The organism is Chitinilyticum aquatile DSM 21506, assembly GCF_000430805.1.
Classification (GTDB): Bacteria; Pseudomonadota; Gammaproteobacteria; order Burkholderiales; family Chitinibacteraceae; genus Chitinilyticum; species Chitinilyticum aquatile.
On the sequence record NZ_KE387259.1, the window covers coordinates 444,985 to 490,356 of the forward strand.

43 protein-coding genes, 3 tRNA genes and 1 rRNA gene are annotated in these 45,372 nt (G+C 60.1%); 23 read left to right on the forward strand and 24 right to left on the reverse strand.

What is annotated here, in order from left to right; genetic code table 11:
• Positions 1-76, reverse strand: a tRNA-Gly gene (locus tag H559_RS0115295).
• A gap of 210 nt (positions 77-286) precedes the next feature.
• Here H559_RS0115295 and uvrA point away from each other — a divergent pair.
• Complete coding sequence (gene uvrA, locus H559_RS0115300) at positions 287-3,142, forward strand: excinuclease ABC subunit UvrA (protein WP_051279584.1); 2,856 nt, start codon at positions 287-289, stop codon at positions 3,140-3,142.
• 60 nt (positions 3,143-3,202) lie between these two features.
• Here the strand turns inward: uvrA and H559_RS22840 are convergent, their stop codons facing one another.
• Genes H559_RS22840 through H559_RS0115320 form a run of 3 tightly spaced genes read right to left on the reverse strand, consistent with a single transcriptional unit; the run spans position 3,203 to position 7,577 of the window.
• On the reverse strand, positions 3,203-5,329 hold the full coding sequence (locus H559_RS22840) for a type IV pilus assembly protein FimV (RefSeq protein ID WP_155845458.1): 2,127 nt from the start codon (positions 5,327-5,329) through the stop codon (positions 3,203-3,205).
• Positions 5,330-5,385: 56 nt separating this feature from the next.
• Positions 5,386-6,525, reverse strand: coding sequence for a PilT/PilU family type 4a pilus ATPase (locus H559_RS0115315; RefSeq protein ID WP_028453392.1), 1,140 nt, complete (start codon positions 6,523-6,525; stop codon positions 5,386-5,388).
• 8 nt (positions 6,526-6,533) lie between these two features.
• Complete coding sequence (locus H559_RS0115320; protein ID WP_028453393.1) at positions 6,534-7,577, reverse strand: type IV pilus twitching motility protein PilT; 1,044 nt, start codon at positions 7,575-7,577, stop codon at positions 6,534-6,536.
• 82 nt (positions 7,578-7,659) lie between these two features.
• Between H559_RS0115320 and H559_RS0115325 the strand changes: the two genes are divergently transcribed.
• From H559_RS0115325 to H559_RS0115340, 4 genes are read left to right on the forward strand one after another with little or no spacing between them, the layout of a single operon-like run.
• A complete protein-coding gene (locus H559_RS0115325; RefSeq protein ID WP_028453394.1) occupies positions 7,660-8,364 on the forward strand; it encodes a YggS family pyridoxal phosphate-dependent enzyme in 705 nt (234 codons plus the stop codon).
• Positions 8,361-9,179: a pyrroline-5-carboxylate reductase gene (gene proC / locus H559_RS0115330; RefSeq protein ID WP_028453395.1), complete on the forward strand. Its 819-nt coding sequence runs from the start codon at positions 8,361-8,363 to the stop codon at positions 9,177-9,179. The genes H559_RS0115325 and proC overlap by 4 nt, the downstream gene beginning before the upstream one ends.
• 2 nt (positions 9,180-9,181) lie before the next feature.
• The gene (locus tag H559_RS0115335) at positions 9,182-9,778 is read left to right on the forward strand and encodes a YggT family protein (RefSeq protein ID WP_034641541.1); all 597 of its coding nucleotides are present in this window, start codon (positions 9,182-9,184) and stop codon (positions 9,776-9,778) included.
• Between the two features lie 9 nt (positions 9,779-9,787).
• Positions 9,788-10,084 (forward strand): DUF167 domain-containing protein, encoded by a 297-nt coding sequence (locus H559_RS0115340; RefSeq protein WP_028453397.1) that lies wholly within the window; start codon positions 9,788-9,790, stop codon positions 10,082-10,084.
• Positions 10,085-10,154: 70 nt separating this feature from the next.
• Here H559_RS0115340 and H559_RS0115345 read toward each other — a convergent pair whose 3' ends face one another.
• Positions 10,155-10,574: an FxsA family protein gene (locus H559_RS0115345; RefSeq protein WP_028453398.1), complete on the reverse strand. Its 420-nt coding sequence runs from the start codon at positions 10,572-10,574 to the stop codon at positions 10,155-10,157.
• Between H559_RS0115345 and cutA the strand changes: the two genes are divergently transcribed.
• Genes cutA through H559_RS20740 form a run of 3 tightly spaced genes read left to right on the forward strand, consistent with a single transcriptional unit; the run spans position 10,573 to position 12,934 of the window.
• Positions 10,573-10,899 (forward strand): divalent-cation tolerance protein CutA, encoded by a 327-nt coding sequence (cutA, locus tag H559_RS0115350; protein WP_028453399.1) that lies wholly within the window; start codon positions 10,573-10,575, stop codon positions 10,897-10,899. The genes H559_RS0115345 and cutA overlap by 2 nt on opposite strands.
• Positions 10,887-12,455, forward strand: coding sequence for a protein-disulfide reductase DsbD (gene dsbD, locus H559_RS0115355; protein WP_051279586.1), 1,569 nt, complete (start codon positions 10,887-10,889; stop codon positions 12,453-12,455). The genes cutA and dsbD overlap by 13 nt, the downstream gene beginning before the upstream one ends.
• Entirely contained in the window at positions 12,452-12,934 is a 483-nt protein-coding gene (locus H559_RS20740) for a TlpA disulfide reductase family protein (protein ID WP_051279587.1), read from the forward strand. Before dsbD ends, H559_RS20740 begins: the two co-directional genes overlap by 4 nt.
• Before the next feature lie 3 nt (positions 12,935-12,937).
• On the opposite strand, the gene H559_RS0115365 is transcribed toward H559_RS20740, so the two are convergent.
• Positions 12,938-13,243 carry an ArsR/SmtB family transcription factor gene (locus tag H559_RS0115365; protein WP_028453401.1) on the reverse strand — a complete coding sequence of 102 codons (306 nt, stop codon included), beginning with the start codon at positions 13,241-13,243 and terminating at the stop codon, positions 12,938-12,940.
• 242 nt (positions 13,244-13,485) lie between these two features.
• On the opposite strand from H559_RS0115365, the gene gpmI reads away from it, so the two are divergent.
• The 8 genes from gpmI to H559_RS20745 all read left to right on the forward strand — a co-directional run bounded on the left by gpmI (position 13,486) and on the right by H559_RS20745 (position 23,872).
• Positions 13,486-15,018 (forward strand): 2,3-bisphosphoglycerate-independent phosphoglycerate mutase, encoded by a 1,533-nt coding sequence (gpmI, locus tag H559_RS0115370; RefSeq protein WP_034641544.1) that lies wholly within the window; start codon positions 13,486-13,488, stop codon positions 15,016-15,018.
• Between the two features lie 2 nt (positions 15,019-15,020).
• Entirely contained in the window at positions 15,021-16,319 is a 1,299-nt protein-coding gene (locus H559_RS0115375; RefSeq protein ID WP_081413095.1) for a murein hydrolase activator EnvC family protein, read from the forward strand.
• An 18-nt stretch (positions 16,320-16,337) separates the two neighbouring features.
• A complete protein-coding gene (locus H559_RS0115380; protein ID WP_034641546.1) occupies positions 16,338-17,813 on the forward strand; it encodes a S41 family peptidase in 1,476 nt (491 codons plus the stop codon).
• A gap of 161 nt (positions 17,814-17,974) precedes the next feature.
• Entirely contained in the window at positions 17,975-18,373 is a 399-nt protein-coding gene (locus H559_RS0115385) for a hypothetical protein (protein WP_028453405.1), read from the forward strand.
• A 259-nt stretch (positions 18,374-18,632) separates the two neighbouring features.
• The gene (gene aas / locus H559_RS0115390) at positions 18,633-20,765 is read left to right on the forward strand and encodes a bifunctional acyl-ACP--phospholipid O-acyltransferase/long-chain-fatty-acid--ACP ligase (protein ID WP_028453406.1); all 2,133 of its coding nucleotides are present in this window, start codon (positions 18,633-18,635) and stop codon (positions 20,763-20,765) included.
• A gap of 75 nt (positions 20,766-20,840) precedes the next feature.
• On the forward strand, positions 20,841-22,160 hold the full coding sequence (locus tag H559_RS0115395; RefSeq protein WP_028453407.1) for a sodium-dependent transporter: 1,320 nt from the start codon (positions 20,841-20,843) through the stop codon (positions 22,158-22,160).
• A gap of 126 nt (positions 22,161-22,286) precedes the next feature.
• Complete coding sequence (gene tsaA, locus H559_RS0115400) at positions 22,287-22,985, forward strand: tRNA (N6-threonylcarbamoyladenosine(37)-N6)-methyltransferase TrmO (RefSeq protein WP_028453408.1); 699 nt, start codon at positions 22,287-22,289, stop codon at positions 22,983-22,985.
• Positions 22,982-23,872 (forward strand): patatin-like phospholipase family protein, encoded by an 891-nt coding sequence (locus H559_RS20745; protein ID WP_051279589.1) that lies wholly within the window; start codon positions 22,982-22,984, stop codon positions 23,870-23,872. Before tsaA ends, H559_RS20745 begins: the two co-directional genes overlap by 4 nt.
• A 49-nt stretch (positions 23,873-23,921) precedes the next feature.
• Here the strand turns inward: H559_RS20745 and H559_RS0115410 are convergent, their stop codons facing one another.
• On the reverse strand, positions 23,922-24,713 hold the full coding sequence (locus tag H559_RS0115410) for a hypothetical protein (RefSeq protein ID WP_028453409.1): 792 nt from the start codon (positions 24,711-24,713) through the stop codon (positions 23,922-23,924).
• A gap of 110 nt (positions 24,714-24,823) precedes the next feature.
• Here H559_RS0115410 and H559_RS20750 point away from each other — a divergent pair, with 110 nt between their 5' ends.
• Positions 24,824-25,717 (forward strand): HDOD domain-containing protein, encoded by an 894-nt coding sequence (locus H559_RS20750; protein WP_051279591.1) that lies wholly within the window; start codon positions 24,824-24,826, stop codon positions 25,715-25,717.
• Between the two features lie 7 nt (positions 25,718-25,724).
• Here H559_RS20750 and H559_RS0115420 read toward each other — a convergent pair whose 3' ends face one another.
• The 9 genes from H559_RS0115420 to dnaQ all read right to left on the reverse strand — a co-directional run bounded on the left by H559_RS0115420 (position 25,725) and on the right by dnaQ (position 31,349).
• Positions 25,725-26,348 (reverse strand): hypothetical protein, encoded by a 624-nt coding sequence (locus H559_RS0115420; RefSeq protein ID WP_028453410.1) that lies wholly within the window; start codon positions 26,346-26,348, stop codon positions 25,725-25,727.
• A 135-nt stretch (positions 26,349-26,483) separates the two neighbouring features.
• On the reverse strand, positions 26,484-26,744 hold the full coding sequence (locus H559_RS0115425) for a hypothetical protein (RefSeq protein WP_155845459.1): 261 nt from the start codon (positions 26,742-26,744) through the stop codon (positions 26,484-26,486).
• Positions 26,741-27,178 carry a hypothetical protein gene (locus H559_RS0115430; RefSeq protein ID WP_028453412.1) on the reverse strand — a complete coding sequence of 146 codons (438 nt, stop codon included), beginning with the start codon at positions 27,176-27,178 and terminating at the stop codon, positions 26,741-26,743. Before H559_RS0115430 ends, H559_RS0115425 begins: the two co-directional genes overlap by 4 nt.
• Entirely contained in the window at positions 27,172-27,645 is a 474-nt protein-coding gene (ispF, locus tag H559_RS0115435) for a 2-C-methyl-D-erythritol 2,4-cyclodiphosphate synthase (RefSeq protein ID WP_028453413.1), read from the reverse strand. Before ispF ends, H559_RS0115430 begins: the two co-directional genes overlap by 7 nt.
• 4 nt (positions 27,646-27,649) lie before the next feature.
• Entirely contained in the window at positions 27,650-28,132 is a 483-nt protein-coding gene (gene msrC / locus H559_RS0115440) for a free L-methionine (R)-S-oxide reductase MsrC (protein WP_028453414.1), read from the reverse strand.
• Positions 28,125-28,835, reverse strand: coding sequence for a 2-C-methyl-D-erythritol 4-phosphate cytidylyltransferase (gene ispD, locus H559_RS0115445; protein ID WP_028453415.1), 711 nt, complete (start codon positions 28,833-28,835; stop codon positions 28,125-28,127). The genes msrC and ispD overlap by 8 nt, the downstream gene beginning before the upstream one ends.
• Entirely contained in the window at positions 28,832-29,713 is an 882-nt protein-coding gene (locus H559_RS0115450; RefSeq protein ID WP_028453416.1) for a tetratricopeptide repeat protein, read from the reverse strand. The genes ispD and H559_RS0115450 overlap by 4 nt, the downstream gene beginning before the upstream one ends.
• 8 nt (positions 29,714-29,721) lie before the next feature.
• Positions 29,722-30,618 carry a hypothetical protein gene (locus tag H559_RS20755; protein ID WP_051279593.1) on the reverse strand — a complete coding sequence of 299 codons (897 nt, stop codon included), beginning with the start codon at positions 30,616-30,618 and terminating at the stop codon, positions 29,722-29,724.
• On the reverse strand, positions 30,615-31,349 hold the full coding sequence (dnaQ, locus tag H559_RS0115460) for a DNA polymerase III subunit epsilon (protein ID WP_028453417.1): 735 nt from the start codon (positions 31,347-31,349) through the stop codon (positions 30,615-30,617). Before dnaQ ends, H559_RS20755 begins: the two co-directional genes overlap by 4 nt.
• 112 nt (positions 31,350-31,461) lie before the next feature.
• Between dnaQ and H559_RS0115465 the strand changes: the two genes are divergently transcribed.
• Together H559_RS0115465 and H559_RS0115470 are read left to right on the forward strand one after the other, a co-directional pair.
• Positions 31,462-33,099, forward strand: a complete 1,638-nt coding sequence (locus H559_RS0115465; protein ID WP_051279595.1) for a mechanosensitive ion channel family protein — start codon at positions 31,462-31,464, stop codon at positions 33,097-33,099.
• Between the two features lie 187 nt (positions 33,100-33,286).
• Positions 33,287-34,009: a carbonic anhydrase gene (locus H559_RS0115470; protein WP_028453419.1), complete on the forward strand. Its 723-nt coding sequence runs from the start codon at positions 33,287-33,289 to the stop codon at positions 34,007-34,009.
• A gap of 114 nt (positions 34,010-34,123) precedes the next feature.
• On the opposite strand, the gene H559_RS0115475 is transcribed toward H559_RS0115470, so the two are convergent.
• The 5 genes from H559_RS0115475 to H559_RS0115505 form a co-directional block, all read right to left on the reverse strand.
• Complete coding sequence (locus H559_RS0115475; protein WP_028453420.1) at positions 34,124-35,326, reverse strand: amino acid aminotransferase; 1,203 nt, start codon at positions 35,324-35,326, stop codon at positions 34,124-34,126.
• A 177-nt stretch (positions 35,327-35,503) separates the two neighbouring features.
• Positions 35,504-37,129: a chitinase gene (locus tag H559_RS22410; RefSeq protein WP_281171389.1), complete on the reverse strand. Its 1,626-nt coding sequence runs from the start codon at positions 37,127-37,129 to the stop codon at positions 35,504-35,506.
• Between the two features lie 169 nt (positions 37,130-37,298).
• Positions 37,299-37,853, reverse strand: coding sequence for a hypothetical protein (locus H559_RS0115495; RefSeq protein ID WP_028453422.1), 555 nt, complete (start codon positions 37,851-37,853; stop codon positions 37,299-37,301).
• A gap of 141 nt (positions 37,854-37,994) precedes the next feature.
• Positions 37,995-38,070 (reverse strand) — tRNA-Asn (locus H559_RS0115500).
• Between the two features lie 43 nt (positions 38,071-38,113).
• Positions 38,114-38,189 (reverse strand) — tRNA-Asn (locus H559_RS0115505).
• Positions 38,190-38,275: 86 nt separating this feature from the next.
• Here H559_RS0115505 and H559_RS0115510 point away from each other — a divergent pair.
• The 4 genes from H559_RS0115510 to H559_RS0115525 all read left to right on the forward strand — a co-directional run bounded on the left by H559_RS0115510 (position 38,276) and on the right by H559_RS0115525 (position 42,312).
• Entirely contained in the window at positions 38,276-39,547 is a 1,272-nt protein-coding gene (locus tag H559_RS0115510) for an AsmA family protein (RefSeq protein WP_028453423.1), read from the forward strand.
• Between the two features lie 67 nt (positions 39,548-39,614).
• Complete coding sequence (ygfZ, locus tag H559_RS0115515; protein ID WP_034641555.1) at positions 39,615-40,643, forward strand: CAF17-like 4Fe-4S cluster assembly/insertion protein YgfZ; 1,029 nt, start codon at positions 39,615-39,617, stop codon at positions 40,641-40,643.
• A 69-nt stretch (positions 40,644-40,712) separates the two neighbouring features.
• Positions 40,713-41,495, forward strand: coding sequence for an enoyl-ACP reductase FabI (locus H559_RS0115520; protein WP_028453425.1), 783 nt, complete (start codon positions 40,713-40,715; stop codon positions 41,493-41,495).
• A 40-nt stretch (positions 41,496-41,535) separates the two neighbouring features.
• Positions 41,536-42,312 carry a class II glutamine amidotransferase gene (locus tag H559_RS0115525; protein ID WP_028453426.1) on the forward strand — a complete coding sequence of 259 codons (777 nt, stop codon included), beginning with the start codon at positions 41,536-41,538 and terminating at the stop codon, positions 42,310-42,312.
• Here the strand turns inward: H559_RS0115525 and H559_RS0115530 are convergent, their stop codons facing one another.
• The 3 genes from H559_RS0115530 to rrf form a co-directional block, all read right to left on the reverse strand.
• Entirely contained in the window at positions 42,313-43,395 is a 1,083-nt protein-coding gene (locus tag H559_RS0115530) for a hypothetical protein (protein ID WP_028453427.1), read from the reverse strand.
• Positions 43,396-43,521: 126 nt separating this feature from the next.
• The gene (gene pap, locus H559_RS0115535; protein WP_028453428.1) at positions 43,522-45,024 is read right to left on the reverse strand and encodes a polyphosphate:AMP phosphotransferase; all 1,503 of its coding nucleotides are present in this window, start codon (positions 45,022-45,024) and stop codon (positions 43,522-43,524) included.
• Between the two features lie 209 nt (positions 45,025-45,233).
• Positions 45,234-45,347 (reverse strand): 5S ribosomal RNA (gene rrf / locus H559_RS0115540).
• Positions 45,348-45,372: the final 25 nt, after the last annotated feature.

The following is a 45,372-nucleotide window of genomic DNA, read 5'->3' on the forward strand; positions in this document are numbered from 1 at the left end:
TGGAGCGGGATAAGAGGCTCGAACTCTCGACCTATACCTTGGCAAGGTATCGCTCTACCAACTGAGCTAATCCCGCGCTCACTTCAAAACTGCTGAAGCATCAGAGGAGGCGCATTATGAATGGAGATCAAGGGGGCGTCAACTGTTGCGCCAATAATTTTCTCACGCAGCGCCTGGGCACTCCTGAGCTGGCCAGCCGACTTCCTGTCAAATCAAATTGTTAACTTTGCCTGCAGTGAGGCGTTACAATCACCGGTTCTTTATCTTTGTGCCGGAACCTTGCGCCATGTACCGCCCTGCCCCGCATCACGCTGCCGATATCCCGCTGATCCGCATCCGCGGTGCGCGCACGCACAATCTGAAAAACGTGAATCTGGACATTCCGCGCGGCAAACTGGTGGTCATTACCGGGCTGTCCGGCTCGGGCAAGTCGTCACTCGCCTTTGATACGCTGTATGCGGAAGGCCAGCGCCGTTATGTCGAATCGCTGTCGGCCTATGCCCGCCAGTTCCTGCAGCTGATGGAAAAGCCCGATGTCGATCTGATCGAAGGGCTTTCCCCGGCAATTTCCATCGAGCAGAAGGCAACCAGCCACAATCCACGCTCGACGGTCGGCACGGTGACCGAAATTCACGATTACCTGCGTTTGCTGTTTGCCCGTGTCGGCACACCGTATTGCCCCGAACACGGACAGGCCTTGGCGGCGCAAACGGTCAGCCAGATGGTCGATCATGTTCTGGCGCTGCCGGAAGACACCAAGCTGATGGTGCTGGCCCCAGCCGTAATCGGGCGCAAGGGCGAGAACAGCGATCTGTTTGACGATTTGCGTGCCCAGGGCTTTGTACGGGTGCGCATCAATGGTGAAGTACATGAGCTCGACGAGCTGCCGAAACTCGACAAGAACAAGAAACACAATATCGATGTGGTCATCGACCGACTGAAAGTGCGGGCCGATCTGCAGCAGCGTCTGGCCGAATCATTCGAAACCGCATTGCGCCACGCCGATGGCAGAGCCATTGCGCTTGAAATGGATTCCGGCGCGGAGCACTGGTTTTCGGCCAAGTTTGCCTGCCCGGTGTGCAGCTACAGCCTGCCGGAGCTGGAGCCGCGGCTGTTCTCGTTCAACAACCCGATGGGGGCTTGCCCGAAGTGCGATGGCCTGGGGCAGATCACCTTCTTCGACCCGAAGCGCGTTGTCGCCCACCCGGAGCTCAGCCTTGCTGCAGGGGCAATCAAGGGCTGGGACAAGCGTAACCAGTTCTATTTCCAGCTGCTGCTGAATCTCGCCGAACATTATGGCTTTGACGTGAACACCCCATGGAACGAGCTTGCTACGGACGTTCAGCATGTCGTGCTGTACGGCTCCGGCAATGAGGAAATCCGCTTCATTTACATGAACGAGCGGGGCAGCCGCTTCGAGAGGCTGCATACCTTCGAGGGCATCATCCATAATCTGGAGCGGCGCTACCGCGAGACCGATTCCGCCACGGTGCGTGAAGAACTCGCCAAATACCAGAACAATTCCTCTTGCCCTGATTGCGCTGGCTCACGGCTGCGCCGCGAGGCTCGTCACGTGATGGTCGGGGATAAAACCCTGCATGGTATCAACCTGCAGCCCTTGAAAGAAGCGGCTCACTTCTTTGATACCCTGCACCTTGAGGGAGCCAAAGCGCAGATTGCAGAAAAAATCATCAAGGAGATCCGTGAGCGCCTCGGCTTTCTGGTCAATGTGGGGCTGGACTACCTGAGCCTCGAACGCAGTGCGGATACGCTCTCCGGCGGAGAAGCACAGCGCATCCGGCTCGCCAGCCAGATCGGCTCGGGCCTGACCGGCGTGATGTATGTACTGGACGAGCCATCCATCGGCCTGCACCAGCGCGACAATGATCGCCTGCTTGGCACACTGATGCACCTGCGTGATCTGGATAACAGCGTCATCGTCGTCGAACATGACGAAGATGCGATCAGAGCCGCCGACTTTCTGATCGACATCGGCCCCGGCGCAGGAGTGCATGGCGGCGAAGTGCTCGCCGCCGGTCATCCCGACGACATCATGGCCGAGCCTCGTTCGATTACCGGTCAGTTCCTCAGCGGACAGCGACGGATCGCCATTCCCGGGCAGCGCCGTCAGCCGCAAGTGGACAAGTGGCTCACCCTGAAAGGAGCCTCCGGCAATAATCTGAAAGACGTCGATCTGAGCATTCCGGTCGGGCTGATGATCTGCGTGACTGGCGTTTCCGGCTCAGGCAAGTCAACCCTGATCAATGACACCCTGCACAATATTGCCGCGCGCGAACTCAACGGGGCCTCGTGCGAGCCGGCCCCCTACCGTGAAATTCTCGGCCTGGAACACTTCGACAAGGTGATCAACGTCGACCAGTCCCCGATTGGCCGCACACCACGCTCCAATCCGGCTACTTACACCGGGCTGTTCACCCCGATCCGCGAACTGTTTGCAGGCGTACCGGCCAGCCGCGAACGCGGCTACGGTCCCGGACGTTTCTCATTCAATGTAAAAGGTGGCCGTTGCGAAGCCTGCCAGGGCGATGGCGTCATCAAGGTGGAAATGCACTTCCTGCCCGATGTGTACGTTCCCTGCGATGTCTGTCACGGCAAACGCTACAACCGCGAAACCCTTGAAGTGCAGTACAAGGGCAAGAGCATTACGGAAGTCCTGGAAATGACCGTGGAAGTGGCGCTGGAGTTTTTCAGTGCCGTGCCAACGGTTGCCCGCAAAATGCAGACCCTGATGGATGTTGGACTGGGCTACATCAAGCTCGGCCAAAGCGCCACCACGCTTTCCGGCGGCGAAGCACAGCGGGTGAAACTGGCTCTGGAGCTTTCCAAACGCGACACTGGTCGCACACTCTACATTCTCGATGAACCAACCACTGGCCTGCACTTCCACGACATCGATCTGCTGCTATCCGTCGTGCAGCGCCTGACGGCGCACGGCAATACCGTGGTGGTGATCGAACACAATCTGGACGTCATCAAGACAGCAGACTGGGTGGTCGACCTCGGCCCGGAAGGAGGCGGTGGCGGCGGGCAGATCATCGCTTGTGGCACTCCCGAACAGATCGCCCAAAACCCTTTGAGTCATACCGGGCATTATCTGGCCAAAACACTCGCCACCGGATAACTCCCGACGCTTTTGCCTTGGCGGTCACGGGCATTCTGCGGAAAGGGCGGCGAGTCGGAATTATTCGTTCAGCTGCCCCGGAGGCAAAAGCGGAGCAAGGAGATCAACCCACTTGGCCGCCTGCAGCTTCTGCTCCATCGTCCCCTTGTAGAGCATCAGCTCAAGCCGAGACATTGCTTCATCACGCTCGCCTGCAGCAAGCAGGCGCGCAATATCCTGCATGGCCGGATCATCACTCACGAATACTGGTGGACGATTTTCAGCCTCGCCCAGAAAGTCCAGCACCGGCTCATCCTGCGCATCAGGCACCGGCGAGGCCGTCAGCTCCTGCTCGACGGCAAGATCCAGAGAGAATTCAAGCGCCATATCATCAGATACACTTGGACGAGCCGCGCCCAGGAGGATTGTCTCGGCAGGTCGGGGCAAGCCAGCCTGGTCATGCATTGCCGAAGCGAAAAGTGCATCCCCCATGTCAGCGGGTTCCTGAACCGGAGCCGTCGAATTGGCCTGAAGCATTGAGAAATGCTCCTCCTGATGCACATCCAGAGAGCGGTAAAGAGGATTGGCCGCATCAATCTGCCGACCCATTTCCTGCACCTGCTGCCACAGACTGTCGCTGGAAAACTGCAGTCTGAACGCAACCGCACGCTCCTGGAAAGCGTCCTTCATGCCCTGCTGCACATAGACTGCGAACAGCTTCATCCAGAGCGCCAGTGCTGCGGGATAGGCCTGAATTTCATGAACCAGCAGATTGATGGCCTGCTGACTCAGCCCGTGATCCAGCAGCAGCTGCGCCTCCTCCCCGACATTACCGGGTTGTACGACATCCATCTGGCTGCTATCAGCCTGCCAGTCATCTCCTGCCGGGCGATGAACCGGAACAGCAATTTCGTCAATATCAAAACCGCTGAGCGACACATAGTCCGGCATCTGGGTGTTCATGTCACCGCGTTCAATCGGCTTGGTCGGCAGGCGAGACATGGCCGAAGTCATTGTTGCCGAGCTGAAGGCATCACTATTTGCCTGCTCGCGAATCTGGCGGCGACGCCAGTAGAGAAATGCCAGCGGAAACGACACAACAAGCAGCAGTGGAATCCAGAGCCAGTATCGCAATCCGGATGATGCCAGTTTTGGGGGCTCCGCTTGGCCTTCATCAGCCAGCGCCTGGCGCTGACGGATTTCTGCGAGCTGCTTTTGCAGCTGTGAAACCTGATATTTCAGCTGCAGGGTTTGAGCGGCCTGGTCATCCGAGTCGAGCGCCAACAGCTGCTCTCGCAACAGCAAGGCCTGTTCGGGAGAAAGTTTACCTCCCCCTTGACCAAGGACAGGAGCCGATAACTGCAAGGCGTAATTACCCGAATCAGAACGAACCGCAGAATCAGTTGGCACAGCAGACGAGCCCAGAGACAAGCTGGGACGCTCTTCAGTCTTGGGAGGCGGGGGAGCCGCCGGGCGGGGTGTCACAGATGGAGCGAAGCGCTCTGACGCAGACTGCTCGATTTGTTCCGGAATACGCACTGGGATGTCAATGCCAAGCGAGGCATTAGCAGACTGTGGCAAATCGGGATTCAGGTCATACAGACGCTGAATGAAGTCCTGCCTCGCCTTACCCGCCCCCGAAACGTAGCTTCGAGCAATCGCATTAACCGTATCCCCCTCTCTCGTCAGCCATGTACCACCACGAGCAGGAAGTGTTCGTTTGCGATCTGCGCCAGTTTTCGCTGAAGACATTTTTGGCGAAGCAAGCACACGGGAAGAAGGCAGAGCTTCCTGCACGACATAGCTGCTGTAATCACGCGGATCGAGCAGTACGCTGTACTCACGATGGAACGCATGCATCTCTGCCCCTGGGCAGCGAAGGCGTATCGCCAGCTTCAGCAGTGGATCTTGGATGGATTCTTCACTGCGAATCTGCAGGATTGCCAGATCATCCGAGACTGGCAATAAACGCAAGCTGGCCGCTCCGAGGATGGTCGTCGCATCGTCGGCAGCCCCCACAGGGCGAACCAGTCGAAAGCAATTACCACTGATCTCTTCGCCCGGCACAAGCACGACCGGAACCTGGGCAGAAAAACGGTCACCAAGTGCCGAAAGAACCCTGATGTCTCCCAGCGTGGCCGCCTGCAGACCCTGCACAAGCCATAATGCGGCAAACGATAAAACGGCAGTATTACGCCAGCGAGCCAAATTGAAATCTTCTGTGTTGTTTGAGAATGGGTGCGCGCCGGAATCGGATGTATAGATCAGACAATATCCAAGTGCTCAAGGCCGGAACCAAGAACATCCCTATTCTTGGCATCGCTGCCCTGCAGCTTGATCTGCAGGCGCAGATCATTGACCGAATCTGCGTTACGCAGCGCATCTTCATAGCTGATTTTGCCAATTTCATGCAGGTCGAACAAGGACTGATCAAATGTCTGCATCCCCAATTCACGGGAGCGCTTCATGACTTCCTTGATTTCATGCACCTTGCCATCAAAAATGAGCTCGGAAATCAGCGGGGAATTCAGCATCACCTCGACCGCCGCCACACGCCCCTTGCCGGAACGGTGTGGAACAAGACGCTGCGAAACGAATGCGCGCAGATTCAGCGACAAATCCATCAGCAACTGCGAACGACGTTCTTCCGGGAAGAAGTTGATGATCCGGTCCAGCGCCTGATTGGACGAGTTGGCATGCAGGGTCGCCATGCAGAGGTGGCCGGTTTCCGCAAAAGCGATTGCGTAATCCATGGTCTCGCGATCACGGATTTCGCCGATCAGAATCACGTCCGGCGCCTGACGCAAGGTGTTTTTCAGCGCATTCATCCAGCTATCGGTATCAACCCCAACTTCACGCTGCGTGATGATTGATTTCTTGTGTTCATGCACATACTCGATCGGATCTTCAATCGTAATGATGTGATCGTAGGCATTATCGTTGCGATGACCAATCATTGCCGCAAGCGACGTCGACTTACCCGAGCCGGTACCGCCAACAAAGATCACCAGTCCGCGCTTGGTCATGGCGATATCTTCAAGAACGGGCGGCAAACCCAGTTCCTCCAGCTTCGGGATCTCGGAATTGATCGTCCGCAGCACCATGCCAACTCGCCCCTGCTGCATGAACGTATTGACCCGGAATCGTCCCAGCGTGCCCGGACTGATGGCGAAATTGCACTCTTTGGTCGCCTCAAAATCTTCAGCCTGACGGTCATTCATGATCGAGCGTGCCAACTCCTTGGCATGCTGTGCGGTCAATACTTGATTGGAGACAGGGGTCACCTTGCCATCAATCTTCATGGCTGGCGGAAAATCGGCAGTAATGAACAAATCCGATGCGTTTTTGCTGCGCATATGCCGCAGCAGATCATGCATGAATTTCGCCGCCTGTTCTTTTTCCATGATGGATTTTATCCCTTGAAGTTATCAGGATTGGTAGCCTTGCCACGAGCTTCGGCAATCGACACGATATTACGTTGCACCAACCCCTGCAGACACTGATCCAGGGTCTGCATGCCGTATTGCTGACCGGTCTGGATAGAGGAGTACATCTGGGCGACCTTGTTTTCGCGGATAAGGTTACGGATTGCGGGAATCCCGATCATGATTTCATGCGCGGCAACCCGGCCGGAACCATCCTTAGTCTTGAGCAGAGTCTGAGAAATAACGGCGCGCAGTGATTCGGACAGCATCGCGCGAACCATTTCCTTTTCCGCTGCGGGAAACACATCGACAATCCGGTCGATGGTTTTCGCGGCAGAAGATGTATGCAAGGTGCCGAATACAAGGTGGCCGGTTTCCGCTGCGGTCAGCGCCAGCCGGATAGTTTCCAGGTCACGCATTTCACCGACCAGCACCACATCCGGATCTTCCCGCAATGCGGATCGCAGCGCATTGGCAAACGAAAGCGTGTGCGGGCCAACTTCACGCTGGTTAATCAGGCATTTCTTCGACTGATGCACAAATTCGATCGGGTCTTCAACGGTCAGGATATGACCATATTCGTTCTCGTTCACGAAATTGACCATCGCCGCCAGCGTGGTCGACTTGCCCGAACCGGTTGGCCCCGTGACCAGCACCAGTCCGCGCGGATTCATCGCAATATCCTGGAACACCCGTGGGGCATTCAGCTCTTCCAGCGTCAGCACCTTGGATGGAATGGTCCGGAAAACGGCACCGGCACCGCGATTCTGCACAAAGGCATTGACCCGGAAGCGCGCCAGATTGGGAATCTCAAAGGAGAAATCACATTCCAGAGTGTCTTCGTAAGTCTTGCGCTGCCCATCGTTCATGATGTCATACACCATGTCGTGGACTTCCTTGTGCTCCATGGGCGGCAAATTGATGCGGCGCACGTCGCCATGAACACGGATCATCGGCGGCAAACCGGATGACAGGTGCAAGTCGGATGCCTTGTTCTTGACGGAAAACGCTAAGAGTTCGGAAATATCCATTTATAATCTCTTTCTCATGGCGCCCCATCAAGGCGCAAAACTGACCGGCAATGCGGTCAAGCAGGAAGCAGTCTGACCCATTATGACAACGATTTTTACGGCATGGCAAGGCGTGCAAAGGCGCATCGCATCAGCTGCAACGACCAGCGGGCGTACTGCGAATGAAATTACACTGCTGGCCGTCAGCAAAACCTTTCCTGCCGAGGCAGTCAGGGAACTCTATCTTTGCGGTCAGCGCGAATTTGGCGAAAATTACGTCTCCGAGCTGCAAGCCAAAGCACACGCCTTGCAGGATTGCCCTGATTTGGTATGGCATTTCATCGGCCCTTTGCAAAGCAATAAAACACGAATTGTCGCGGCAACGGCAGCCTGGGTGCATTCCATTGACCGGCTAAAGATTGCCGAACGCCTCTCGGAGCAACGTCCAGCGCACCTGCCTCCGCTACAGGCCTGCATTCAGGTAAATGTTTCGGGCGAAAGCAGCAAGTCCGGGGTCGAACCCGGCGCAACCATCGAACTGGCAAAGGCGATTTGCCACTTGCCGAATCTCGCATTACGCGGAATGATGTGCATCCCCGACCCTGCGGCTAATACGCAACAACTGGCGGCCCAGTTCCGCATGCTGCGCAATTTGCAGCAGCAGTTGCGCGCGGAAGGACTGCCGCTCGACACGCTGTCGATGGGCATGTCCTCCGATCTTGAGCTTGCCATCGCCGAGGGCTCGACGCTTGTGCGAGTCGGGACGGCCATTTTCGGGGCTCGCAATACCAAGGGACAAGAACAATGAAACTGACATTCATCGGTGGCGGCAATATGGCCATCGCCATTCTGGGCGGACTGCTGCAGCGCGGCTATCAGGGGCAGGACATTCTGGTGGTCGAGCCGGATGCGGAAAAACGGGCAGATCTGCAGGCACAATGGGGAGTTCATGTTGCCGAACCGGGCACTCCGCTGCCAGCCAGCGAGCTGATTGTCCTTGCGGTCAAGCCGCAACAGTTGCGGCAAGTTGCCGAAGCTCTGGCGCCGCAACTGGGCAAAGCGCTGGTCATTTCGATTGCAGCCGGCATCAAGCTGGAAACGCTTAGCCGCTGGCTGGGCAATTACGCCCGCGTCATCCGTGTGATGCCCAATACGCCAGCCCTCGTTCAGGCCGGCATTTCCGGTGCGCTGGCCAGCCCCGGAGCGAGCGCCGCTGATCGCGAGCTGGCTGCGGAAATCCTGCACTCGGTTGGCGATCTGGTCTGGGTGGAGAAGGAAAGCGAGCTGGATGGCATTACCGCCATTTCCGGCAGCGGCCCGGCCTACGTGTTCTATTTCATGGAAGCCCTGCAGGCTGCCGCCCGTGCGCAGGGATTCAACCCGGAAGTCGCCCGCAAACTGGCCTACCAGACCTTTGCCGGCGCGATAAAGCTGGCACTGGGCAGCGAGGATGATGCCGAAACCTTGCGCCAGAAAGTGACGTCCAAGGGGGGCACCACGGAACGCGCCATCAACGCACTGGAGACCAGCCAGGTTCGCGCCACCATCATCGCCGCCGCTTCTGCCGCCGCCGCACGCTCGCGCGAGCTGGGCGAGGAGCTGGGCCGCGATCCGCAGGAGTGACCATGCCTTTGCCCGAATTTCTGCGCAACACGCTGTCCTTTCTGACCCACACGCTGGGTGATTTCCTGATCCTGCTGCTACTGAGCCGCTTCTATCTGCAGGCGGCACGGATTCCATTTCGCCAACCCATCGGCCAGTTTGTGCTTGCACTAACCAACTGGCTGGTACTACCAGTCCGCCGCTTCATAAAACCCATCGGGGTATACGACAGCAGCTCAATGATTCTGGCGCTTGCGATCGCATACCTCATGCACTTCGTATTACTCTGGATATCTCCATGGCCTTACGTCTTTGCCGACGTGTTCTCGCAGCTGGCCATACTGGGCGCCGCCCTACTGGAACTCTTCAAGATGTCGCTCTATCTGCTGTTTGCCGCAGCAGCAGGCCAGGCCATCCTGTCTTGGGTGACACCTTACCATCCGATGATGCCGGTCTTCAATGGTCTCACCGCGCCCTTCCTGCGCCCATTGCGCCGCATCATCCCCCCCATCAGTGGTGTAGACATCACGCCGCTGATCCTCATCCTGCTCATCCAGCTGCTGCTCAACGTTTTTATCGGCGATTTCGAGAAGCTGCTGCTCATGCAGGTCCGGCTGTGACGGACTGACATGCCGGTGCAGTGGTATCAGCAGCAGGATGAGCGCATCACGCTGCAACTTCACGTCCAGCCAGGAGCCAAGCACACCAGCGTCGCCGGGCTTCATGGCACGGCACTGAAAATCCGCCTGGCGGCCCCACCGGTAGATGGCAAGGCCAATCAGTGCCTGCTGGTCTGGCTGGCCGATTTCTTCGCGGTACCGCAACGGCATGTCGAGCTGGTCAGCGGCCAGACATCCCGGCAAAAACGGGTAGCCATTCACGGCAGTCGCGTCGATCCGGAGCGACTGCTGGATGGAGATCGGTAGAAACCCGGCAGCACCCGGCACTGGCGGCCGGCAAGAATCCGCGCGTTAACAGCCTGCCAGGTACCGGCATTCAGTCCCGGCGATCTTCAAGCGGTGGCCGCGGTTCGTCAACGCGGCGGTACTCGCCCTCGAACACATCGTCCGGAACCGGAGCACGCGTGGCAGCGGGGCCATTCCAGCGCCAGGGCAGCAGCAGTACCAGTCCGAGCACATCGCCACCAATACCGGGCAAAATCAGCAAGATGGCGGCAATATAATAGCGGGCGATGGCAAACAGGGTGCCGGGGCCAACCTGGCCGCTGCGCATATCACGCATCAGTGTCAGCGCAAAGGCCAGTTTGTACTGCCGGATCATGAATACACCGAGCAGGAAACTCCCTACAATCCAGCCGATCACCCAGCCCCAGCCGATCCAGTCGACCACTGCAGACATCAGGGCGAATTCGGCAACGGGATAGGCAATCAGTAAAGCAAGGATCAGATAAGGCATGAACACCTCGGAGGAAGTCTGGCTGGTAATCTGCAATTGTCCCGACGAATCGGTGGCGAAGCAACTGGCCGAGCGGGTAATTACTGAACAACTGGCGGCCTGCGTGAACCTCTTGCCTCCGGTGCAGTCCATTTACCGCTGGCAAGGCCGCATCGAATACGCCACGGAAATTCCGCTACTGATCAAGACATGCGCCAACCGCTACGGCGCACTGGAAGCATCCTTGCGAGACGGGCACCCCTATGATGTCCCCGAGATCGTCGCCCTTCCGCTTGCCGCCGGCCTGCCCGCCTATCTTGACTGGGTTCGTACATGCACACACTGAAACTCCTGCTGGGCTGGCTCTTGCTGGCACTGCTTCCTGCCGGCACCATTCTGGCAGCAGACCCGTCTTCGCTGCTCCCTCCGGAAGAAGCCTTCATCCCCAACGCGCGCCTGATTGATGGCACGCACATCAACCTGCAGTGGCAGGTCGCGGACGGATATTACCTCTACCGCGAGCGCATTCATGCCAGCCACGGCGAGGAAAAGCTCGAGCTGCGCTTCCCCGCAGGCAAGATCAAGGATGACCCCAATTTCGGCAAGACCGAGGTTTACGCTCATGATCTGGCCGTGCAGGCGCAAAGCCCGCGCGCCCTGCAACCCAGCGACGAGATCACAGTGAGTTTCCAGGGCTGCGCCGAAGCCGGTGTCTGCTACCCGCCCCAAAAGGTCACACTCAGGCTTGACGGCTCTTCGCCGGCCGGCGACCGACTCGGCACGCTGTTCGGCCCGCGCTCCGACCGCACCGGCGCGACGGATCCGGATTTCACCGGCGACACGCTCTGGCTCACGCTGGGGCTGTTCTTTCTTGGCGGGCTGGGGCTGTCACTGACGGCCTGCCTGTATCCACTCATCCCCATTGTGTCGGCAATCATCCTCGGGCAACAGGGTATATCACGGCAGCGCTCGCTATTATTGACCTTCAGCTACATACAGGGCATGGCATTGAGTTACACCCTGGCCGGACTGCTTGCTGCGGCCAGCGGTACACTGCTGGTCGTCGCCCTGCAGCAGCCCTGGGTGATTGCCTTGTTTGCGGGCTTTTTCGTCATCATGGCATTCGCCATGTTCGGCGCATTCGAACTGCAACTCCCCAGCGGACTGCAATCCCGGATCCAGCTGATCAGCCAGAAACTGCCCGGCGGACACATCGCCCCGGTATTCGTGATGGGCGCGCTCTCCGCGCTGCTGGTCGGTCCCTGCATGGCGCCCCCACTGGCCGCCGCACTGGCCTACATCGGACAGACTGGCGACCTGCTGTTTGGCGGCCTGAGCCTCTACGCGCTGGCACTCGGCATGGGCGCTCCGCTGCTGCTGATCGGCGCTTTCGGCGCCTCCATCCTTCCGCGCCTTTCGGGCCGGATCATGGTGTGGGTACGCCGCGGCTTCGGTATCATCCTGCTGGGAGTTGCCGTCTGGGTGGCCCAGCCACTGTGGCTGCGCTATCTGCCCGGCCATGCGGTAAATCAAAGTGCGGCCGGGCAATTCACGCTGGTGCAATCAGAAACCGAACTGGATCAGGCCCTGCTGGCTGCGCGTGGCACTCCGGTTCTGGTCGACTTCTATGCGGACTGGTGCATCAGCTGCATCGAACTCGAGCGCAATACCTTCCCCGCACCAGAGGTAAAACAGGCCTTGCAGGGCTACACGCTGATCCGCGCCGACGTCACGGCCAATGACGCGGCATCGCACGCCCTGCTGCAGCGTTTCGGCCTGTACGGCCCGCCGGCACTGCTGTTCTACGATGCGACTGGCACGCTGCAGAAAGAACGGATCATCGGCTTCCTGAAACCCGCCGAATTCGTGGCCGCGCTCCCTGCCAGGACGACACAGCCATGATGCAGCGCATGCTGCCGCTCGTTTTCCTCCTGCTTGCCGCTTGCGGCGGCAACGGAGGCATCCGGGATGAACTCGCGCAAAGCGGCCTGCATTCGCTGGATGGGCAGACGCTGACGCTCGCACCTGCGCAACCACTGCTGATCAATTACTGGGCGAGCTGGTGCAGCCCCTGCCGGGATGAGATCCCAGAGCTCAACGCCTTGCATGCCAACCATGGCAAGCAGGTCCGCTTTCTGGGCGTGGCGATGGACGAGCCGGAGGCCGTCCGGCAATTCATCAGGGAGACCCCGGTGCACTATGACGTCGTTCTGGGTGACAATCTGCGCATCCGCGCGCTGATGCAATCGCAGGGCAATACCAGCAAGGGCATTCCGTTTACGGTGCTATACGACAGCAGGGGACGGCAGATCGCCAGCTATCAGGGCAAATCCGGACTGGACCAGCTCAAACGTGATCTTGAGAAGATGCAGCGACCGTAAGCCCTAGAAGCCGCAGAACACGTCCCGCAGCATGGCGATCACTTCCAGTGTGCGCAGATCACCGACACGGTAATACACGCGGTTGGCATCCTTGCGTGTGCGCAGCACGCCCTTCTCGCGCATCAGCGCCAAGTGCTGGGAAATATTGGACTGCGTGGTGCCGACCTGCTCGACAATGTCCTGCACGCTGACCTCGCGGTCGCCCAGCACGCAGACGATCTTCAGCCGCAGGGGGTGCGACATCGCCTTCATCGCGCGGGAGGCCTGCTCGATGTGGGCGTCATCCTGGATATCAATCAGCGTGTTCATGGTTTTAGTTCTTTTTTTAAGTCTTTCTAAACGGGCGATAACACACAGCCTGGCCATCTTCCGGCAAAGATGGGACTGGCAGAAACAAACAGGTCTGAGCCAAATCAGCAATACTGCGCAAACCGCATTGTCAATTCGGACAATGCGGTAGAATACTACCCGTGTTTGAAATCGGCTCGCAACCTTACGATGACCCTGTCAGCTTGGTTGTCAGCTATTTGCCCCAACTTCGGAAAAAAACAATGGCCCAGCAAGTTACTCCCGTTCTGCTCCTGATTCTTGATGGCTTCGGTTACCGCACCGGCGGCGACGACAATGCCATTCTGCTTGCGCGCAAGCATCATTTTGATCGCCTGTTCAGCCAGTACCCGCTCACCACCATCAATGCCTCCGAGCAGCATGTGGGTCTGCCGGCGGGGCAGTTCGGCAACTCCGAAGTCGGCCACCTGAATATTGGCGCCGGACGGATCGTGCAACAGGATATCAGCCGCATCGATTGTGACGTTGCCGACAAGACCCTCGGCCAGAACCCGGTACTCAAGGCCGCCATTGATTCGGCCCTGCAATCCGGCAAAGCACTCCACATCATGGGCCTGATGTCCGATGGCGGCGTGCACAGCCATGAGAACCACATCCACGGTCTGATCGAAGCGGCTGCGGCCGCCGGCGTCAAGGACATCCGCGTCCACGCCTTCCTCGACGGCCGCGATACGCCGCCGCGCAGCGCCGAACTCTATCTGAACCGCCTGCAGACCGTTTGTGATGCCAACGGTGCGAAAATCGCCGGTATCGTCGGCCGCTACTGGGTCATGGATCGCGATACCCGCTGGGAACGCGTCGAACCGGCCTATCGCCTGATCGTCGACGGCCAGGGTCTGTACAGCGCAGCGACTGCCATCGAAGGCCTGAAAGCCGCCTACGAACGTGATGAAAATGACGAATTCGTATCCGCCACCGTCGTTGGCGAACCAACCCGCATGGAAGATGGCGATGCCGTCGTGTTCATGAATTTCCGTGCCGACCGCGCCCGCCAGATCACCACCGCACTGACCGAGCCGACCTTCAACAGCTTCGAACATGAGCAACGCCGCGTGCAATTCGGTTACTTCTGCACCGCTACCGATTACGGCTCCGCCTACAACCACCCGGTTGCGTACACCAAGGAGAAGGTCAAAAACGGCATCGGCGAATACCTGGCCAGCCTGGGCCTCAAGCAAATGCGCATCGCAGAAACTGAAAAATACCCGCATGTGACCTATTTCTTCTCCGGTGGCGAAGAAAAGGAATTTGCCGGCGAAGACCGCGTACTGGTTCCCAGCCCCAAGGTTGCCACCTATGACCTGAAGCCGGAAATGTCCGCCAACGAAGTCGCCGACAAGCTGATCGAAGCCATCAAGAGCAAGCAGTACGACGCCATCTTCTGCAACTTCGCCAACGGCGACATGGTTGGCCACACCGGCATTCTCCCGGCCGCCATCAAGGCCGTCGAAACACTGGACGGCTGTGTCGGCCGCGTCGTGGACGCCATGCTGGCCGCCGGTGGAGAAGTGCTGATTACGGCTGACCACGGCAACTGCGAAATGATGTATGACCCGAGCTCTGGCCAGGCACACACCCAGCACACCACCGATCTGGTGCCGTTCTGCTACATCGGTCGTCCTGCCCGCCTGGCGCCCGGCGGCGCACTGAAGGACATCGCCCCGTCGCTGCTGGCCATGATGGGCCTGCCGCAACCGAGCGAGATGACCGGTCATTCGCTGATCCACTTCCTGTAAACGTGCGCTGTCGTTTTATTGCGCTCACCTGCACCGCCGCGCTGCTGGCCAGCCCGGCGGTGTTTGCCGTTTCCAGGCAAGAAACCAGCGCCAAACAGGGGGAACTGAAAGAACTGCGCGGACAGATGGACCAGATCAAAAAAGACCTGGCCAAAACCGAGGCCAGCCGCTCTGATGCTGCGGATGCCCTCAAGGATTCGGAAACGGCCATTTCCGAAGCCAACCGCGTTCTCAATGAGCTGGCCAGCGCCCGCGAGCTGACCGAGGCCGAGCTGGATCGCCTGAACCAGGACATCAGCCGCACGCGCAAAAGCATCGAGCACAGCCAGCAACGCCTAGGCGAGCTGCTGCGTACCCGCTACAAGGCCGGCAACGTGGAAGCCTGGCGCCTGCTGCTCAACCAGCAGGACCCCAATCAGGTCAACCGGGACCTGACCTACCTGCGCTATCTGGCCCGTTCACAACAGCAGCTCGCAGGCCAGCTCCAGCAACAACTCGAACAGCTGAATGCATTGGCAGAAGAAATCCGCCAGAAGAATGAAGCCTTGCGCGAGCTGGCGCAGAACAAGGCCCAGCAGAAAAACTCGCTGGAAGAGCAGCAAGCCCGCAAACAGGCCCTGCTGCAACAGCTGTCGCAGCGTATCGACAGCCAGCGCAACCAGTTGCAAAAGCTTCAGGCCGATGAAAAACGCCTGAGCCAGCTGGTCGATCGGCTGAATGCCATCCTGCGCCAGCAGGAAGCTGCCCGGGCTCGTGAAGAAGCCAAACGCCGGGCTCTAGCCGAAAAGCGGGCACGCGAGCAGGCACTCGCGGAGCAACGCGCCAAACAGGCAGGCAAGGCGCCACCACCGAAGCCCTCCGCCCCTCCCGAACTGGTCACCGAAGTGCCCGACAGCTCGCAGGCCGGCCAGCGCTTTGCTGCGCTGAAAGGCAAGATGCGCCTGCCGGTCAAGGGTGAAATCACCGGCCGCTTCGGCAGCAGCCGCGGTGAAGGCGGCAGCTGGAAAGGCATTTTCATCCGGACCGGCAGCGGCCAGCCTGTCCATGCCGTTGCATCTGGACAAGTCGTCTTTTCGGAATGGCTGCGCGGCTTTGGCAACCTCGTCATTGTCGACCATGGCGGCGGCTACATGAGTCTCTACGGCGCCAATGAAAGCCTGCTGAAACAGACCGGTGACGCCGTCAAGGCGGGTGACGCACTCGCCACCAGCGGCAATAGCGGTGGAATGGGGGAAACCGGTGTATATTTCGAAATCAGACAGAACGGCCGGCCATTAGACCCGATGAGCTGGGCTGGATGAACCATTAGGAAAACACGCATGTCAGCAAGCAAGTCCGCGCCTTCCCGCAGCCGTTTCGGCAAAATCGCTCTCGTACTGGCTGGCGCCGGGCTGGGTACCGTGCTCAGCCTGTCCTTCACGGCGGTTGCCGACAAGGAAAACAGCAATGCACTGCCGGTCGACGAACTGCGTGCCTTCTCGACTGTTTTCGGACTGATCAAGCAGAGCTATGTCGAGCCGGTTGAAGACAAGAAGCTGATCAACGAAGCCATCAAGGGCATGGTTTCCGGCCTCGACCCCCACTCAAGCTACCTCGATGCCACTGCCTTCAAGGAATTGCAGGAAAGCACGCAGGGTGAATTCGGCGGGCTCGGCCTTGAAGTGAACATGGAAGACGGGCTGGTCCGCATTGTCAGCCCGATCGAAGACACACCGGCCTTCCGAGCCGGCATCAAGGCCGGCGATTACATCGTCAAGATCGACGACACCCAGGTACAGGGGCTGGCGCTCAACGAAGCGGTCGGCAAGATGCGCGGCAAACCGGGCACCCAGGTCACGCTGACCGTCCTGCGCAAGGGAGAAAGCAAACCGCTGACCTTCACGCTGAAGCGCGCCATCATCAAGGTGATGTCGGTTAAATCCAAGCTGGCCGAACCGGGCATCGGCTATGTGCGCGTCACCCAGTTCCAGGAGCACACGACCCAGATGCTTGCCGACGCCCTGAATGCACTTTACAAGGAAAACAAGGCGCCGCTGAAAGGTCTGGTGCTCGATCTGCGCAATGATCCGGGCGGCCTGCTCAATGGTGCCGTAGGCGTCTCTGCCGCCTTCCTGCCGAAAGACGCGCTGGTGGTTTATACCGATGGCCGCACGCCGGACGCCAAGATGAAGCTTTATGCCAGCAAGGAGTATTACAACCGCGGCGGCAAGGACGAACTCGCCGGCCTGCCCCCTGATCTGAAATCCGTGCCGCTGGTCGTGCTGATCAACGGCGGCTCGGCGTCCGCTTCGGAAATCGTCGCCGGCGCGCTGCAGGATCACAAGCGCGCTCTGGTCGTCGGCACGCAATCCTTCGGCAAGGGCTCGGTACAGACCATCCTGCCGATCGACAGCAAATCGGCGCTGAAACTCACGACGGCAAAATACTTCACCCCGGCAGGACGTTCAATCCAGGCCAAGGGTATCGTGCCGGATATCGAGGTTCAGGAAGCCACGGTCAATGGCAAGGGTGAGGAAGCCAACCCTTGGCGCCTGCGCGAAGCCGATCTGGAACGCCATCTGGACAACCCGACCGACGGCGAAGCCGGCAAGAAGCCGGCAATCAAGCCTACACCGCTGCCGGCACCGGCAAAACCGGGCAAAACCAAGGCCAGCGAGGCCGCCGAGGACGACTTCACCAGTAGCCGTGAACTGGCGTCCAAGAGTGACTATCAGCTGCAGCAAGCCATCAGCGTACTGAAGGTGCAGCAATTGCTGATGCAAAAAGCAGCCTCAGTGCCGGCTGCTGCCAAATAAGCGGTTCGCCGCCCGCCTCATATGCCCCGGCTTGCCGGGGCATTTTTATTGCCATTCCATCTGGAAAATCGATATCCCTTATTGCATTGCAGCGTGCATTTTCCGCGACGACGGCCTACATTGACTCATGAATCCGCACGGGGCAGCGGAAGGAGTTCGCCATGAAAACAGCCGCAGAACACAGCAAGCACCGGGACATCGTTCTCTATTCCCTGCCGACCGATCAGGCCGTGCAGGCAGCCCGCTATCTCGGGCGACTGCCGGGCGTCATTGCGCAGGCACACCCTGAACAGCGCAGCATCAGCGTGACGTACCAGATCACCGAACACACGCTGCAGGAGCTGGAAAACTGCCTGACCGAAGCTGGTTTTCATCTCGACGGCAGTATCCTGCAGAGAATCAAGCGGGCACTGGCTCATTACTCGGAAGAGGTGCAGCGCGATAATCTCGACATACCTGAGCACAATGTGAAAACACGAGATGTCTATGTCAGGGTGTGGGAGCATCATCCGCACGGCGATCACGATGAAACGCCCGAAGAGCTGCGCCGCTACCTCTAGCAAAGAAATACCCGGCAGCCTATCTACTCAAAGCCATTTTCTGCAAATGGCCTGAAGCACATACCCGTTGCATTTTAGAAACATCCCAAATTGCGCGGCCATAGCGGATTTGCGCATACATGTTCACAGTCAGGCAAGGCGCAAATGCCGATCCCTGTCAGTGCAGGAATTGCCACCAGCGCGGTGCAATTTCCATGTCATGCTGCTTTCATGCAGACTAGAATCATGACCTGACCGGTCGTCATTTTCGGAATCTGCCATGCTCAAATACGTCCTGCGCATCATCATGCGCATCCTGTTCCGGGTTGAGGTACAGGGAGACCAGTCGGTTTTCGGGCCGCCTAAAACGCTGATTGTCGCCAATCACGAGTCCTTCCTCGATGGCCTGCTGCTCGGCCTGTTTCTGCCGGTTCGGGCCACCTTTGTCGTGCATGCGCAGGTGATGAATAACCGCTGGTTCAGAATGGCCCTGAACAATGTGCCGCACCTGACCGTCGAGCCCTCCAACCCGCTCGCCATGAAAGCCGTCATCCGTCTGCTGGAAAAAGGCGAAACGGTCGTGATCTTTCCCGAAGGGCGACTTACCGATACCGGCTCGCTGATGAAGGTCTACGATGGATCGGCCTTTGTCGCTGCCAAAACCGGAGCCCGCATCGTACCGGTGCGCATCAGCGGCGCGGCACGCAGCTATTTCGGGCGGCTCTCCGGCCTTTACCCGCTGCATCTGCTGCCGCAGATCAGCCTGCACGTGCAGCCCGTCACCTCGCTGCCGATGCCCGATGGCGTAAATGCAAAAGCCCGCCGCCGCCGTGCCGGGGAAGCCATGCGCCGCATCCTGCTCGACATGCTGGTTCAGACCCGCCCGCGCCGCACACTCTACCAGGCGTTCAACGACGCACGCGACAGCTTCGGCCGCAAATTCCGCCTGGCCGAAGACATCAACATGGTCGAGGAAACCTACGGCACGCTGACCACCAAGATCGCGGCCCTCGCCCGCCTGACCGAGCGCCACACCGGCAGAGGCGAAAATGTCGGTGTACTGATGCCCAATGCCGTCGGCTCGGTCGCACTGATTCTGGGTTTGAGCGCGCGTGGCCGCATTCCGGCGATGCTGAACTACACCGCAGGCCGCGACGGGCTGATTGCCGCCTGCACCGCCGCCACCATCAAGACCATACTCACGTCACGCGCCTTCATCAGCAAGGGCAAGCTCGACGACCTGATTGCCGATCTGCCGAGCATCCGGGTGATTTTTCTGGAAGACCTGCGCAGCGAACTGAATCTTGTCGACAAGCTGGGCATCCTTGTTGCCAGCAATTTCCCGCGCTGGATGGGCATCAGCGAGCAAAGCCCGCAAGACCCCGCCGTGATCCTGTTTACCTCCGGCTCGGAAGGCAAACCCAAGGGCGTGGTGCACAGCCACGACAGCCTGCTGGCCAATGTGGCGCAGATCCGTGCGGTGGGTGACTTCAACCCGCTCGACAAATTCATGGTGGCGCTGCCACTCTTCCATTCCTTCGGACTCACCGCCGGCGCACTGCTGCCGATCATGTCCGGCTGCAAGGTATTCTTCTACCCCAGTCCGCTGCACTACCGCCTGATCCCCGAACTGATCTACGACCGCAACTGCACCGTGCTCTTTGGCACCAGCACCTTCCTTGCCAATTACGCCAAATATGCCCACCCCTATGATTTTGGCCGCCTGCGCTACGTGGTAGCCGGCGCGGAAAAGCTCAATCACGACACCCGCATGCTGTGGATGGAAAAATTCGGCATCCGCATTCTCGAAGGCTATGGCGTGACCGAATGCGCGCCGGTAATCGCGGTCAATGCACCGATGGCCAACCGCGCCGATACCGTCGGCCAGCTGCTGCCCTGCATCGAAAGCCGGCTGGTTCCAGTGCCGGGCATCGACAACGGCGGCCTGCTGGAAGTGCGCGCACCAAACCTGATGCTGGGATACCTGCGTTATGAAAAGCCCGGTGTGCTCGAATTTCCGCACGCCGAGAACGGCATCGGCTGGTATTCCACCGGCGATGTGGTAGCCATGGATGACGATGGCTACGTGCGCATCGTTGGCCGTGTGAAACGCTTCGCCAAGATTGCCGGCGAAATGATCTCGCTGGAGGTCGCCGAAAAACTGGCCAGCACGGCCAGTCCCGAGCACAGCCACGCCACAAGTACGCGGACTGATCCCAGCAAGGGCGAAGCGATCGTCCTGTTCACTACCGACCGCGATTTACGCCGCGAGCAGCTGGCAGAAGCCGCCCGCTCGCTCGGCCAGCCGGAGCTGGCCATCGCACGCGACATCCGCGTACTCGATGCCATTCCGCTGCTGGGCACCGGCAAGACCGACTACGTAACGCTCAAGAAAATGGCTGAAGACCGCTGATCGGGGCTATCGCCAATAGGCCTCGCCATTACAGTTGGGCACACTGAGCGCTGTCCAACTGTAACCGGAGTAGTCATGTCTCGTGCCAACTGGGGCTCAAAACTGGGCTTCATTCTTGCCGCATCGGGTTCAGCCGTCGGGCTGGGTGCCATCTGGAAATTTCCCTATGTTGCCGGCAAGAATGGCGGCGGCGCCTTTCTGATCGCCTATCTCGTCTGCGTCTTCACGCTGGGCATCAGCATGCTGCTGGCCGAGATGCTGATCGGCCGCGCCGCCCGCAAGTCGGCCACCACCGCCTATCGCGAGCTCAAGGGCAAGCTCTGGCCCTGGGCCGGGCGCCTGTCGGTACTGTGCGTGTTCATCATCCTGTCGTTCTACTCGGTGGTGGGCGGCTGGACGATTGCCTACATCCTGCGCTCGATTACCGGTGAAGCCATCACCGCCGACACCGGCGCGCTCAAGGCTGCCTTCGGCAGCTTCATCGCCAACCCGCTGGAAGCCATCGCCTACAGCGCAGCCTTCTTCGGCATTACCATGGGCGTCGTGCTCGGTGGCGTACAGGCTGGCATCGAGCGCATGAGCAAGATTCTGATGCCCACGCTCTTCATCCTGATGCTGCTGCTGATTGCCCGTGCACTCACCCTGCCGGGAGCCATCGACGGCGTCATGTACTTCATCACGCCGGACTGGAGCAAGGTCAGCGCCAGCATGCTGCTGGAAGCGATGGGCCTGGCGATCTTCTCGCTGTCGATCGGTGGCGGCATGATCATTGCCTATGGTTCCTACCTGTCTTCCGATACCAAACTTGTCGGCGCCACACTGTGGGTGTCCGCACTGGCCACCCTGGCGTGCATCCTGGCCGGCCTGATGGTGCTGCCGGCCGTGTTTGCCTTCGGCGTTGATCCCGCTGCAGGCCCGGGCCTGACCTTCATCACCATGCCGGCGATTTTCGCCAAGATGCCGATGGGGCAAGGCCTGGCTGTCGCATTCTTCCTGCTGCTGCTGTTCGCCGCGCTGACGTCGTCGGTTTCAATCCTCGAACCCATCGTTGCCTTCCTGATGGACGAATTCCACTGGCAGCGCAAGCCCGCCACCATCGCGGTCACCATTGCTTCCTTTGCTCTTTCCATCCCGGCGGCACTGTCGTTTGGCGTCATGGAAAAAGACACCCTCTTTGGCAAGACAGCGTTCGACCTGATGGACTACACCGCGTCCAACGTGCTGATGCCGGCTGGCGGCCTGCTCGCGGCCGTATTCGTCGGCTGGGCCATCTGGCCGCGCATCGAAACCGAGCTGCGCAATGAAGGTGCGGCCGCCATTCTGCCGGCCTTCCGCGTGATCTGCGGCTTTGTCGCGCCCATTCTGATCGGATACATCTGGATTCACGGGCTGTAAAATTCCGTCCACTCCTGCCCACAGGCCACCCTCCGGGTGGCCTGTTTCACATTCCGGCTGTGAGAAAATCACAAGCGGTCAGGCGCGGGCTTTGGCACAATGCCTGCGACATCCTTCCGGCCTGCCATGACCCGTTCCGACTTTTCCTTTACACCCATCGGCCACATCCGCACGCCATTTCCGGACAAGTTCGGCATTCCGCGCCAGCCGCAGCTGGCAAAGCATGCTCGCGGCATCTTGCGGCTGGAACCGCCGTACGACCGGGCAGAGGCCGTGCGCGGGCTGGATGCGTTCTCGCACGTATGGCTTAGCTGGGTGTTTCACCATACCGCCGGACAATGGAGCCCCACCGTGCGCCCGCCGCGGCTGGGTGGCAACCAGCGCGTCGGCGTATTTGCCAGCCGCAGCCCCTTCCGGCCCAACCCGCTCGGCCTGTCACTGGTCGAACTGCTCGATATCGACACCAGCGACGGCGTTGTGCTGACCTTTGCCGGCATCGATCTGGTCGACGGCACGCCGATCCTCGACATCAAACCCTACATTCCCTTTGTGGAAAGCCGGCCGGACGCACGCGGCGGCTTTGTCGACGGCCCGCCACCACAACTGGATGTGACATTTTCCGCCCCGGCAGCCGCGACGCTGGCCGAACTCGGCGCAAGCCACCCCGAACTGCCGGCACTGATTGCCGAAGTGCTGGCACAGGACCCGCGCCCGGCTTACGCCAATGACCCGCAACGCCAGTATGGCGTCCGGCTTCTTTCTTTCGATGTGAAATGGCGCTGCCTCGGGCAGACCGCCGTTGTAGACGAGATTACCCTGCCATGAAACGCCGTACCCTGCTGAGCGCCCTGTTTGCTTCCGCCCTGCTGCTGACTGCCTGCGGCACCACCGAACCGGTGATTGAAAGCAAGCCGACACCGCCGCCCGCTCCGAAGAAAATCCGCATCGGCCTTGCGCTGGGTGGCGGCGCGGCCAAGGGCTTTGCCCACATCGGCGTGATCAAGATGCTGGAAGCCAACGGCATCAAGGTTGATGTCGTCACTGGCACCAGCGCCGGCAGCGTCGTGGGCAGCCTCTATGCCAGCGGCATCGACCCTTTCCTGCTGCAGGAAAAAGCCTTTGCGCTCGATGAAGGCCAGATCCGCGACGTGAGCCTGCTCTCCGGCGGGCTGGTGAAGGGGCAAAAACTGCAGGATTACGTGAATACGCTCGTCGGCAACCGACCAATGGAGAAATTCCCCAAGCCTTTCGCGGCGGTCGCCACCAATCTCGATACGGGCGAGCGCATGGTGTTCGGCAGCGGCAATGCCGGCCAGGCCGTGCGCGCCTCCAGCAGCATTCCCGGCGTGTTCGAGCCGGTACTGATTGGCGGCAAACGCTATGTCGATGGCGGTGTGGTCAGCCCGGTGCCCGTCGATGCTGCGCGTCAGCTCGGCGCCGATTTCGTGATTGCGGTCGACATTTCCAGCAAGGCCGCCAACGGCAAGCCGGCCAGCATGGTCGGCAATGTGAATCAGGCCATCATCATCATGGGGCAGAAGCTGGGCGAGCAGGAAATGACGCGTGCTGATGTGGTCGTCCGCCCCAAGGTCGGCAAGATCGGCGCGGCGGATTTTGACCAGAAGAATGTCGCCATTCTTGAAGGCGAAAAAGCCATGCTGGCGCTGATGCCCGAATTGCGCAGGAAACTGGCCGCCAAACAAACCCAGTAACGTATTACGCTGTAGCCATTCAGAGAAAATGGTCGCAGAGCAATACCCATCACTGAATATCCACCCTGAGCCAGACCTGATAACTCTGGCTGCCCGACTGCTGGCCACTTTCGCTCAAGCCCGCCTGCTGGCTGCTGCCGTCCTGCCGGCTCTCACCAATGAGCTGCCACTGGCCGGGCAGCGCCAGCACTTCGGCCTCGACCCCGGCCTGCGCGATGCTGCCATCGCGCTGGAAACGGCTAGCCTGTGGCGAGAGCAGCACCCGCACCTGCTCGCCCTGCACTTGTGGTCGCGCATAAAACCCTGTTCCCGTGCTTACCCACTGCCCGCCCCGCACCAGCAAACCCTGTGACGGCCACGCCTGCCATACCGGATAGAAGCGGCTTTGCCCGAGCTGTATCCACACCGGCCCGCCTTCCAGCGTGCTGGCCATGCTGCGGTTGAGGAGCCTGCTGTCGCGGTGCAGTTGCGCCATCCGGAGCGCCAGGCTGCCGCCGGCCTTGCCATCGCTGATCACCAGACGGCCGTCCGCATCCCATTGCCAGCCCTGCGTGTTCGCAAGCTGCCGCTGCTCGACTGTCAGCGTGATCTGCCGCACCGGCGTATCGAGCCGGGCCAGCATGGCTTCAATCTGCGCCAGTGTCGCCGCATCGGGTGCCCGCACGATCAGCTGCTGGTAAAACGCCGAAACGCCGGCCTGCGGAAAGGCTGCCTGCAAAACCGGTGCCAGCTCGCTGGCCGTCTTGTGCTGCGGCGACAGCGTTGTCATTTCTTCTGCCTGCCCCGGCCCGGCCAGACACAGGCAGAGCGCCAGCAGAACACCACTTGTATAACACTTCATGCGGCTTCTCCTTGCATATTGGCGACACCCTGCACGCAAACCGGTATCAATCGCAACCAGTGCGTGATCGCATGCCATAATGGTAGAACCTCACCCGCAAAGCGACAGCCATGCTGAAACAGCGTTTTGAAACCCTTGCCGGCTGGGTTGACCATTTTTCCCGCATGGAAATCCCCCTGCTGGAATACACCCTGCATGCCTTGCGCGACCTGCATGGCCGCATGGAGGAAATCAGTGTTCGCGATATTGCCGCGGTGATCCGGCATGACCCGCTGCTGTCGCTGAAGGTGTTGCGCTACCTGCAGGCGCACCGCCACACCACCCAGATCACCGACGTTACCACACTGGAACGCTCGGTCATGATGCTGGGCATCAAGGGTTTTCTGGGGGCCATTTCCAGCGGCAATACGGTCGAGCAGCAGCTCGAACGCCTGCCGCCGGCGCTCTACGGCTGCCATGCCGCGTGCTACCGTGCGTATTCGGCCAGCAAATACGCTGAAGCCATCTGCAGCCAGCGCTACGACATCGACCCTGCCGAAGTCATGGCGGCGGCACTGCTGCACGACACAGCCGAAATCCTGATCTGGTACGAAGCGCCGCAAATGGCGGCGCAGGTGATGCTGCTGCAGCAGAAAACGCCGGGGCTGCGCAGCCGCGATGCCCAGCGGCAGATTTTTGGCGTCACCATTCTGGAGCTGCAGATCGCGCTGGCGCACGAATGGCATTTCCCGAAGCTGATCACGCACCTCATGGATGAATCCTTCCGCGACGAGGCGCGCGTGCGTACCGTGATGGTAGCCAATGCCCTGGCCAGGCATCTGGCCAACGGCTGGCACGATGCCGCACTGCCCGATGATTTCGCCGCAGTCGCGCAACTGATCAATGGCGATACCGATCGCCAGGCGGCTTATGAGCTGGTGCGCGATACGGCGATCAAGCTGGCGCGGGAATGGCAGTGGTTCCAGGTTGCCCCTGCTGCATCACTCCTGCCGGATCTGGAATAAATCCGGCTCAGGCTGCGCGCCGGCGGGTACGCCACAGCAGCACGCCAAGGAGCGCCAGCAACAGGATCAGCAGCACACCACCAACGCCCAGCACAACCAGCAGTACGACCTGCCACTGCTCTTGCTGGCGCCCGGCCGCCGCATTGCCAGCATTTTCCAGGGCATCCAGCCGTTTTGCCAGTTGCTGGATGCTGACTTCATCATAAGCACGCGGCTCACCGGCGCTAACGGTCCGGCCATCCAGACTGGCGGGCAGCAACTGGCCTTCCGGCACATCGACCTGCAAAAGGGGCAGTGAGCTGTCTTTTGCGCAGGTCAGTGCAAGCTGGAGTTCATTCTTGCCCGCAGCAACGGGAAACAGGAAGCCGCTGCGGATTACTTCCTGCCCATCACGCAGGAACGGCAAGGGTTCGTGGAGGTATGTTTCACCATTCACGATCACTCCGAGTGAACAACCCTTGTCGAGGTCCGTTTCAGTGAGGGATGTGCGTGGCAGGGCAACGGACAGTTCAATCCAGCCATGCGGCTGCGCCAGCAGATACCCCTGTCGATACTCGGACAGCTCGGCCCTGCTGCATCCCGCCAGCAGCAGGAGCAAGGTAAAGCACAGCATTCCCGGCAAACGCAGCATGGCAAGCTTCCTGTAATCTGGACAATCCTGATTTCAGCACACAGCCAGTCATCGCCACAGCACGCAATCATTACTGCGTGTTACAGGAGTGCAACGCCCACTCCGGCACGGTTCGCAGCCCATGCCAGCGGATCGTTACTGGATGATCAGCGCCTCGCCCTTGCAGCCGGCCCGCCAGCGGGCAACGCCGCTGGCATCGATCTTGCCGCGATACAGCACCTTGCCATCTTTCTGCCGTTTCACCACAAAAGGCTGGCCGGCAAACAGCGCGGTACTGCCATCCGCATCCTGATAGCGGGCCTCGCCATATGCCGGCTTGCATGCTGGCGCCGCCAAGGCGGCAGAAACGGAAGCGGCCAGCAGCACCAATCCGGTAATCCATCGGGTACCCTTCATGACGCTTTCCCTGGCAGACTCTGCCGACCGGCATAGATCAGGCGATAGCCATTTCCGTGACTCACGAAACGTGCCTGCAGTACGTCCCCCTCCAGAAACTCATCGCCAAGCTCGCCCTGCAACTGCAGGCTGGCAAGCGGCAAGGGCGGCAAGGGGCCCGAGTTGTGCATCCGGATATTTGCCAGACTGCGCTCACCCGGCGCCAGAGCCAGCATCATGCGGCGTCCTTCGCAGCGGGCGGGCCGGTCTTCAACCTGTCCACCGGCCGCAATGACCCGCATCTGGCAGACGGCGGGAAAGCTGGCCTGGTCATCCCAGCGCAACACGATCAGCAGGGGCGAAGAACTGCGATTAACCACTTCGAACGATGCCATAGTGCTGCAGCCTGCCATCAGGCAGGCCAGCACAGGCAGGATGAGCCAGCGGGTCAGCACGGCAGCAGCAGTGCCACCGCCTGTGCTTCCACCGCCTCGCTCGCGCCCACGGGCCCCAGCTTTTCATAGGTCTTGGCTTTCACATTGACCTGCGTGGCCGCGATGCCCAGATCGGCGGCGATGTTCTCGACCATGGCCGGAATGTGCGGCGCCATTTTCGGGCGCTGGATCAGGATGCTGGCATCGACATTGCCCACGCGCCAGCCAGCGGCCTGCACGCGACGCAGCGCTTCGCGCAGCAACACGCGGCTGTCGGCACCCCGGAATTCTTCGGCGGTATCCGGGAAATGCCGGCCAATGTCGCCCAGCCCGGCCGCACCGAGAATGGCATCGGTAATCGCGTGCAGCAGCGCATCCGCATCCGAATGCCCGAGCAGGCCCTTCTCGAACGGAATCGTCACGCCCCCCAGAATCAGGGGGCGGCCTTCCACCATGCGGTGCACGTCCCAGCCTTGTCCGATACGCATGCGTTTACTCCTTGTTGGCGAACAGCTCTGCGAGCTGTTCCAGATACTGTTGATCGACGGCATCAAAAGCCGCCAGTTCGCTGGCATCGACATCCAGCACGGCGATCACCTTGCCAGTGCCATTGCGCACGAGAACGACGATCTCGCTGCGGCTCAGGCTGGAGCAGGCAATATGGCCGGGAAAGGCGTCGACATCGGGAACAAGCTGCGTAGCGTTCTGCGCCCATGCCGTGCCGCACACACCACGCCCGAACGGAATCCGCGTGCAGGCCAATGGACCGGCAAACGGCCCCAGTACCAGCTCCTTGCCGGCGACGCGGTAAAACCCCACCCAATGCCAGCCGAAGGTGCTTGCCAGTGCGCTCGACACATTCGCCATGCAGGCGATCAGATCGGCTTCGTGTTCCAGCAGACTGGCCAACTGCGGCAGCAATTCGGCATAGCGGCCAGCCTTGTCACCCGTGGCAATCGACAGTGTTTCAGCCATTTTCACCACGCCTCCCAGAGTGCGCAGACAGAATCAGGCTGGCGAGTTGCACATCCTGCGGGTAGGTCACTTTCAGGTTCCACGGGCTGCCCATCACCAGCTGCGGCGCATAGCCCGCCTTCTCCAGCGCGCTCGCCTCGTCGGTGATGTCCGGCCCCATGCCCGATGCCAGACACTCGGCCAGCAGCCCGAGGCGGAACATCTGCGGCGTTTGCGCCTGCCACAGCCCATCGCGCGGATGCGTGCGGGCAATCGCCTGGCCTACGCCGGCCAGCTTCAGCGTATCGGCCACCGGCACGGCCAGAATGCCGCCGACCGGATGATCGGCCAGCGTCGCCAGCATGCCGGACACCAGTGCCGGCTCCAGGCACGGCCGCGCCGCATCGTGCACCAGAACCCAGTCGCTGGCCGGCTCGCCCGCCGCCAGCAAGGCAGCCAGTCCATTCTGTACCGACTCGGCGCGGCTGGCACCGCCACAGCGCAGCACGCTCAGCCGGTCAAACACCGACCAGTCGTAACTGCCCCACCATTCATCACCGGCCGAGATCACCACAACGATGCGATCGAGCGCGGGAACGGCATGCAAGGCGGCCAGCGTGTGCCAGATCAGCGGCTTGCCGTTCAGGTCGAGGTATTGCTTGGGCGTCGCCGAGTTCATGCGGCTGCCGGAGCCGGCAGCGGGCAGCAGCGCCAGCGCCCTCATTCGCTGGCTCCGCTGGCGCCGTCACGCGCATCTTCCGGCGTCAGCGCTACATAAACTTCGCGGATTTCGACATCGGGACACGCAGCTTGCCAGGCGTCGATCAGATCGGCCACCGGCTGGTCGTCTTCCGCGGCGATGCCGATTTCACGCACCTTCTGCCATTCCGGGTCGGCCGGGGCATCCTTGCCCTCTGTCGGCAGCACATAGCGCACCTTGCCGCCCCAGTCCCGCAGCGGAATACCAGCCTCTTCCGCCAAGTCAAGGAGGGTATCAAGCGGTAGCCTATTATCTACAACGGCCTCAATAACATAGGTAGCATGGTTTGACACCTGCCACGTCCCCAGCACTTCGCGTACGGGCAGCTCGCCGCCATCGGTCTTCAGCACGCCATTGCCCAGACCATCGTTGAGCAGAATGTCGCCATAGCGCACGCCGCAATCGGGTACCGGGATCTGCGTGATGCGCACGCGCGCCGGGTCGAGCCGAACACCTGCCAGCACGTCAATCTGCTTGCCGTTGCGCACACGCACGGCAGCAGGAGTCGCGGGCAGCGCAGGTGGCAGGGAGTCCAGCGGCAATTCAATGTCAAACACCTGCCACGCTTGCGCGGCCGCCGCCCAGTCCGACAAGGCAGTGGCGGCAATGCCCAGGTTCCACCAGGCCGCCGTATCGTCGGGCTTCAGCTCGACCGCGCGGCGGTTGTGCGCCAGAGCCTCCGCCCAGCGGTCCTGGAATTTGTACAGCAGCGCCAGATCGAAGTGCGTCTGCGCGTCCTGCTCGTCGATCGCCAGCGCCTGCTTGAAGAGCGCCTCGGCTTCCTGTTCGTTGTCATCGTCCCACGCAGCATGCGCGGCGGTTTTCAGTTCGGTTGTATTCATGCACACACTCATGGGGTTTGCTCCGCCTCGGCATCGTCCGCGGCAACAGCTTCATAGATATCGCGCACGGTCACAGCGGGGTGGCCGGCTTGCCATGCGTCCAGCAATGCATTGAGCTGGGCGGCATCGCGCGCCGCCACAGCCACTTCGCGCTCAGTCTGCCAGCCGGCATCCAGTTCCTGATCGTGGTGTTCGTGCGGCGTGCCTTCACTACACGCCTTGCACAGGGTTCGTACACTACCGGTCCAATCTTCTGCAGCCATTCCCTGGGCTTCAGCCAGCTCCGCCAGCTGATCCAACGGCGCGGCGCTGGCCACCTCGCATTCGACGACAAAAGTGGAAAAACCTCCCTCTTCCCAGCACGCCAGCGCGTCGAACACCGGCACCTGCCGGCCGTTGCGCTCGCGGTAACCATTGGCGGCACCGTCGTGCAGCACGATATCGCCGAAGTGGGCGTGGCTCTCGGCAAAGGGCACATTCACGATACGCGCCCGCGCCGGATCGAGCCGCTCGGCCCACAGTACCTCGGCATGGTCGTCGCTGCTGATGCGGATCGGCACCAATCCGAGCCGCAGATCGGGCGGCAGGACATCCAGCGGCATGTCGACCCCGAAGAAGCGCCAGGCCCTCGCCGCCGTTGCCCAGTCATGCAGCGCCGTGGCGGCAATACCGGCATTCCACCACGCGCCTTCGTCCTCGGGCGCAAGTTCGGTGGCACGCAGATTATGCTTCAGCGATTCAGCCCAGCGCGCTTCGTATTTGTAGAAAAGGCCCAGGTCATAATGGGCGACGGCATGATCAGGGGCCTGTGCCAGTGCAGCAAGAAACCGCTGCTCGGCTGCGGCATGATCGCCCGCATCCCAGGCGGCATGGGCAGCTGCGAGCTGCTCGGCGACGCGGCTCATGCCGCATCACCCGCAGCGGGTTTCGGTTCGAGCGTGCGCCACAGGCAATCGCCCTTCACAATCTTGTCGAGCTCATCCAGATACGCCTGATGGGCGGCCAGCTCCTCGGCACTGGGCTGGCTGACGATCAGCGGTACGCCCTGTAGGCGGCGGCCGGCGCCGCTGCCGTCGGCATCATCCACGCCGTGGAAGTCGATCAGCAGGCTATCCTGCCCGCGCGTCATCGCCAGGTAGACCTCAGATAGCAGCTCGCAGTCAATCAGCGCGCCGTGCAGCACGCGGTTGCTGCGGTCGATTTCATAGCGGTCACACAGTGCATCGAGGTTGTTGCGCTTGCCGGGAAAGAACTCCTTCGCCATCGCCAGCGTATCGACCACATTGCCGACATGATCGCGGAATTTGCCCAGGCCCAGCCGGCCCAGCTCCATGTCGAGGTAGCCGACGTCAAACGGCGCGTTGTGGATGATGATCTCGGCGCCGCGAACAAAGTCGAGAAACTGCTGCGCAATCGCGGCAAATTTGGGCTTGTCGGCGAGAAAGTCGGTCGTCAGGCCATGCACATTGAGCGCGCCTTCTTCCGAATCGCGCTCCGGGTTGATGTAGACATGGAAATGCCGCTCGGGTGCCGAGAGCTTGCGGTTGACCATTTCCACCGCGGCGATTTCCAGAATGCGGTTGCCATCTTCCACCCGCAGGCCGGTCGTTTCGGTATCCAGCAGAATCTGCCGCATGGCGATCCCCGTCATCATGATTTTCGAGTGCGCGATTATACCCTGCCGTGATGAGCACCGCTGCGGGCACTCACTTGCGCTATGATTGCAGGAAACTTTGCGGAGATGTCCGGTGAAAGTGCTCTGTCGCCTGTTTCTGACCTTCCTGTTCGCGATTGCCGCAGTACAAACCACCGCTCTGGCGGCCACGACGCCACCAGCAAGCAGCGCAGCCAGCCAGCCAGCCACACCGGATGGCGAAGAAGCCCATGCACTGCGTGTCTACAACCGCCTGATCACCACATTCAGCAGCAGCATCGGCGGTTATTCGTCGCTGGATCGCGCGGCCTCGGGCGAACAGCGCATCCGGCGCCTGCTGGAGGAAAACCCGCTGGGCAAGGTCAGCAGCGAAGCAACCGAACTGGGCACTGCGATCAAGATCGGCGACAAGCTGGCCTTCTACCTGCGCGAAGGCGACATCAACACGCTGCGCGGGGAAACGATGGCGCAGCGCACCAGCGACGCCATCAAGGCGGTCGAGGAAGTGCGCGACGACCGGCGTGCACTGCACGACCCGAAGGAAATGGCGAAATCGGCCGCCATCGTCCTGCTCGCCACCGTGATATTTGCACTGGTCCTCAAGGCACTGTATCGGGCCAGGCGCTGGATACTGGTGCGCACCCGCCGCTATATCGCACGCCCGATCGCCCGTCGTGCCGGCAAATACACGGGCACCAATGTCCGCTCGCTGGCCGGACTGCTGCGCACGCTCATCAACCTGCTGATTACCCTGCTGGGCCTCACCGCGCTGCACAGCTGGTTGTCGGTTGTGCTCTACGAAATTCCTTATACCCGTGCCTGGAGCGAGCAGCTGAACACCGCACTGTTCGGCTTTCTGGAACAGAGCATACTGGCGATGCTGGATGCCATCCCAAGCCTGCTGATTGCCGCCTTCATCCTGCTGGTGGCGCGCTACATTTCGCGCTTCATCGGTTACCTGTTCGGCCGCATCGAACGCGGCGAGCTGCAACTGGCGATGTTCGACCGCGACACCGCCTCCACCACCCGGCGGCTACTGTCGTTTGTCGTGTGGATTTTTGCGTTCGCCATGATCTACCCCTACCTGCCCGGCGCCGATACCGAGGCATTCAAGGGTCTGTCGGTCATGGTCGGCCTGATGGTGTCTCTCGGAGCATCCAGCGTCGTCGGACAGTTCGCCTCCGGCATGATCATCATCTATTCGCGTGCACTGAAGGTCGGCGAGTATGTACAGATCGGCGACGTGGAAGGCACCGTCATGCACATCGGCCTTTTTGCCACCAAGATCCACACCAATCTGCGCGAGGAAATCAGCATTCCGAACTCCGGGCTGGTCGGGCAGAACGTAAAGAATTTCTCGCGGCTGGCATCAGGCGGCGGCGTCATCACCACGATCAGCGTCACCATCGGCTATGACACGCCCTGGCGGCAGGTGGAAGCCATGCTGCTGGAGGCGGCGCGCAATACGCGCGGCATCCGGCGCGACCCGCGCCCGGTGGTCTACCAGACGGCGCTGTCGGACTGGTATGTCGAATACCAGCTGCGCATCGCGGTTGACGAGCCGCGCCGCAAGTTCGAGATCATCAACGAACTTAATGGCTGCGTGCAGGACACCTTCAACCATTACGGCGTGCAGATCATGTCGCCGCATTACATAGCCGACCCGGAGAAGGAAAAACTCGTTCCCGAGTCGATGCGGGCACCGGCACCAGCCAAAGCAGAGAAGCAATAAGTAGCACGGTATTGCCATACAACCCAGCAAATGGAAAGGCTGCATGGCAATACCCATCACCACATTACATTAACAATCCTTAAGGCAAAGCGGCATTCCAACCCCGACCGCGCTTGCGCTTGATCATCTTCCCGCATCGGGCGGGCAGGCAAGCTGGGCGCTTTGTTCACAGCAAGGAGAGACTGGCATGAAACTGCTGCACCTACTTCCCATCACCGCCACCCTGCTGACGGCAGGCGCCTGGGCATCCGGCCCGCACTGGGGCTATCACGGCAAGCATGGCCCCAAGCACTGGGAAGGCGAATGCCAGATGGGCCGCGCACAGTCACCGATCAATATCGTGACCAGCAAGACCGTCAGCACCGAGCTGCCACCGCTGGTATTCCAGTATCAGGAAAGCCCGCTGCAACTCGTGAACAATGGCCACACCATTCAGCAGAATGTCGCACCGGGCAGCCGCATCCGCATCGGCGACGACGTGTACGAGCTGCTGCAGTTCCATTTCCACACGCCGAGCGAAGAACAGATCAACGGCAAGCCGGCCGACATGGTCGTGCATCTGGTACACAAGAACGAGCAGGGCCAGCTGGCGGTGGTCGCCGTGCTGTTCAAGGTCGGTGCAGAGAACAAGGCATTGAAGTCTTTCTGGGGCAAGCTGCCCGCGAAGGAAGGCACACTGGATGACGGCAGCAGCATCAACGCCTTTGACCTGCTGCCGGAAAACCACGGTTATTTCGCCTTCAGCGGCTCGCTGACCACGCCGCCGTGTACCGAGGGTGTGCGCTGGCAGGTCATGAAAGAGCCGGTAACCGTATCGCGCGCCCAGCTCAACGCCTTCAAGAAAATCTTCCCGATGAATGCCCGCCCGGTGCAGGCGCTGAACGACCGCGAAGTCAAGGCGTCGAAATAGACACCAATACCACGGTATACAGCCACATCCATTTTAAATGAAGGGCCACAGCTATATACCTAACAAAAAACCCCGCATCAGCGGGGTTTTTTGTTGGGCAAAACCGCAGTCTGCTTACAGCACCTTGGCAATCGAATCAGCGACGTAGTCGATGTTCTTGTTGTTGAGCGCAGCCAGACAGATACGGCCGGTAGACACGGCGTAGATGCCGTAGTCGGCACGCAGCTTTTCCACCTGATCGGCGGTCAGGCCGGTGTAGGAGAACATGCCGCGCTGCTGGATCACGAAGCTGAAGTCCTGCGCCACGCCACGCTCTTGCAGCTTGGCCACGAGCCCTGCGCGCATTTCGCGGATGCGCACACGCATGCCAGCCAGCTCTTCTTCCCACTGGGCGCGCAGCTCGGTGCTGCCCAGCACGGCAGCAACCACGGCGCCACCGTGGATCGGCGGGTTGGAGTAGTTGGTACGGATCACGCGCTTGAGCTGGCTCAGCACGCGGCCGGATTCTTCCTTGCTGGCAGTGATGATGGACAGCGCGCCCACACGTTCGCCGTACAGCGAGAAGCTCTTGGAGAAGGAGCTGGAAATGAAGAACTGCAGGCCGGAGGCACCGAACGCCTTCACGGCAACCGAATCCGCATCGATGCCCTCGGCAAAGCCCTGGTAAGCCATGTCGAGGAACGGCACCAGACCGCGTTCGCGGCAGGCTTCGACCACTTCACCCCATTGCGCGTCGCTCATGTCGGCGCCGGTCGGGTTGTGGCAGCAGGCATGCAGCACGATGATGGAGCCCGGTTGCAGGCTCAGCAGCTTGGCCTTCATCGCAGCAAAATCAACACCACGGGTGGACGCGTCGTAGTACGGATAGTCCTCCACCTTGAAGCCGGCGGATTCGAACAGTGCGCGGTGGTTTTCCCAGCTCGGGTTGCTGATGTAAACGGTCGCGTTCGAGTTCAGGCGTTGCAGGAAATCGGCACCGATCTTCAGCGCGCCGGTACCACCCAGCGCCTGGGCGGTAATCACGCGGCCTTCCACGATGATGTCGCTGCCCGCACCGAACAGCAGGTTCTGCACGCCGCTGTTGTAAGCCGGATTGCCTTCGATGGCCTGGTAGCCGCGCGGCGGCTGGGCTGCCAGGCGGGCGGCCTCGGCAGCCTTCACGGCGGCCAGCAGCGGAATCTTGCCTTCGTCGTTGTAATAAACGCCGACACCCAGGTTCACTTTGGTAGTGCGGGTATCGGCGTTATAGGCTTCATTCAGACCCAGAATCGGGTCGCGCGGCGCCATTTCCACGGCAGCAAAAATCGAGGCGGTCATCCTGTGCTCCATCCAGTTTGAAAGGCAGAGCGAGGCCCTGCCGAGGTCAAAATCAGTTGCGAAGTCTAGCACGTTGCAGCAGCGGGCTGCAGTGCAGGCCGTTTCAGCGTGTAAACGGTTTGTCATGCAACAAAAAACCCGCGCCAGGCGCGGGTTTTTTGTTGCAGCAAAGCACAATTACGGCAGCGTACTCAGCGAAGCCTTGGCCGGCTTGGAGAAGTTGTAGCCGTCGTAACGGTCCCAGTTGATCGACCAGGTCATCACGCCGCGATAGGTCGGATAAGCCTGCTGCGGCTTCACGGTACCGCAATTCTTCAGCTGGGTCAGGCAGGTCAGCGCATTGTTGACGGTCGTACTGGTCACGAAGCCGGTATTGGCCGATTTCGGACCACTCGGTACGCCAAATGCCACCTGATCCGGACGCAGGCCCTTGAATTCCCAGCCTGTGCCACCCTGGGTCTTGAAGCCCTCGATCAGCATCAGCGAGCCGCCAACCAGACCATCCACAGTGCCTTCGTTCAGCGCACTGTTGGAATACGGGCTGTAGAGGCCGCCATTGTTGTAGTACTGCACATGGATGATGTTCAGGTCATCACGCAGGCCGTCGATGATCGGCAGGTAAGCGCCCCAGATGCCGGAGTAGGCCACATAGCCGCCCTGCACATACGGATGCTCCGGAGCCATCGACAGATAGAAGGTCGGGCCGACCTTGGCCTTCAGCTGCTTCACCGCATCAACCAGATTCGGAATGATGTTGGAGCCCAGAACGACACCGGCGCCGCTTTCCAGATCCAGATCGATACCGTCAAAGCCGTACTTGGTGATGATGGCGTAAAGGCTGTTGACGAAATTGGTGACATTTTCCTTGCTGGAGAGTGTCATGCGGCCTTCCTGGCCACCCAGCGACAGCACGACCTTCTTGCCCTTGGCTCGCTTGGCTGCAACGTCGGCAATGAATTCGGCCTCGGTGCCGGCATTCTTGTCGAGGTTGAAGGCCACCGCACCGTTGCCGGCGTCGTCGGCGAACGAGATCATGATCACGTCCCAGTCATCCGATACATCACGGATGCGGATGGTGTCACCGGCCGGGTTGGTGAAGTTGTGCCAGTAACCGATCAGCGCATGCTTGGGCAGATCGCCAGCTACCGGAGTCGGAGTGACTGTCGGGGTGGTAGTCGGGGTCACGGTCGGCGTGGGTGTCGCCGTCGGCGTGGCTGTTGGCGTCGGAGTTGCGGTTGGTGTCGGCGTTGCCGTTGGGGTTGCTGTCGGCGTCGGAGTGGACGTTGGCGTGGCGGTCGGAGTAGCCGTTGCTGTAGGGGTCGGAGTCGTAATCATACCACCGCAAGTGCCCACCTTCTTCCATACACCCCACTCGGTCGACTTGCTGGGGTCATCACCCTGCGTCCACCACTTGGCTTCATACAGCGTTCCGTTGAAGGAAACACGCGCACCACCACTGTAGGCCTTGCCACTTTCCCAGGCCGGCAAGCAATTCGGCACAGCAGTGGGAACCGGCGAGGCCGTCGGTGTGGCAGTGGGAGTAGCGGTCGGGGTTGCGGTCGGAACAAGCGTCGGGGTTGCGGTCGGGGTCGGCGTGGCCGTTCCGCCACTCACTTCCTTCCACAGGGTCGGCGTCGACGCCGGATTCCAGTTGGCGCCCACATAGGCCGTGTGCGTCACCAGAGCCTGATAGCTTTTACCCGAATACGTAACCACCGTACCGGCACTATAGGTCGCTCCTTCCTGCCAGTCAGCCGCCCACAGCGTGGAGCTCACCAGCAAGGCCAGGAGTGTTGCAGTCATTCGCGTTGTTTTTTTCACCATCTTCTCCATCTTCCTGATTGTTTTTGAGCCGTCTCTTACTGCGGCGGCCATCAATCATAAAACGGATGTAGTCAGGTGAAAACAGCTACAAAAAAATAAGGATTTGCTGTTCTTGTAATGTACCCGGCAATGCAGACCCGGCAGCAGATCAATGCGCCTTGGCCGGCTTCTCAGTATGGACATCGGCAGGAGCCGCAGGAGTCTTCTGGGCCGGAGCCGGACGCAGACAGTCCTGCAGATTGACCACACCGGAAGCTCCCGACTTGATGGTGCAATCACCGGCCAGGCGCGGCAAGGGAGCCTTTTCCGCCTTTCCGGCTTGCACGGCAGCATGCCCCCCCTCTGCCGGGGCGGCCTGCGGCGCAGCGGGTGCAGCCTGCATTTGCGCCCGCTTCTCCAGCGACTCCAACTTGAACTCAAGCTCTTCGACATGCTCCTTGCGGGCGCGCAGCTGGACCTTGACCTCGGAAAGCTCCTGCTCCACTTCCTGATAACGCTCGGTCGACTTTTCCAGCGCCCTTTTCAGCTTGTCGATCTGCTCCAGATAGAACTGCTTTTCAAAATTGCGCTTTGCCATCCCGGCGGCAATACCGCCCAGCAGCGCAATCAGCAGCAGCACAACACCTGCGGCCAGCAGCAGATGCAGGCGGAAACGTTGCAAAAATGAAACGGACTCAACGGCAGGTGTTTCGACGTCAGACATGACGGGCTCCGGAAGCTCGCTCTATCACCGGATAAGCGAATTGTAGCCAGCATAGCGCAAGCAAAGGCTTGCTGCAGCACGCATGCAGCGTGGCGTGCGCATAGAAAAAGGGTCAGCCATTGCTGGCTGACCCTTGAGTTTTGGCTCCCCGACCTGGGCTCGAACCAGGGACACACGGATTAACAGTCCGTTGCTCTACCGACTGAGCTATCGGGGAATAAGAAGGGGCTGGCTTTAGGGGCCAGCCCCTTGCTATTCTTTGGCTCCCCGACCTGGGCTCGAACCAGGGACACACGGATTAACAGTCCGTTGCTCTACCGACTGAGCTATCGGGGAATCGGTATGGGCGCTATAATAGTTACCCCCTTTTTATCTGTCAACACCAAAGCCGCATTAATTTTGGCGAACAGCGTGGATCTGCAATGAAAATAATCAACAAGCTACTGATTGCAATCATCATTCTCGTCGGCCTTCTCGCCGCCGCGCCGCTGGTGTTTCCCTACACAATGGTCATCCCGCAGATCGAACAGAAGCTCGGGCGCTTTGTCCATGGCAAGGCCACGATAGGCAACATCACGTTCCGCTATGCGCCGCGACCGATTCTGACACTGCACGGCGTGGTCATCGACAAGGCCGATACGGCAACAATCGGTACACTGGAAATTCCGCTCGGCATCGACATGCTGCTGGGTGACAGCTACATGCTCAAGGGGGCGCACGCGGAATCGGCCCGGATTTCTTCGGAATTTGCCCAGGGGCTGCCGCAGCGCCTGCACAGTGACCCGGCTGGTGCCGGCGTTGAAACCCTGAGCTTCAGCAACAGCACGATCACCCTCCAGAAGGGCGAAATCGGCCCCCTGTCAGGGCAGATCACATTCTATAAGGACGGTCGTCTTTCTGAAATCACCCTGACGGCCAACGAAGGCCTCAATACCATGCGCATCACTCCCGCGCAAGACAGTGGCTTCATGGTCGAATTCCAGGCCCGCAACTGGACACTGCCACTAGCGCACGCAGTCAAGCTCGATACGGTGCGGCTGGCAGGCAGAACGAATCAGAACGGTATTGATATCGATGCCATCCAGGCCACGCTGTACGGCGGCGCAGTCAATGGCAATGGCCGCCTGAGCTGGGACCAGGGCTGGGCCCTGCAAGGGCAGCTGCAAGGCAAGCAGCTCAACGCCGGCCCATTCCTGTCGGTATTCAGTCCGGTCACCCGCGCAAGCGGTCGCATGGACGGTGCTGCAAACTTCAGCTTCAAGGCTGAGGCAGTAAAGAACCTGCTGGATAATCCGGCAATCCAGGGCCGTTTCGAGATCAAGGAAGGGCAACTGCACAATATTGATCTTGTTTCGCCACTCAAGGCACAGGGCAACAGCGTGTCGACACATGGCGGGCAAACGGCCTTCAACCTGCTCAGCGGCGCAGTCAGCATCAATCCGGCTGGCGTGACGCTCAGCGGACTATCGCTGGACTCCGGAAAATTCCGTGCCAGCGGCTCGGCCAGCATCGTCAATGACAAACTCGCCGGCAGTGCCAGCACCCAGCTGATCAGCGGGCCAGTCGCCCTGTCCGGCCGGGCCACGCTGGGCGGGACGCTCAGCACGCCCCAGATCAGCACCGGCGGCGCGGCACGACCGGGCAGTAGCGGTGAAAAGGCGCCGGCAGCGGACGAGGAAATCGCAGCGCAGTAAAACGACAACGCCCCGCCAGCCGGGGCGTTATACTTGGCAGCATCATGACCCGCACAGGATTTTGCCGATGGACTGGCACGCATTTCTCGACTTCGCAGGCGCCACGCACGACAACGGCCGCATCACCCAGCTCGGTGATGCCGCCCTGGCGCTACAAGCCCTTGAAACCGGCGCGGTGGCTATTCCGCTCAGCCACCTTGGCCTGATCCGCTTCAGTGGCGAGGACAGCGCGGCCTTTCTGCAGGGCCAGCTTTCGAGCGATATCCGCGAACTCAACGGCAGCAGAATCCAGCTCTCCAGCTATTCCACGCCCAAGGGCCGCATGCTGGCCTCCTTCCTGGCTTTCCGCCAGAACGATGACTACCTGCTGCAAGTCTATGGCAACCTGCAGGCGGCCATCCAGAAACGTCTCGGCATGTTCATCCTGCGCAGCAAGACCAAAGCCACGGATGGCGGCGCAGATCTTGCCTGCATTGCACTGGCCGGCCCGCAAGCCAGAAGCCTGCTGGCTGGCATGTATGCAAATACAACCCTTTCCGGTGATTTCACCCAGAGCAATACCCACGATGGTATCGTGATTCTCAGCCAGCAAGGCGATGTATTTCAGCTCTGCCTGCCGCGCACGCTGCTGGCATCGGTCTGGCAGGCGCTGCTGCAGGCTGGCGCATGTGCCGGCAGCACCGCAATCTGGGAACTCAGCCAGATTCGCAGCGGCACCCCCTGGATCAGCCTGCCTACGCAGGAAGAGTTCGTGCCGCAGATGAGCAATCTGGAACTCATCGGTGGTGTCAGCTTCAACAAGGGCTGCTACCCCGGGCAGGAAATCGTCGCCCGCACCCAGTATCTGGGCAAGACCAAACGCCGGATGTTCCGCATGCAGGCCAGCTGCAGCAGCATCCAGGCCGGGCAGCATGTCTACAGCAAGAGCCTTGCCGATCAGTCGGCCGGCACCATCATGCTGGCCGCCCCCAGCGGCCATGGCGAATGGGAAGCGCTGGTTGTCGCCCGCATCGACCATCTTGAAGAAGGACTGCATCTGGGCGCCGTCGATGGCCCTGCGCTGCAATTGCTCCCGCTCCCCTACGCCCCGGAATAATGCCTTGTCCATGCCTGCCAGCAGCGCAGGCATGGATTCCATCCGTTTCACCATGAAGGATCTGTGCGCATGGGATTTCTCGCCGACCGGAAAATCCTGATTACCGGACTATTGTCCGAACGTTCGATTGCCTACGGCATTGCCGAGGCCTGCCACCGTGAAGGTGCCACGCTCGCCTTTACCTGTGCAAACGAGGGCCTGAAAGATCGCGTGACCGATCTGGCCCGTCAGTTCGACAGCAACCTCGTCTTGCCCTGCGACGTCGCTAGCGATCAGGAAATCGCTGCCGTCTTCAGCGAGCTGGCCAGCCAATGGGACGGCCTTGATGGTCTGGTGCACTCGATTGCCTTTGCACCCCGCGCAGCATTAAGGGGCGATTTTCTTGATGCAATCAGCCGTGACACCTTCCAGATCGCCCACGATATTTCCTCGTACAGCTTCGCAGGTCTGGCCAAAGCGGCCCGTCCGATGCTGCGCGAAGGAGCCTCGCTGCTCGCATTGTCGTATCTCGGCGCCACACGGGCGATCCCGAATTACAATGTGATGGGTCTGGCCAAGGCATCACTGGAAGCCAATGTACGCTACATGGCCATGGCGCTGGGCAAACAACAGATACGCGTCAATGCGATCTCGGCAGGGCCGATCAGGACGCCCGCTGCGGCAGGAATCGGCAATTTTGGCCAGATGCTCAAGCGCGCTGCAGAGGCAACACCACTGCAGCGCAATGTCACGATCGAGGAAGTCGGCAATATCGCCGCCTTCCTGCTGTCGCCGCTGGCGTCGGCGATGACTGGCGAAGTCATCATGGCCGATGCAGGCTTCAGCCATGGTGCCGGCCTCATGGCCGAGTAATCCGCCAGCCCGGACCATACAACGCAAGCAAGGGGTCTCCATGTGCCAGCTACTGGGCATGAACTGCAATGTACCGACCGACATCACCTTCTCGTTCGAAGGCTTCCGCCGTCGCGGCGGTCAGACTGACCAGCACGCGGATGGCTGGGGGATCGCGTTTTTTGAAACGGATGGCTGGCGGGTCTTTCTCGACCCTCTGCCATCGGCCACCTCGCCGGTCGCCGATTTTGTTCGCAGCTACCCGATCAAAAGCCGCAATGTCATCGCCCACATCCGCAAAGCCACACATGGTGAAATCAGCCTGGCCAACACCCATCCCTTCCGCCGCGAACTCTGGGGGCAGGAGTGGGTCTTTGCGCACAACGGAAACCTGGCCAGCTTCAGTTATGCCGGCCAGCGCTTCATGTCCATTGGCAATACGGACAGCGAACAGGCGCTCTGCTTCATTCTTGACCGGCTTGCCAGCAAGTTCCAGCGCACTCCCGAACTTGCGGCTCTTGAGGAAACCTTCTCAGAGTGCTGCCAGGCACTGAGCAGCCATGGCACGTTCAATTGTCTGCTCGGCATGAACGACGTCTTGCTGGTTCACTGCAGCACGGATCTGCATTATCTGGTACGGCAAGCGCCGTTCAGCATCGCCCATCTGGCCGATGCCGATATCCAGGTGGACTTTGCCAAACACACCGCACCACGCGACCGGGTTGCCATCATTGCGACCCAGCCACTCACCGACAACGAGCAGTGGACGGCACTGGGCAAAGGCGAAGTGGCGCTATTCCGCAACGGCGAGCGCATTAGTCCCGCGCACGCCTCCTGATCAGCCCTCGTCCTGCGGGTGCAAGTGGAGCAGATCAAAGGTCACGGCATCAAAATACTCGCCGTGCTCGTCCAGCTGCCGGAACATGAACCCCAGCTTGCTCAGTGAAATCTGCCCGCTCGCAAAACGATCACGCACCTTTTTCATGGTCTGCGCCCGCTCGATCAGATGCTCGCGGCGTATCTCGATATGCTTGCGCTCACGGCGGTGCGCCCCCAGAGACAGATACAGCCAGAACATCAAGCCCCCTGCCGCCCACCATGTTTCGGTGAACATTGCAAACAGTGACAGACAAATCAGCAACAGATACCAGAGCTGATCCGCATGCTGAAAATCCGGCAGAATTACAGATAGACTGGGCCAGCGCCGCTTGAGCTGACTGCGAATGCGCTGATCGTCTGTCGCATCCCTTTTCTTGCTGACCAAGGCGGCATCAAGAGCCAGCGTGATATACCAGTGAGTAACCACCTTGGTTTGCAGCCATGGTGTGGCCAGATAGGCAGCCGTCTTGTCAACTAGCATCTGCCTGAAGTCGGCACTGATCAGCGGTGGAATCTGATCATTGTAAGGATCAGTCAAGGCATGCTGGACAAGCAAGGGAAAGCCCGCGATGTCGATCAACTGATCACGCCGCTCCTGCAGCATGGCCTTGTCAACTGGAAACCGGGGATTGTCCAGATTGACGTAATGCAGCAGCAATTGTTCAAGCTCACCGAAACCCGGATTCTTGCCCGGGTGCTCGCGCATGTGCTGCCGCAGGCGCAGGATTTCCTGCTGGATCGCCTCCACCTGAGGGGCGGCCTCCGGCACCCAGGGCTGGCGCAACAATCCTTCAGTCTTGTAAAGGGCCTCGTCGAAATGCCGGTAATACCCTTCGTGATACCGGGCCAGTTCTTCGCCATCACGGGAGGGGTCACCAGAAACCAGAGGGGGGGTCGGCGCGGTACGCTTGAGATCTACACAGATGCGGTTTACCAGACTCTCGAGACCGGAGTTGATCCCTGCATAGGCAAAAATCGGATCAAGTTCATGACGTTTGCTGCGCCATTCTTCCAGTGCTCGCCAGATACTCCAGTCGGCCATTCCTCTATCCTTGCCGGGTTGCACCTAGCCGTGCAAACAGCTGACTCCCGGTTAAACATGAACGAGACCGGAGTGTAGCGCGAAGCAACACCCCGGTGCACGCCATGCATTGCGGGAAGGGGAGTTTCAGGCTTTTTTGTCCTTATCCTTGCCCTTGATCTTCGCCTCGATCGCGTCACACAGGTGGCGCAGAATCTGCAAGCGGGCATGGTATTTATTATTGGCACCAATCATGTGCCAGGGCGCATAGGGTGTACTCGTACGCTCAATCATGTCACTGGCAGCCTGAACGTAATCCTCCCACTTTTCACGATTGCGCCAGTCTTCATCGGTAATCTTGAAACGCTTCCATTCGATCTGCTGGCGCTCCTCGAAACGGCGAAGCTGCTCATCCTTGCTGATCGCCAGCCAGAATTTCAGCACCACGATATTGGCGTCATCGAGCTGTGCTTCAAAATCATTGATTTCGTTATAGGCGCGCATCCATTCCGCCGGCGCGGCAAAGCCCTCGATGCGCTCAACCAGCACGCGACCATACCATGAGCGGTCAAACACCGTAATCTGCCCGTGCTGGGGCAGATGTCGCCAGAAGCGCCAGAGATAAGGCTGTGCGCGTTCTTCTTCAGTCGGGGCGGCGATAGGCACAATCCGGTACTGCCGGGCATCCAGCGCAGCAGTAATGCGGCGGATACTTCCCCCCTTCCCTGCCGCATCCATGCCTTCAAACACCGTAACCACGGCCAGATCAGCAAACCGCGGATGCCGGGACAAGCCGTTCAGACGCCCCTGCAAGGATTCCAGCTCCTTTTTGTAGGCGTCCTTGTCGGTATCATGATCAAGCTGCAAACGATCCAGCAGGCGAACCCCATCAATGGATGAAACCAGGGGAGGCGCATCAACACGCCGCTGCTTCACACTGGGACGGGCGAGCTGATGCTGCATCGTTTCAAGCAGCTGCCTGCCAATCGTCAAATTGCGATAATTGGTATCGGCTGCCTCGACCACACGCCAGGGCGCATCGGCCAGATTGGTTCTCATCAGCAGATCGCGATAATGCTCGATCTGGGTGTCGTAATTTTTCTGGAATTGCTTGTCGCTTTCGGTAACACGCCAGGCCGTCTTCTTGTCTGATTCGAACTTTTTCAGCCGCTCTTTCAGTTGCTGTGCGGACAGGTGCAGCCAGAATTTGAGTACCAGCACACCTTCATCGGCCAGCATCTTCTCGAGTCTGACAATCCGCTCGATCCGGCGATCCAGTTGCCCCGGATCCTGCGCGCCATTCCAACCCCAGAAGGGGTCCGCATACCAGCCGCCAAACAGCACACCTATACGACCTTTGGGAGGAAGAACGCGCCAGAAGCGCCAAAATGGAGGACGTTGTGACTCCTCATCATTCGGTTCGCCAAATGCATCGGTACGTATATACCGGGGATCCAGCCACTCTGTAAGCAGATTGGCCGTTTCGCCACGCCCAGCCGTCGGCACCCCCCCCAGAATGATGACCACCGGGAAATCGCCCCGCTCCTTGAGGTCGTACTGAGCGGAAAGCAGTGCCTCTCGCAGCAATCCCTCTTCGGTTTTATAGGTCTGCTTATCAATGGCATGACCCAATTCGGCGGATTCGAACATTAAGAGCCCCTTACTCAATACGATACAGATGCTTGAGTATGGAGTGCAGGCCAAGAAATGCACAAGGAAAAGTGAGCAGGAATGGGTATGTTCTCGCCCCCTTCCCCAGCATAAACCCCAGCGCGATACCCTCTTCTGCGCCTCACCCTGCGCTGCCAAGCGCCAAGCAAAAAGCCCCGACCATTGCTGATCGGGGCTTTCCATGGGGAGTCTGGCGATGTCCTACTTTCACACGGGCATTCCGCACTATCATCGGCGCTGAGGCGTTTCACCGTCCTGTTCGGGATGGGAAGGGGTGGGACCACCTCGCTAAGGTCACCAGACTATAACTGTTTGCATGTCGCACTC

What these genes read in the sequence shown, in the direction of transcription:
- uvrA (WP_051279584.1), top strand. Translation starts at nt 287, where the DNA reads ATGTACCGCCCTGCCCCGCATCACGCTGCCGATATCCCGCTGATCCGC.
- H559_RS0115315 (WP_028453392.1), bottom strand. Translation starts at nt 6,525, where the DNA reads ATGGAAAAAGAACAGGCGGCGAAATTCATGCATGATCTGCTGCGGCAT.
- H559_RS0115320 (WP_028453393.1), bottom strand. Translation starts at nt 7,577, where the DNA reads ATGGATATTTCCGAACTCTTAGCGTTTTCCGTCAAGAACAAGGCATCC.
- H559_RS0115325 (WP_028453394.1), top strand. Translation starts at nt 7,660, where the DNA reads ATGACAACGATTTTTACGGCATGGCAAGGCGTGCAAAGGCGCATCGCA.
- proC (WP_028453395.1), top strand. Translation starts at nt 8,361, where the DNA reads ATGAAACTGACATTCATCGGTGGCGGCAATATGGCCATCGCCATTCTG.
- H559_RS0115335 (WP_034641541.1), top strand. Translation starts at nt 9,182, where the DNA reads ATGCCTTTGCCCGAATTTCTGCGCAACACGCTGTCCTTTCTGACCCAC.
- H559_RS0115340 (WP_028453397.1), top strand. Translation starts at nt 9,788, where the DNA reads ATGCCGGTGCAGTGGTATCAGCAGCAGGATGAGCGCATCACGCTGCAA.
- cutA (WP_028453399.1), top strand. Translation starts at nt 10,573, where the DNA reads ATGAACACCTCGGAGGAAGTCTGGCTGGTAATCTGCAATTGTCCCGAC.
- H559_RS0115345 (WP_028453398.1), bottom strand. Translation starts at nt 10,574, where the DNA reads ATGCCTTATCTGATCCTTGCTTTACTGATTGCCTATCCCGTTGCCGAA.
- dsbD (WP_051279586.1), top strand. Translation starts at nt 10,887, where the DNA reads ATGCACACACTGAAACTCCTGCTGGGCTGGCTCTTGCTGGCACTGCTT.
- H559_RS20740 (WP_051279587.1), top strand. Translation starts at nt 12,452, where the DNA reads ATGATGCAGCGCATGCTGCCGCTCGTTTTCCTCCTGCTTGCCGCTTGC.
- H559_RS0115365 (WP_028453401.1), bottom strand. Translation starts at nt 13,243, where the DNA reads ATGAACACGCTGATTGATATCCAGGATGACGCCCACATCGAGCAGGCC.
- gpmI (WP_034641544.1), top strand. Translation starts at nt 13,486, where the DNA reads ATGGCCCAGCAAGTTACTCCCGTTCTGCTCCTGATTCTTGATGGCTTC.
- H559_RS0115380 (WP_034641546.1), top strand. Translation starts at nt 16,338, where the DNA reads ATGTCAGCAAGCAAGTCCGCGCCTTCCCGCAGCCGTTTCGGCAAAATC.
- H559_RS0115385 (WP_028453405.1), top strand. Translation starts at nt 17,975, where the DNA reads ATGAAAACAGCCGCAGAACACAGCAAGCACCGGGACATCGTTCTCTAT.
- aas (WP_028453406.1), top strand. Translation starts at nt 18,633, where the DNA reads ATGCTCAAATACGTCCTGCGCATCATCATGCGCATCCTGTTCCGGGTT.
- H559_RS0115395 (WP_028453407.1), top strand. Translation starts at nt 20,841, where the DNA reads ATGTCTCGTGCCAACTGGGGCTCAAAACTGGGCTTCATTCTTGCCGCA.
- tsaA (WP_028453408.1), top strand. Translation starts at nt 22,287, where the DNA reads ATGACCCGTTCCGACTTTTCCTTTACACCCATCGGCCACATCCGCACG.
- H559_RS20745 (WP_051279589.1), top strand. Translation starts at nt 22,982, where the DNA reads ATGAAACGCCGTACCCTGCTGAGCGCCCTGTTTGCTTCCGCCCTGCTG.
- H559_RS0115410 (WP_028453409.1), bottom strand. Translation starts at nt 24,713, where the DNA reads ATGAAGTGTTATACAAGTGGTGTTCTGCTGGCGCTCTGCCTGTGTCTG.
- H559_RS20750 (WP_051279591.1), top strand. Translation starts at nt 24,824, where the DNA reads ATGCTGAAACAGCGTTTTGAAACCCTTGCCGGCTGGGTTGACCATTTT.
- H559_RS0115420 (WP_028453410.1), bottom strand. Translation starts at nt 26,348, where the DNA reads ATGCTGCGTTTGCCGGGAATGCTGTGCTTTACCTTGCTCCTGCTGCTG.
- H559_RS0115425 (WP_155845459.1), bottom strand. Translation starts at nt 26,744, where the DNA reads ATGAAGGGTACCCGATGGATTACCGGATTGGTGCTGCTGGCCGCTTCC.
- ispF (WP_028453413.1), bottom strand. Translation starts at nt 27,645, where the DNA reads ATGCGTATCGGACAAGGCTGGGACGTGCACCGCATGGTGGAAGGCCGC.
- msrC (WP_028453414.1), bottom strand. Translation starts at nt 28,132, where the DNA reads ATGGCTGAAACACTGTCGATTGCCACGGGTGACAAGGCTGGCCGCTAT.
- ispD (WP_028453415.1), bottom strand. Translation starts at nt 28,835, where the DNA reads ATGAGGGCGCTGGCGCTGCTGCCCGCTGCCGGCTCCGGCAGCCGCATG.
- H559_RS0115450 (WP_028453416.1), bottom strand. Translation starts at nt 29,713, where the DNA reads ATGAATACAACCGAACTGAAAACCGCCGCGCATGCTGCGTGGGACGAT.
- H559_RS20755 (WP_051279593.1), bottom strand. Translation starts at nt 30,618, where the DNA reads ATGAGCCGCGTCGCCGAGCAGCTCGCAGCTGCCCATGCCGCCTGGGAT.
- dnaQ (WP_028453417.1), bottom strand. Translation starts at nt 31,349, where the DNA reads ATGCGGCAGATTCTGCTGGATACCGAAACGACCGGCCTGCGGGTGGAA.
- H559_RS0115470 (WP_028453419.1), top strand. Translation starts at nt 33,287, where the DNA reads ATGAAACTGCTGCACCTACTTCCCATCACCGCCACCCTGCTGACGGCA.
- H559_RS0115475 (WP_028453420.1), bottom strand. Translation starts at nt 35,326, where the DNA reads ATGACCGCCTCGATTTTTGCTGCCGTGGAAATGGCGCCGCGCGACCCG.
- H559_RS22410 (WP_281171389.1), bottom strand. Translation starts at nt 37,129, where the DNA reads ATGACTGCAACACTCCTGGCCTTGCTGGTGAGCTCCACGCTGTGGGCG.
- H559_RS0115495 (WP_028453422.1), bottom strand. Translation starts at nt 37,853, where the DNA reads ATGTCTGACGTCGAAACACCTGCCGTTGAGTCCGTTTCATTTTTGCAA.
- H559_RS0115510 (WP_028453423.1), top strand. Translation starts at nt 38,276, where the DNA reads ATGAAAATAATCAACAAGCTACTGATTGCAATCATCATTCTCGTCGGC.
- ygfZ (WP_034641555.1), top strand. Translation starts at nt 39,615, where the DNA reads ATGGACTGGCACGCATTTCTCGACTTCGCAGGCGCCACGCACGACAAC.
- H559_RS0115520 (WP_028453425.1), top strand. Translation starts at nt 40,713, where the DNA reads ATGGGATTTCTCGCCGACCGGAAAATCCTGATTACCGGACTATTGTCC.
- H559_RS0115525 (WP_028453426.1), top strand. Translation starts at nt 41,536, where the DNA reads ATGTGCCAGCTACTGGGCATGAACTGCAATGTACCGACCGACATCACC.
- H559_RS0115530 (WP_028453427.1), bottom strand. Translation starts at nt 43,395, where the DNA reads ATGGCCGACTGGAGTATCTGGCGAGCACTGGAAGAATGGCGCAGCAAA.
- pap (WP_028453428.1), bottom strand. Translation starts at nt 45,024, where the DNA reads ATGTTCGAATCCGCCGAATTGGGTCATGCCATTGATAAGCAGACCTAT.